We start from the raw sequence: 57671 nt of genomic DNA on the forward strand, positions 1-57671 counted from the left end.
ACGGTAACCACGGGCACGATTCTCGTCCGTCAGCACGGCACTCACATCCACCCGGGTGAGAACGTTGGCCGTGGCAAGGACGACACGCTGTTCGCGCTGGTCGACGGTACCGTTGAGTTCCACAAGGGTATCAAGCACAGGGTCAGCGTACGCCCGCTCGCGAACGCGTAATTCACCCTTCATAGAGCACATATGTGGGAGGCACTTGAGTTTTAGGATTCAAGGGTCTCCCTCTTTTTTGTAGGAGGCGATTCTGTTGTCACAGTTCACCGATATCAGCCGCATTAACGTGTGCGGCGGCGACGGCGGAGCCGGATGCATGTCGTTTAGGCGTGAGGCATTTGTCCCCAAGGGCGGCCCCGATGGCGGCGACGGCGGTCGTGGCGGCAATGTCGTCATCCAGGCCGATGCTCAGCTGTCTTCGCTGATCGATTACCGCTTTAAGCATCACTTTCGTGCTGAGCGCGGAACGCATGGCCAGGGTGCTCGCCGCAATGGTAAGAGCGGCGAGGACCTGATTCTCAATGTCCCCATGGGCACCGTAGTTCGCGAGCTCGATCCCGAGACGCAGACCCCGATGTTCGAGATTGCCGACCTGGTACACGACGGCGAGCGCGTCGTCGTGGCGCCCGGTGGTGCCGGCGGCCTGGGCAACACTCACTTTGTGACGTCGGTGCGTCGCGCGCCCGCGTTTGCCCAGCTAGGCGAGCCCGCCGAGGAACACTGGATCGAGCTCGAGATGAAGCTTATGGCCGATGCTGCGCTCGTGGGCTTTCCCTCGGTTGGCAAGTCCTCTCTCATCGCGCGTATGAGTGCCGCCCGCCCCAAGATTGCCGACTACCCGTTTACCACGCTCGTGCCCAATCTGGGCATGGTGCGTGCCGGCGAATATTCTTACGTCGTTGCCGACGTCCCCGGTCTTATCGAAGGCGCGAGCGAGGGCAAGGGCCTGGGTCACCAGTTCCTGCGCCACATTGAGCGCACGGCCCTGATCATGCATGTCGTCGACATGACGGGCGGTTTTGAGGATCGCGATCCGGTCGAGGACTATCGCATCATCAACCGCGAGCTCGAGCAGTATGGCGCCGAGCTCTCGGAGCGCCCGCAGATCGTCGTCGCCAACAAGTGCGATGCGCCGGGCACGGCTGACAAGATTGCCGACCTCAAACGCGCTGCGCTCGACGATGGACATATGTTCTTTGCCGTGTCTGCTGTAACGGGCGCCGGCCTCAACACGCTGATGCTTGCCGTGGGCGAGCAGGTGGCTAAGCTGCGCACCGAGTTGGCTGTCTCCGATGAGCCGGTCGATCTGCGTGACGATGAGTGGGAGCGCCGTCGCCTGCAGCGTGAGAAGCGTTTCCGTATTGTTCAGGAAGAGCCCCACGCCTTCCGCGTGGTCGGTCGCGCCATCGAGCGCATGGTCATCCAGACCGATTGGGAAAACGAGGAGGCCGTCATCTACCTGCAGCATAAGTTTGCGCGCATGGGTGTCGACGATGCGCTCGAGAAGGCCGGCTGCCGTGCGGGCGACGAGGTTCGCATTTGCCAGCGCGCCTTTGACTTTGAGGGCGCTGAGGACTTCTCGGAGTACGAGGAGCTCGAGGACGCTGGCGAGGACGTTGCCGTTGAGGCCCTTGGCGTGACCGATGCCCCGGATGAGGGCGTCGAGGTTGTCGATGCGGCGGATGCCGCGGACGATGCCGAGACCTCGGAGGGCGAGTAAGCCATGTCGCTGCGCGGTGGAATCGGTCTGCCCGAGCTTCCCATAGAGGGCGGCCAGGAGTTTAGGCTCGGCATTATGGGTGGCACCTTTGACCCCATCCATTACGGGCATCTGGTGACCGCCGAGCAGGCGCGTGAGTCCCTCGATTTGGACGCCGTGCTCTTTATGCCGGCCGGCTCGCCTGCCTTTAAACTCGACAAACCGGTGACGCCTGCCGAGGACCGTTATGCCATGACGGTCCTCGCCACCGCTGCGAATCCGGCTTTTTTGGCGAGCCGATTCGAGATCGACCGTCCGGGCGTGACCTATACGGCCGATACGCTTCATGCCCTTCGCGACTTTTACCCGCCTCAGGTAAAGCTCTACTTTATTACGGGCGCTGACGCGATTATAGATATTGTGACCTGGCATGATGCTGACCGAATCGCCGAGCTTGCCACGTTTATTGCGGCGACGCGACCGGGCTTTGATATCGATACGGCGCGTGCCCGAATTAAAGAGTCGGGCCTGCCGTTTGACGTGCGTTATATCCAGATTCCGGCGCTGGCGATCAGCTCGACGAACATTCGCAAGCGAGTTGCCCGTGGCATGAGCGTGCGCTATCTTACGAGCGAGTCCGTGCTCGGCTATATTCGTAAACGCGGGCTGTATACCGATCTGGGTCAAGAAGATTTTGAGTGATGGGGGAGAACGTTGTCGGTAGAAGACCAGTTTGAGGGCGACGAGCGCGCGCTATTGACGCGTATCCACGAGTTGCTCGATGTGCGCATGAAGGATAAACGTAAACGCTACGTTCATTCGCTCGGGGTTGCCGAGACTGCGCTGCACCTAGCCGAGGTATACGGTGTCGACCGCTTTGATGCCGCTGCCGCCGGCCTGATCCATGACTGGGACAAAGTGCTCTCCGACGACGAGCTGGTCACGCGCGCCCTGCATTACGGCATTAAGATTGCCGGCTCTCCGTCTGCCGCGACGCCGCTTTTGCATGGCCCTGTTGCCGCCTATGAGCTTCCGCAGCTATTTCCCGAGCTATCGCCGGCCGTTTTCCAAGCTGTCGACCGTCACACCGTGGGCGCCTGCGACATGACGCCGCTCGATATGGTGGTCTTTGTGGCCGATGCCATCGAGCCCAACCGCCATGGTGATTATGCCCACGCGCTGCGCAAGATGATGGGGGAGTCGACGCTTGACGAGTTGTTCTTCTCCTGTTTTGCGCAGGGTTTGGTCTATGTGATCCAGTCCGGGCGCTATCTTTATCCCACGGCTATTTCGATTTACAACCATTACGCCCAGCTACGCTAGCTCGGGCTGTCTAGAAAGAGGTATTCCATGGCCGACGAGACCATGACCGACGAGCAGATTCTTGAAGGTGTGGAGCACAAGAGCTTCGTTGCCACGTCCGACCGCACCGCTGCCTCGCTGTCCACGAGCGGTGTCGCCGCCGAGGATGTCGCCCGCGCCGCCGCGCAGGCCGCCTACGACAAGAAAGGCGAGGACGTGCAGGTGCTCGATCTGACCGAGCTCTCCGACGTGTGCGATTACTTTGTGCTCGCCACCGGTACCAATAACCGTCAGGTCGATTCGATCGTCGACGAGATCGAGGAGAAGGTCGCCGAGGCTTGCGGCGAGCATCCGTTCTCCATCGAGGGCCGTGAGCAGAAGACCTGGATGCTCATGGACTACGGTTCGGTTGTCGTCCACGTCTTCACTCCCGAAGCCCGCGACTTCTACCGCCTCGAGAAACTCTGGGGAGACGCTCCCCAGCTCCCCCTCAATCTCCTCTAGTAGCTCATTTGAGACGGGGGTTTTAGCTACCCTCACGCATATCGCCGGGCAGTTGCGGTTTTCCGCACCTGCCCGGCTTTCTTTTTGCCCAAAGGCGGTTAATCGTTGAAGCGGGATTGGCGGCCGAAGGATAGGGCGGTGTCGCCGAACTTGTCGCGGACGGCGTCAATTGCGACGGAGAGGTCGCGTCGGTCGCTGGATTGGGCCCCGCGGTCATCGACTTCGCAGAACAGGTCGGTTTGGATACCGCCTTGGTGGTTGAAGTCGCTCATGCCGATACCTGCCAGACGCACGTGCATGCCTTCTTGCCAGATATTGTCGAGCAGCTCGAGCGCCACGGCAACAAAGATATTCTCGTCGTCGGTGGGGTGGGGAAGCCGCCGCTGCGCCGTTCGCCCGCTTCCATACGAATACTTGAGCTTGAGCGTCACCGTGGCGCCCGTTAGTCCCTGACGGCGCAGGCGGCGTCCCACTGACTCTCCCAACAACGCAATCGCCGCTTCGATGTCCCCACGCTCAGTCAAATCTTTCGCAAAGGTGCGCTCATTGCTCACCGATTTAACCTCGCGTTCCTCGTCCAGACTCGTGACTTCGGAAACCTCGAGTCCCAGCGCACGCTGGCGCATGCGTTCGCCGTTGACACCAAAAATAGAGGCCAAGGTGGATTCCGGTGCACGTGACAGCTCGCCGAGCGTGTAGATGCGCATGCGGCGCAGTCGCTCCTCGGCCGAGCGCCCGATGCCGCTCATGGCAGATACCGGCAGCGCGGCCAAAAAGCGCTGCTCGGTTCCGGGGCGCACGATGGTCAGCCCAAACGGCTTATCCCGCTCGCTTGCGATCTTTGCGACCGTCTTGTTGCAGCCCACGCCAATGGAGCAGGTCACTCCCAGCGCTGCCACGCGGTCGCTTATGCGCCGCGCAACCAGCAGCGGGTCTTCGGGCGCAAAGCGGCCCGGTGTGATATCGATAAAGGCTTCGTCGATGGATACGCGCTCCACGCGCGGCGTCTCCTCGGCGAGAATCGCCATGACCTGCGCGCTGACCTCACGATAGCGATCAAAATGCCCATGCGTCCAAATGGCTTGCGGACAGAGGCGCCGCGCCTCGGCCGAGGGCATAGCGGAGTGCACGCCAAAGCGACGTGCCTCATACGAACACGTGGACACGACGCCACGCGAATCGGCATCGCCACCCACGATGAGTGGCTTTCCGCGCCATTCGGGATGATCGAGCATTTCCACGCTCGCAAAAAACGCATCGAGGTCCATCAGGCCCACCGCCGGACCCGTCCAGGGAGGCGGCGTGACGCCCATGGCATCCTCATAACCGTATGTATGTTCGCGTCTTTCCATGTCATGAGTATACCGCGCAGCTCATGTGGGGTGCGTGTATGTGCTTGCAAATCCCGAATTCTTGTCTAAGATATGGATTTGCCCTCGACTACACCGAAGAAGTTGGTCTCACGGACTTCACCTGCCCGCGTCGATGGCGTATTATGTTCAACTGTTTGTTTGTAGTTGCAGCCTAAAGCTGCTTGGTTGGAGGAGTTTCCTTTGGCAGTCAAGATTCGCCTTGCTCGTCACGGCGCTAAGAAGCGTCCGTACTACCGTGTCGTCGTCGCCGATTCCCGCGCCCCGCGTGACGGTCGTATCATCGAGGAGGTTGGCCGCTACAACCCGATGACCGCCCCCAAGACCATCAACCTCGACCTCGAGAAGATCGCCGACTGGCAGTCCAAGGGCGCTCAGCTCACCGACGCCGTCGCCGCTCTGGTCAAGGCCGCCAACGAGGGCGAGAAGACCGAGACCGTCGTCAAGAAGTCCAAGAAGCAGCTCGCCAAAGAGGCCGAGGCCGCTAAGGCTGCCGCTGAGGCCGCTGAGGGCGCCGAGGAGTAAATCGTGCCTGAGGTTGACGCTGCACAGCTCGAGGGTGAGGCAATGCTCTCAGATCGCATCGCCGATCTCGTCGAATATCTCGTTGTTCAGATCGTCGACGACCCGGATTCCGTGAGCCTTGAGGTCATCGATGGTGACGACGCCTCTACGATTGAGGTTTCGGTCGCCGAGGATGACGTCGCCAAGGTCATCGGCCGTCGTGGCCGTACCATCAAGGCCATTCGCACGCTCGCCCGTGCGCTGGCCGCTCGCCTCGACACTGCTGTCGAGGTCGAGGTTCTGGGCTAGGACCTTGAGGTCCCAGTACAAAAACATCGCCCGTGTGGTCAAGCCGCACGGAAGGAAGGGGGAGGTCCTCGCGCAGCCGCTGCGGGGGCTTCCTTCTGTATTAGAGCCGGGTATGCGCGTCGCCCTGACGCCGCCGGCGCTCAAGCGCGACCGCTTTTGCACGGTCGTGTCCGTCACCGATGCGGGCGATGGCGATCTGGTCTCGTTTGAGGGCATTGACGATTTGACGGCCGCCGAGGGCATCACGGGATGCTACGTGCTGGCAAGTCGTGACGATTTTGAGCTCGATTCGCTCGACGCTGCCTATACCGACCTGATGGGTCGCGAGGTGGTCGACGAGCGCTTCGGTTCGCTCGGCACGATCGTCGAGATCATGTCGACGCCCGCTAACGATGTTTGGGTTGTCGAGGGCGATCGGTACGGCGAGGTACTGATTCCCGTGATCGAGCAGGTTGTGCTCGATCTTCCCGACACAGGAACAATTTCCGTCCACGTTATGGATGGTCTGATCGATATGGACAAGTAGGGAGGACAACATGCTGATCGAGACCCTTTCGGTCTTTCCCGAGATGTTTGAGCCCGTCATGTCCACATCGATCCTGGGCCGCGCCCGCAAGGCCGGCCTTTTTGATTTTAAGGCGTATAACCTGCGCGACTGGACGCACGACCGCCATCGTACCGTCGATGACGAGCCGTACGGCGGCGGGCAGGGCATGCTCATGAAGGTCGAGCCTATCGCAGAGGCCATCGAGGCCATTAGTGCGGAGGGTCCCAAGCCGACGGTGGTGTTCTTCACCCCGTGCGGCGAGCCCTTTACGCAGCATGTGGCCGAGCGCCTGCTCAAAAGCGAGCGCCTGCTGTTTGTGTGCAGCCGTTACGAGGGCGTCGACGAGCGCGCGTATGCGTATGCCGACGAGCGCCTGTCGATCGGCGATTACGTGCTCACGGGCGGCGAGCTGCCCGCTATGGTCGTTGCCGACGCTGTCGTGCGCCTGATTCCCGGCGCCCTTGGTGACGAGATGAGCAACGTCGACGAGTCGTTCTCAACCGCCGAGGACGGAGGCCTGCTCGAGTACGCGCAGTACACCCGTCCTGCCGAGTTCAACGGCGAGGGCGTGCCGCCGGTGCTCGTGAGCGGCGATCACGCCAAGGTCGATGCCTGGCGTCGCAAGAACGCCATCGAGCGCACCTGCCGCTGGCGTCCCGACCTGATCGAGACTGCGCGGCTCACGCCCGAGGAGCGCGCTTACGCGCAGGAGATCCTTGACGCTTCGTATTCGCAGAGCGAGGAGTGAGTATGGTTCCTACGCAACATTCCGCGTTGAGGGGCGCTTTTGAGTGGATCGCGGTCATCGCGATCGCGCTTGTGGCCACCTTTCTGATCCGCACCTTTGTGGTCGAGCCCTTTGTGGTGCCCACCGGCTCTATGGAGGACACAATCGAGATTGGCGACCAGATCCTGGCGCAAAAGGTGAGCCTCGAGCTCGGTCAGCCCGTCAAGCAGGGCGATATCGTGGTGTTTCACAACCCCGATGGCACCTCTGAGCATGATGTTCTTGTCAAACGCGTTATTGCCACGGCCGGCCAGACGGTCGAACTGCAGGACGGCAAGGTGGTCGTTGACGGCCAAGCGCTCGACGAGGACTATACGGCGGGCATGAGCTGGCCGCTTTCGGTCCAAGCGCCCGGCGCCCAAGTGAGCTATCCCTACACCGTCCCCGACGGGTGTGTGTGGGTGATGGGCGACAACCGAGAGAACTCAGCCGACTCCCGCTATTTTGGGCCGGTCGACCGCTCCGATTTAATGGCCGTGGCACTCGTTCGCTACTGGCCGCTCAACCGCATCGGCGCTATCGACTAAAAACCGCTATAGTACAGTACCTAACCGTGTAATCGTTTCGACGAGGGGATATTAGAGGCATGAACGCTTCATCGCTTTCCTTCCAAGACATCATCCTGCGCCTCCAGCAGTACTGGGGCGAGCAGGGCTGCGTCATTATGCAGCCCTATGACTCCGAGGTCGGTGCCGGTACCTTCCATACCGCGACCACGCTGCGCTCGCTCGGTCCCGCCGAGTGGCGCACCTGCTATGCTCAACCTTGCCGCCGTCCCGCCGACGGCCGCTACGGCGAGAACCCTAACCGCATGCAGCACTACTATCAGTTCCAGGTGCTCATCAAGCCGTCGCCGGTCAACGCCCAGGAGCTCTACCTGGGTTCGCTGGCCGCCATTGGCCTGGACCCCAACGACCATGACGTCCGCTTTGTCGAGGACGACTGGGAGAGCCCGACCCTGGGCGCCTGGGGCCTTGGCTGGGAGGTCTGGCTCAACGGCATGGAGGTCACGCAGTTTACGTACTTCCAGCAGGTGGGCGGTATCGAGGTCGACCCCGTGCCCGTCGAGATTACCTATGGCCTGGAGCGTATCGCCATGTACGCCCAGGGCGTCAACTCGGTCTACGATCTGGTGTGGAGCTACCTGCCCGACGGCACGCCCATGACCTACGGCGACGTGTTCCTCGAGAACGAGCGCGAGTTCAGTGCCTATAACTTTGAGGTTGCCAACGTCGAGATGATGCGTCAGAAGTTTGACGACTACGAGGCCGAGTGCCATTCCTGCCTGGAGCGCAAGCTGCCGCTGCCCGCATACGACTGCGTCATGAAGTGCAGTCACGCCTTTAACCTGCTCGATGCCCGCGGCGCCCTGTCCGCGGTCGAGCGTGCCAACTACATCCTGCGCGTCCGCGCCGTCGCCAAGGCGTGCTGCGAGGCCTACATGGCCGAGGTCGCCGGAGTGAACGAGAATGCCGACCAGGAAGGCGAGGTGGCGTAAGCCATGGCAGACGCTAAGGATTTCCTGTTTGAGATCGGTACGGAGGAAATGCCCTCCGCGCCGCTGAACAATGCCGTCAAGCAGCTTGGCACCATGATCGCCAAGGGTTTAGACGATGCAGGCCTGGCCCACGGCGAGGTCCGCGTGATCTCGAGCCCGCGTCGCCTGGCTGCGCTCGTTGCCGACGTCGCCACCGCGACCGATGAGGTTCACGAGGTCAAGCGCGGTCCCGCGGCCAACATCGCCTTCGACGCCGATGGCAACGCCACCAAGGCCGCCCAGGGCTTTGCCCGCAAGTGTGGTGTGGCTGCCGAGGATCTGGTCTGTCGCGAGGACACCGACGGCCGCGAGTACGTCTTTGCCGAGAAGAATATTCCTTCCGCACCGGCTACGCCGATTCTGACCGCTCTGTGCGAGAAGACCATCGCCGGCCTGCAGTGGCCCAACTACCGCTCTCAGCGCTGGGGTCACGAGCACGCCACCTTCGTGCGCCCGGTCCGTTGGATCTGCTGCCTTCTGGGCGAGGACGTTGTGCCCGTGTCGTTTGCCGACGTGACGAGCGGCAATACCACGCGCGGCCATCGCGTGCTTGGCCCCGGTGACCACGTTGTCGCTAGCCCCGCCGCCTACGAGCAGGTGCTCGAGGACGCCGGCGTGCTCTCTGCCGAGCGCCGTCGCGAGGCGATTCTCGCCGGTATCGCCGAGGTCGAGGCTGCCCGTCCCGGCTGCCATGTCGATACGCCCAAGAAGGTCTTCGAGGAGGTTATCAACCTCTGCGAGTGGCCGACGGTGCTCGTCGGTACCTTCGATGAGGAGTTCCTCAAGGTCCCGCACGAGATCATCTGCGAGTCCATGCTCACCAACCAGCGCTACTTCCCGATCTATGACGGCGAGGGCAAGCTGACGCGTGAGTTCGTGGTCGTCTCCAACAGCAAGCCCGAGAATGCCGAGCGCGTGATCGACGGCAACGAGCGCGTCGTGCGCGCCCGTCTGGACGACGCCAAGTTCTTCTACGAGGAGGACCTGAAGATCTCCCTCGACGAGTTCCGTGAGCGTCTGGCCAAGGTTGCCTTCCAGGAGAAGCTCGGTAGCGTGCTCGCCAAGTCCGAGCGCATCGAGCAGCTCGCGCTCGCTATCGCCCGCGAGGCTCACCTGGGCGCCCATCTTGCCGCCGACGCTGCTCGCGCCGCACACCTGTGCAAGGCAGACCTGGTGTCCAACGCCGTCGTCGAGTTCACGAGCCAGCAGGGCGTGATGGGCGGTTATTACGCGACCGCGATGGGGGAGAACGACGAGGTCGCCCATGCTATTCGCGATCACTATCGTCCCCGTTTTGCCGGTGACGAGCTGCCCGAGGGCACCGCTGGCTGCATCGTGGCCTGCGCCGACAAGCTCGATACCATCTCCGGTATCTTTGCCATCGGCGAGCCCCCGACCGGCTCCTCCGACCCCTACGCGCTGCGTCGTGCCGCTATCGGCATTATCAACATCCTGCGCGACCGTCTGCCGATCGACCCCACGTCGCTCATCGACTTTGCCCTCGAACTCTACAGTGAGCAGGGCATTGAGTTCGACGCCGCCGAGGTCGCCCAGCAGGTTCGTGACTTCTTCCATGGCCGCCTGGTGAGCATGGCCCGCGACGAAAAGATTCCGGCCGATACCGTCGCCGCCGTTTCCGCGGTGCACATCATCGCCCCGTCCGTCTTCTTCGCCCGCTGCGCCGCCCTCGACGAGGCCCGCAAGAACGACGCTGAGACGTTCGACAACCTGGCGACCGCCTATGCCCGCGCCGCGCATATCTCCAAGCCCGAGCTGGGTGCGGAGTATGACCGCAGCCTGATGGGCGAGGTCGAGCTTGCGCTCGCCGACGCCTCCGAGGCTGCTCAGACCGCCGTCGATGCCGCCCTTGCTGCCGAGGACTACCCGGCCGCATTTGCCGCCCTCGCCGCCCTGCGCGCGCCCATCGACCGTTTCTTCGATGAGGTCATGGTCATGGACAAGGACGAGCAGCTTCGCGATAATCGCCTTAAGCTGCTCAACCGCTTCGAGGCCGTTTTCTCCGGCATCGCCAACATCGGTGAGCTTGCCCGCAAAAAGTAAGCTAGCCTGCGCATAAGCGCAAAAGGAGCCCCGCATGGATTGCCCGGTCACCGCTCGTCCCACCGTTATCGTTATCTCCGACTCGCTCGGTGATACCGCTTGTGAGGTGGTGCTTGCGGCGTCCGGGCAATTTGATGAAGGGGCTTTTCACGTTTTGCGCCTGCCAAAGGTGGCCTCCGTGGAGCAGGTCAAGTCATTTGTGGGGCCGCGCGTCGATGCCGACCATCGCGATATCGCCGTGTTCCATACCATCGTCGACCCGGCCCTTCGTGCTCGCGTGCTCGACTACTTGGGCATGCTGCACATTCGCTCGGTCGACCTGATCGGTCCGACGCTCGCCGTGCTGTCTTCGCTCGTCGGCGTGCCGCCCAAGGGTGTGGCGGGCGTGATTCACAAGACCGACGATCGGTATTTCCATCGTATCGAGGCCATGGAGTATTTCGTTGAGCACGATGACGGTCGTGGTTGCGACGATCTGTCGGGTGCCGATATCGTGCTGCTGGGTGTGTCGCGTACATCCAAGACGCCGCTGTCGATGTATTTAGCCTATCAGGGCTACAAGGTCGCCAATGTTCCGTTGGCCCATGGCATGGAGCCGCCCAAGTCGATTTACGAGGTTGACCCGATGCACCTGTTCGGCCTGATTTCGACCGTCGACGTTATTTCTGAGATTCGCGATAGCCGCTTGGGCGATGACTACGCCCGTGCCGTTGCCGGCTCCTATGCCGAGCCCGAGAGCGTGCGCAGCGAGCTTGAGGAAGCCCGTGCACTCATGAAGCGCTTAGGCTGCTTTGTTGTGCGTACCGACGGTAAGGCGATCGAGGAGAGCGCCTCCGAGATCATTAGTCACTTGGAGGAAATCCAAGAAGCCCGTGCCCGCCGCGCCGCCCGCCGAGCCCAGCAAAGCTAGCTTATTGGGGTAGCTAAAAATGCCCGTCTCTAAAAGACTACCTAAAAATAATGCACGATATTGGTAAAGCGATTTAGCAATAAACTAGCATTTGACCTGCAAGCATCTTGCATTGGTATCTTCATAAGGTAACCACCTTTACCTACCGTTTACCGCCATATTTATCACGTTTACCAACCCCCGCGCCCTCTGCGCAAGCCCGCTCAATGCCCGCCGTATAGTACCCTCACGGCCCGCATCCGGCGGGTCGATTCGTTACCACGGTCGTGCGCGTAAGCGCATGGAAGGGGAAGTATCGTGAGCGATTGCAAGAGGGTTTACCGTTTTGGAACCGACGCCCAGGGCACCTGTGTCACTGAGGGCGACAAATCCATGAACTTCGTGCTTGGCGGCAAAGGCGCAAACCTTGCCGAGATGAGCCGCATCGGTCTGCCGGTTCCCGGTGGCTTTACCATTACCTGCCAGACCTGTGTCGAGTACTCCGGTGCCGGCAACGTCTGGCCCGAAGGCGCACTCGATGAGATCGTTGCCGCCGAGGCGGACCTCGAGGCCCGTTGCGGCAAGAAACTCGGCGATGCCTCCGATCCGCTGCTCGTGTCGGTTCGCTCGGGCGCTCCGTTCTCCATGCCCGGCATGATGGACACGGTCCTCAACCTGGGCCTCAACGACGATTCCGTCCAGGGCCTTATCGCCCAGACGCAGAACCCGCGCTTTGCCTGGGACAGCTACCGTCGCTTTATCCAGATGTTCTCCAACGTCGTCATGGGCGTCGACGCCGACCTATTCGAGAACGCCCTGACCCAGGCCCGCCTGGTCGCCGGCGTTCGTGTCGATTCCGAGCTTTCGGCCGAGGACCTGCAGGAGCTCGTCGAGACCTTTAAGGGCATCTTCTCCGAGAACGTCGAGGCGACCCTGTATCCCGAGCTCGAGGTCGCTGACGGTAAGCCCGTTTTTCCGCACGATCCGGAGCTCCAGCTGCGCCTTGCCATCCAGGCCGTCTTTGGCAGCTGGATGAACGAGCGCGCCTGCATCTACCGCAAGCAGCACGGCATTTCCGACGAGCTCGGCACCGCCGTCAACGTCCAGGCCATGGCCTTTGGCAACAAGGGCGAGACCTCTGCGACCGGCGTCGCCTTTACGCGCAACCCGGCCGACGGCACCAAGGAGTTCTATGGCGACTTTTTGGTGAATGCCCAGGGCGAGGACGTCGTCGCCGGCATCCGAAACACCGAGCCCATCGCCGACCTCAAGACCACCTCGGGCCTCGAGTCCGCAGGCGAGGAGCTCGAGCGCGTGTTCCTGACGCTCGAGGATCATTACCGCGATATGTGCGATATCGAGTTCACCATCGAGCAGGGTAAGCTCTGGATGCTCCAGACCCGCGTGGGCAAGCGCACCGCCACCGCCGCCCTGCGCATCGCCATCGAGATGGTCGAGGAGGGCCTCATCACCCGCGAGGAGGCCGTGAGCCGCATCGACCCCGCACAGCTCGACCAGCTCCTGCACCCGCAGTTCGACGCCTCCAAGAAGTACGAGGCCCTGGCCAGCGGCCTTAACGCCAGCCCTGGTGCCGCCGTGGGCGAGGTCGTGTTCTCGAGTGATGACGCCGTCGCGCGTTCCGCCGAGGGCCACAAGGTCATTCTGGTCCGCTGGGAGACCAACCCCGACGACCTGAAGGGCATGGTCGCCGCCGAGGGCATCCTGACCAGCCATGGCGGCAAGACGAGCCATGCCGCCGTTATCGCCCGCGGCATGGGTACGCCCTGCGTCTGCGGTGTCGAGCGCTTCCATATCGACGCCGCCGAGAAGGTCGTGCACATCGAGGGCAGCGACCGCGTGCTGTGCGAGGGTGATGTCATCTCCATCGACGGTACCCTGGGCGTCGTCGTCGACGGCGCCGTCGACCTGGTTTCGGCCGAGCTCACCGGCGACCTGGACACCATCCTGTCCTGGGCCGACGAGATTCGCTTGGACGAGACCTGCGGCCACGCCAACCACGTGCGCGTCAACGCCGACAACCCCGAGGATGCTGCACTCGCGCTCGAGTTTGGCGCCGAGGCCATCGGCCTGTGCCGCACCGAGCATATGTTCCTGGGCGACCGCAAGAACATCATCCAGAGCTTTATCCTGTCCGATGACGAGGCCGTAAAGCAGCAGGCCCTGGCCGACCTGCTCAAGGTTCAGACCGAGGACTTCCTGGCGATGTTCAAGACCATGTCCGGTCGCGATGTGGTCGTCCGCCTGCTCGATCCGCCGCTTCATGAGTTCTTGGATAATCCTCGAGAGCTCGAGGTCGCCATCACCAAGAAGGAAGCCGCTGGCGCCAGCGAGGAAGAGCTTGCCGTCCTACGCGCCCGCCTGCGTCGCATTGACGGCATGGTCGAGTCCAACCCCATGCTGGGCTTGCGCGGCGTGCGCCTGTCCGTCGTCTTTGGCGATCTGCCGCTCATGCAGGTCCGCGCTGTGGCCACGGCTGCTGCCCGCCTTATCAAGGATGGTGTCGACCCGCGCCCCGAGATCATGGTTCCGCTCGTTTCCATCACGGCTGAGCATCTCCAGACCCGCGAGGTCATCGAGCGCGTGATCGCAGAGGTTTCCGCTGAGGAGGGCGTCGAGCTCAACATTCCCGTGGGCACGATGCTCGAGCTGCCGCGCGCCTGTATGGTCGCCGACGAGATCGCCCGTCATGCCGACTTCTTCTGCTTTGGCACCAACGACCTCACGCAGACGACCTTCGGCTTCTCTCGTGACGATGCCGAGGCCAAGTTCATCCCGCTGTACATGCACAAGAAGATCCTGAAGGACAATCCCTTCGAGACTATCGACACGGCGGTGCTGGAGCTCGTGCGCTTGGCCGTCGAGAAGGGCCGCGCCACCAATCCCGACATGCACTTTGGCGTGTGCGGCGAGCACGGCGGCGACCCCAAGTCCATCAAGGGCCTGTTTAACGTGGCCGACGTGGACTACGTGTCCTGCTCGCCCTATCGCGTGCCCCTCGCGCGCCTGGCTGCCGCTCAGGCCAAGCTCGAGGCCAAGCGCAGCGCCTAGCCCCCTGCGCATCGACGCCTAGCGTAGCGCCCCTTCATACCGCCCGTCGCATTCGTGAGGCGGGCGGTTATCATGTGCGGGTTTTGTCTTTTTGTCTGCGTAAAAAATTGTTCTTGCAGCAGAAACCCGCGCGTGTATACTCGAATACGTTTGTTCAACTACGTGCCGGCCAGGGTGGTACGGCACCTCTAGAAGAGTAAGGAATTGCACATGGATTACATCCGCGCAATCGAGCGTCAGCAGATCCGCGAGGACATTCCTCAGGTTCGCGTCGCCGACAACGTCAAGGTTCACTACCGCATTAAGGAAGGCGACCGCGAGCGCATCCAGGTCTTCCAGGGCGACGTCATCCGCATGGCCGGCGCCGGTGCCCGCGAGACCTTCACCGTCCGCAAGATGTCCTTCGGTGTCGGTGTTGAGCGTACCTTCCCGCTTCACAGCCCCAAGATCGCCAAGCTCGAGGTCGTCCGTCATGGTCGCGTCCGTCGCGCCAAGCTGTACTACCTCCGCGACAAGGTGGGCAAGGCTGCTCGCATCCCCGAGAAGCGCTAAGAAGATCGCAGCGTCTGTCCACTCGTTTGGACACAAGGGTCACCTTCGGGTGGCCCTTCTTTTTATCTGATTTGTATGCAAGGAGGGCCTGGTATGGCCAACATGACGAGCTCGGTTTCGGCATCGCAGGTTGCCGGTGAGTTGGCGAGCGCTACGTTTGAGGAGATTCCCGCCCTCGTGGAGCATTATCGCGAGGACCCGCGCCAGCAGGTGATCAAGGCTTGTGAACGCGCCCTCAAACGCCATGACAAAGAGCTTGCCGAGCGCGAGCGCGTCAATGACATGTACGAGCTTATGCATGAGCTTGGCGGCGATGGGGTGGTCGTTGGTGTCGACGAGGTAGGTCGCGGATCGGTGGCCGGCCCTTTGACGGTATGCGCCGTCTGTCTTCCTATGGAGCCGCGCGTCTGGGGTATCAACGATTCCAAAAAGCTCACGCCCGCGCGCCGCGAGTTGCTCTCGGTGAAGATTGCCGAGGTGGCGACGGCAATCGGTTTTTGCCATATCGCGCCGAAGGATATCGATGAAATGGGCATGGCCCGCGCCATTCGAGCCGCTGTCGCGGGCGCCGTGGCCGATACGGGGCTCGAGCCCGACTGCGTCCTCATGGATGGCAACCCCTTGGGCGCCGTTCCCAACGAGCGCGATGTGGTGAAGGGCGATGCCAAAATCGCCTGCATCGCCGCAGCGTCCATCATGGCCAAGGTCACGCGTGACGAGATGATGGTCGAGTACGACGCCGAGTATCCCGAGTACCATCTGGCCGAGTCGAAGGGCTATGCAAGCCCCGAGCATATCGAGGCCATTCGCAAACATGGACTTTGTCCACTGCACCGCGTGAGCTTTTGCGGAAACTTTCTGCAGACTGAGCGCCTTTTCTAGGTCAATTGTGGAGACAGGGACCTCAGGGGTTTTATAAACCTGCTGGTAGCGGGCCGTATGCAACACCATTGCTGCGTACGGCCCGTTTTTTGACGGCATTTGGTCAGCTTTTGGTTTGCTTCCGGTACTTACCCGCATGAAAGGTGCCCTCATCATCGGGGCAATACAGCGTGCGGGAAAGGAGACCCCATGAGTGCCGCAAGCAAAAAGAGCAAGACGCAGCAGCTCAAGGAGCGTTGGGAAAACGGCGAGCTCGACTGCGGGGTGATGACGCCCGAGTTTATCAAGGGACTCAGTCCCCGCGAGCTGGGCATGCTGGGCGAGCTGATCACCATCGACTACTTTAACGAGCGCGGCTACACCTTGCTGGAGCAGGGTTATCGTTGCACCGAGGGCGAGGCCGATCTGGTGCTGCTCGATGAGCTCGACGATGTCGTGGTGATGGCCGAGGTCAAGACCAGACGCGTTGCACTGGATTGCAGCACGCGGGTCTTTCCCGAGGAGGCAGTGGACGCCCAAAAGCAACGCCGCTACCGCCGCATCGCAAGTTGCTATCTCATGGAGCATTATCCGCTCAAGGCGATTCGCTTCGATGCCGTGGGTGTCACCATTCGTGGCGGGCATATCGCTGAGATCGAGCATCAGTACAACGCGTTCGATTGGCAGGTGTCGTGATGGCGTTCGAGACGTTTGCCGTTCACGCGGCTTGCATCCGTGGCGTCGAGGCGATTCACGTCACGGTCGAGGTCTCGCTTGCCGGTGGTGTTCCGGGCATCCAAATGCTCGGCATTCCGAGTATGGAGGTGATGGAGTCACGCGGTCGTATTCGCTGCGCGATGCGCTCCGCCGGGTTCGAGATCCCACGCTCGGGCATTACGGTCAATCTGGCGCCCGGCGATATTCGCAAGACCGGTAGCGGCTTTGATCTGCCCATCGCCATCGCGGTTCTGGCGGCCGATGGGCAGATTCCCCGTGACAACCTCGATCGCTGCCTTATCGCCGGCGAGCTCGGCTTGGACGGTACGGTGCTTCCCGTCAAGGGCGAGGTGGCGTTTCAGCTGCTGGCTCGCGACATGGGGCTGTCTTTTATCGCCGGCAGGTCAGACCAGCATGTGCCACTCGCGGGCGTTGATTGCGGCTTTATCGATCATCTGTCTCAGCTTGCTCGCGGCATGGGCGATGCCGTGCGTCATTATCTGGATTCCGAGGGTGTTGAGGCGACCTTTGAGCCCGAGCTCGACTATGCCGATGTGCTGGGGCAGGAAGTCGCCAAGCGCGGCATGGCGCTTGCGGCCGCCGGCGAGCTCGGTTTGCTTATGATCGGGTCCCCGGGATCGGGCAAGACGATGCTCGCCCGTCGTATGACCGGCATCCTGCCCGAGCTTTCCGTTGAGGACCAGCAGGAGGCGCTGTGCATCCATTCGGTCTTGGGTGAGAACATCGATGGCTTGTTGGCGGGGCACCGGCCCTTCCGCAGTCCCCACCACAGTATTTCGACCGCAGGCCTTATCGGCGGCGGGCGCCCGGTGCACCCGGGTGAGATCAGCCTTGCTCATGGCGGCGTGCTCTTTTTGGACGAGCTTGCCGAGTTTCCCACGGGTGTGTTGCAGACGCTGCGTCAGCCCATCGAGCGCGGCTATGTGAGGATCGTGCGCGTCGACGGGGCCTTTACCTTCCCGTCGCGCTTTCAGCTGCTGGCTGCGAGTAATCCCTGCCCCTGCGGCTTTTTGGGCGACCGTGAGGTGCCATGCCGCTGTTCGGCATCGATGGTCGAGCGCTATCGGTCTAAACTGCGCGGTCCTTTGGCCGACCGTATCGACATGATGATCGATGTGACCCGTCCCGACCCTCAGGTGATTATCGAGGGCGCGGAGGGTATGTCGTCAGCTGAGTTACGTGACTACGTTGTGCGCGGTCGCGCTTTTCGCGCTTGGCGCGAATCCCGTATGGACGATGCGGATGCCGAGGCCGAGGATGACGAGACACGGTCCATTGACGGCGTCGTTTCGACCTTTGAGCTCGATGATGCGGCGGAGAAGTGTGTGCTCGGCCTGTCGAAGCGCACGCATCTCACGGGCCGCGGCATCGTGCGCCTGGTTCGCATTGCGCGCACGATCGCAGATGTCGCCGAGAGCGAGCAAGTGACGCAGGACCACGTGCTCGAGGCGGCGATGTACCAGGGAAGGAGGGACCAATGATGGCCGAGGGGACCTTCGAGCTGCATCCAGGTGACACGTTGTATCCCGAGACCGTTTTGGAGCTTTCTGATGTGCCCCAGACACTCTATGTGCGCGGCAACCCCGAGGTGCTTTCGACGCCCGCGCTCTCCATCATCGGCGCGCGTAAGGCCTCGCCGTATGGTCTTGCCGTGGCAGAGCTTGCGGCAAAGGTGGCGGTCGAGGCGGGAGTGACGGTAGTTTCGGGTGGCGCGGTCGGTTGTGACCAGGCCTCGGGTTGGGCTGCGGTCAACGCCGGCGGCAAACACGTCGTGGTGCTGGGGACGGGCGCCGACGTGGTCTACCCGCGTTCGAGCGCGGGGCTTATTATGCGCACGCTCGATACGGGTGGCGCGGTCGTGTCGATCTCTCCGTGGGGCATGGGTCCGCGCAAGTTTGCCTTTCCGCGCCGCAATCGCGTGATCGCGGCCCTGTCGCAAGCCCTCTTTGTATCCGAGGCGGGTATGCCTTCCGGGACGTTTTCTACAGCCGAGGCTGCTATGGATTTGGGGCGAGAACTTCTTGCCGTGCCGGGGTCGATCCTATCGCCCGAGTCGCGTGGCACGAATTACCTCATTGTGAACGGTGCCTGCTGCATCATCGACGAGGAATCTATCGAGATAGCTATCTCACGCATCTACGGCACCCTGCGCTACTCGCGCCCCGATGCTCCCGGCATTGCCGACCTGGATCCAACGCAGCAGACCGTGATGCATGCGCTCATCGCCTCTCCGCTCAAAGTCGACGACATCGCGGCGCTCGTCTCGCTCGATGCCGTCGGCGTACTTAAACTCCTGGGTTCGCTTGAGCTCGAGGGCCTTATCGAGCGCATGATGGATGGAAGGTATGCGCCCTCCAAGTTTGCTCTTCACGCCCAGACACCCTTCGGTCACAATGGAAAACATGTCAATTAGAAAGGTGTTTGCAGATGCTGTTTGATCAGGTGACGGTTATCGGTGGCGGTCTGGCGGGTTCGGAGTGCGCGATTCAGCTGGCAGACCGTGGTTTTGCCGTAAAGCTGTGCGAGATGCGCCCCCAGGTGAGCTCCCCGGCTCACCATACCGATCACTTGGCAGAGCTCGTCTGCTCCAATTCGTTTAAGTCGACCCGTCCGGATTCCGCGGCTGGTTTGCTGAAGGCCGAGCTTGAGCGCATGGGTTCAGTCCTGCTCGATTGCGCCCATCGCGCGGCTGTTCCCGCCGGCGGTGCCCTGGCGGTCGACCGCGTCAAGTTTTCCGAGCTTGTCGAGGCCGAGGTTGCCGCCCGTCCCAATATCGAGGTCGTGCACGGCGAGGTCACGCAGATTCCCGAGGGCCACGTGGTCATTGCCGCGGGCCCGCTGTGTTCACCGGCGCTGAGCGAAGAGGTCATGAAGCTCGTCGGTGGCGACGCCCTTGCGTTCTTCGATGCCGCGGCGCCGATCGTCGATGCCTCCACGCTCGATATGGACGTGCTGTTTTCGCAGTCGCGCTACGAGGAGCAGGGGAGCGGCGACTATCTCAACGCTCCGCTCAACAAGGAGGAGTACGAGGCCTTTATCGAGGCGCTTACCACGGCCGACCGCGTGGTGCTCAAAGACTTTGAGGGCGGCGATCTGTTTCAGGCCTGCCAGCCTGCCGAGGAAGTTGCGCGCACCGGCAAGGACGCCATTCGCTTTGGCGCCATGAAGCCCGTCGGCCTCACCGACCCGCGTACCGGACGTCGCCCTTGGGCGGCGATTCAGCTGCGTGCCGAGAACAAGGAGAAGACCGCCTATAACCTGGTGGGCTTCCAGACCAACCTGACCTTTGGCGAGCAGAAGCGCGTCTTCCATATGGTGCCGGGCCTGGAGAACGCTGAGTTCTTCCGCTACGGTGTCATGCACCGCAATACCTTTGTCGACGCCCCGCACGTGCTCGATGGCACCTTTGCCGTGCCTGGTACCGGCGTGCGCCTGGCCGGTCAGATCACCGGCACCGAGGGGTACATGGAAGCCGTGGCGACCGGTCTGCTCGCGGCGCTCAACACCTATGCCGAGGCTATCGGCGCCGCGGGCGTCGAGTTGCCCCGCGTGGGCGCCCTGGGCGCGCTCGTGGGCTATGCGACCGATCCTGCCACCGTGGGCTACCAGCCCATGCATGTCAACTTTGGCCTGGTGCCGCCACTCGAGGATGGTAAGCGCCACAGCAAGCGCGACCGCTACCAGGCCTATGCGGACCGTGCGCTCGAGGCCCTTGATGCCTATCTGGCTACTCGCCCCGATCTGTTTGGAGGCGACCGGTCATAGCCTTTGACCTGTACGACACCGTCGACTCGTTTATCGCCTATATCGCACGTGTCGAGGGGCTTTCTCCCAATACGGTGACGGCCTATGGCTCGAGGCTGGAGCGCTTTGCTGCCTGGTGCGAGCGCGAGGATATCGATGCTTTCGCTGCCGACGTGCGCACCATTCGTCGCTATCTTGCCGAGCTTTCGCGTGAGCAGGTGGCTCCCCGAACGCTTGCGGCGCATCTGTCGGCTATCCGATCGCTCTATCGATGGATGGCTGCCGAGGGGGTCGTGGAGGGCGATGTGGTCTCGGCAATTTCCTCGCCCAAGCTCCCGCGCGATCTACCCGGTGTGCTGACGACCCAACAGGTGGAGGCGCTGCTCAAGACGCCTGATACCTCAACACCCGCGGGACTGCGCGATGCGGCGATGCTCGAGCTGCTCTATGCCTCGGGCGCCCGTATCTCTGAGCTCGCAGCACTCAATGTGGAGTCCATTGCGTGGTCCGAACGCACGCTGCGCCTGTGGGGCAAGGGGAGCAAAGAACGTATCGTCCCTCTGTATCGTCGCGCGCTCGAGGCGACGCGTCTCTATATTGAGGAGGGAAGGCCGGAGTTGCTCGCTCAGGCAAAGCGTCGTGACCCCGCTACCGGGCCGCATCCGCTGCTTATATCGGCGCGCGGTAATTGCATGAGTGCCGCCATGCTCAGGCGGCGGTTCCATACGCTGGCGACGCTCGCCGGCATTCCGGCCGACATCGCCCCGCATGCGATGCGCCATACCTTTGCGACCGACTTGCTCGAGGGCGGCGCGGACCTGCGCTCGGTTCAAGAGCTGCTAGGTCATGCGAGCCTGTCCACGACGCAGATCTACACGCATCTCACACCCGATCGGCTTAAGCGGGCTGTGGCTCAAGCCCATCCCCGCGGCGAATAGTGGCTGGGACGTCCCGCGCCGCACTCAGGTGTGTGGTTTTGATTGCGGGTTGGCAGGAAGAAGCATTCCTGCTATCATTCATCGGGTTGCTTCACGGCAACAGGTTTTTATCACGCACGCGCGGCTACTTCATACCGTGGTGCCCGGGCTTTGGTAGCACATGTCCGGGTTGGTTTTGGAGGATGACCCCGCGCGGAGGCAAACCACAGGAGGTTTAACATGGCTACCAAGATTAATATCCGCACCCTGCTCGAGGCCGGCTGCCACTTCGGTCACCAGACCCGTCGCTGGAACCCCAAGATGAAGCCGTTCATCTTCGGTGAGCGCAACGGCATCTACATCCTCGACCTCAAGCAGACCATCCTCGACGCCGATCAGGCCTACACCTTCGTCAAGAACGTCGCCAAGGGTGGCAACGTGCTGTTCGTCGGCACCAAGAAGCAGGCTCAGGAGGCCGTCAAGAACGCTGCTGAGCGCGCCAACATGCCTTACATCAACCAGCGTTGGCTCGGCGGTATGCTGACCAACTTCGTCACCATCCGCTCCCGCATCAACCGCATGGAGGAGCTCGAGGCCATGGTCGAGGACGGCCGCATGGCAGTGCTCCCCAAGAAGGAGCAGGCTGTGCTCGGCAAGGAGCTCACCAAGCTCCAGACCAACCTCGGTGGCGCCCGCGACATGAAGGGTCTGCCCCAGGCTCTCTTCGTCATCGACACTAAGCGCGAGGAGAACGCCATCAAGGAGGCTCAGCGCCTGAACATCCCCGTCGTCGCTCTGATCGACACCAACTCCGATCCCGACGAGGTCGAGTACGGCATCCCCTGCAACGATGACGCTATCTCCGCTGTCACCCTTATGTGCGAGCTCATGGCTGACGCCTGCCTCGCTGGCTCCGGTAAGGAGCAGGTCTCCGAGGCCGAGATGGCCGCTGAGCCCAAGGCCGAGTAAATCAGTCTTAGTTAATTCTTTTTCATCTCTTTGAAAGGAACCACAATGGCCCAGATTACCGCCGCTATGGTCAAGCAGCTCCGCGAGATGACCGACTCCCCGATGATGGAGTGCAAGAAGGCTCTCGTCGAGGCTGACGGCGACATGGACGCCGCTGTCGACGTTCTGCGTAAGAACGGCCTCGCCAAGGCTGCCAAGAAGGCTGGCCGCGAGACCAACGAGGGCGCTGTAGCCGCGTTCGTCTCCGAGGATGGCAAGACCGGCGCTCTGCTCGAGCTCTCCTGCGAGACCGACTTCGTTGGCTCCAACGCCAAGTTCACCGGCTTTGCTTCCAAGGTCGCCGAGGTTGTCGCCACCACCGAGCCGGCCGATGTCGATGCTCTGCTCGAGAAGCCGATGGGCGAGGAGACCGTTTCCTCCGAGCTCACCGAGATGATTCACATCATGGGCGAGAACATGAAGATCTCCCGCTTCGCTGCCCGCAAGGCCGAAAGCGGCGCGCTCGCTTCTTACATCCACATGGGTGGTAAGATCGGCGTCCTCGTCGAGTTCGCCTTCGAGAAGGCCGAGACCGCTCAGGCTGAGTCCTTCAAGACCTTCGCTCACGACGTTGCCCTTCAGGTTGCCGCCGTCGCACCGATCTGCGCCACCCGCGATCAGGTTCCGGCCGAGACCGTCGAGCACGAGAAGCAGATCTACATGGCCCAGGCTGCCGAGTCCGGCAAGCCCGAGGCTATCCAGGAGAAGATGGCTGTTGGTCGTCTGGAGAAGTTCTACAAGCAGTCCGTGCTCACCGAGCAGGAGTTCATCAAGGACAGCTCCCTCACCATCAAGAAGTACGCTGAGCAGGTCTCCAAGGAGCTCGGCGACACCATTACCGTCGTTGCCTTTGACCGTCTGGTCCGTGGCGAGTAAATAAGCTCTTGTAGCTGGTAATGAGCAGGCTGTGGGTTTTACTCACAGCCTGCTTTTTCATGGCTCTTATCAGAGCCTTTGATATCATATTGAGAGTCTAATTAAAGGAGGATCGCTTTGTCCGACATCCGATATAAACGCGTGCTTCTTAAGCTTTCCGGCGAAGCACTGATGGGCGACGGCCAATATGGCATTGACCCCAAGGTTACCGACCATCTTGCTAAGCAGGTCAAGGAGCTGCTCGCCGTTGGCCATGAGGTCGGCGTCGTTGTCGGCGGCGGCAATATTTTCCGCGGCATGGCAGGCGCTGCCGGTGGCATGGAGCGTGCTCAGGCCGACTACATGGGCATGCTGGCAACCGTTATGAACGCGCTCGCCCTGCAGGATGCCTTCGAGCATAACGATGTTCCCTGCCGCGTGATGAGCGCTATCCAGATGAACGAGATCTGCGAGCCCTATATTCGCCGTCGCGCTATCAACCACCTTTCCAAGGGCAACGTTGTTATTTTTGCCGCCGGTTCGGGTAATCCGTACTTTACGACCGACACCGCCGCGGCTCTTCGTGCGTGCGAGATCGGCGCCGAGATTCTGATTAAAGCCACCAAGGTTGACGGCATCTACGACAAGGATCCCGTCAAGTGCGCCGATGCCGTCCGTTTTGACAAGATTACTTATCACGAGGTTCTCGTTCGCGGCCTGCAGGTTATGGATTCCACAGCTACGGCCCTGTGCCAGGATAACCGTATGCCTATTTTGGTCCTCAACATCGATGGCGAGGACACCGTCAAACGCGCGCTCGCGGGTGAACCCGTCGGCACGCTCGTCTATCAGGAGGATTAAGCATGGCAGAGAACATCACCGCCCATATGGACAAGTCGCTCGAGTCCCTCAAGCATAACTTCTCCAAGGTCCGTACCGGTCGCGCCAACGCCAACATTCTGTCCGACATCACCGTCGATTATTACGGTGTCCCCACGCCGGTCACGCAGGTTGCCGCCGTTAAGACCCCCGAGGCTCACATGCTGCTCATCGAGCCGTGGGACAAGGCCCTCATCAACGCTATCGTCAAGGCCATCGGCGCTTCCGATCTGGGCATTACCCCCAACTCCGATGGCACCGTCGTTCGTCTTCCGTTCCCGGCTCCCACTGAGGAGCGCCGTCGCGAGCTCGTCAAGGAGTGCCGCGAGTACGCCGAGCAGGCCAAGGTGTCTATCCGTAACATCCGTCGCGACTTCAACAACAAGCTCGAGCGCGATGAGGAGCTCACCGAGGACGATGTCCGTCGCGAGCAGGCCAAGGTCCAGAAGCATACCGATGAGTATGTCGCCAAGGTCGAGGAGCTTCTGAAGGAAAAAGAAGCCGAGGTCATGGAGATCTAAGGTGCAATACGACGAGCATAAACTGGTCGAGTACTTTGCCGACGCCCCTGCGGGCGTCGGTTTTTCCGACCTTGACCTCAATAACATTCCGCACCATATCTCGTGCATCATGGACGGCAACGGTCGTTGGGCCACGTCGCGCGGTCTTGCACGCACCGAGGGTCATAAGGCAGGTATCGTCTCGCTGCGCGAGATCATTACCGCCTGCGTGCGTCTGGGCGTCGACGTGCTTTCTGCCTATGCGTTTTCTACCGAAAACTGGAACCGTCCGCAGCATGAGGTCAACGTCTTGATGCACCTGTTTGCCAAGACGTTCATCGACGAGCTGCCGCTTCTGAAGCGCGAAAACGTGCGTGTTGTCTTTTTGGGTGATATTTCAGCGCTGCCCAAGAAGACTCGCGACGTTTTTGAACGCGGTCTAGCCGAGTGCGCCGATCACACCGGTATGACGCTGGCGCTTGCCGTCAACTACGGCGCGCGTGCCGAGATCACTCGTGCTGTCCGTCAGATCGCAGTCGACGCTGCCGCCGGTAAGATCGATCCTGCCGCAATTGATGACGACATGGTGGCATCCCACCTCTATACCGCCGGTCTTCCCGATCCTGAGCTTGTGATTCGCACCTCTGGTGAGCTGCGCCTTTCGAACTATCTGCTGTGGCAGGTGGCTTATTCCGAGTTCTACGTCACCGATACCTATTGGCCCGACTTTGATCGCTGGGGCCTTGTCGACGCCATTTTGGCCTATCAGGGCCGTGACCGTAGGTTTGGTGGACTGAGCAAGACCGAGGAGGCTTAATCGTGTCCGATCGTCCCAAGGCATCTGCTCCCAAGACGCCAGTTTCCGCGGCGCCTGCGCGCAAAGCTGCCGCTGCGGGAGCGCCTGCAGCAAAGAACGGCACCGGTTCGTGGCTGGCTGGCTTTATCACCCGCGCCGCCGCCGGTATCGTCTACGCCGTTGTCTTTATCCTGTGCCTGGTTTTGGGTATCGTCCCCACGGCCATCTTTGTTTCTGTCATGAGCGGTCTGTGCTGCTATGAGTTTTTCCGTATGACGAGGCTCGATGGCAAGATGGCTAACGAGCGCATGGGTATCGCTGCCGCCGTACTCTTTCCGCTTTCGGCGTTGGGCGATTCGATGTTGCTGAATGCCCTGCTTTTTGCCCTGATGCTCGCTGTGGGCATTTGGTATGTCTGGTCGCCGCGTACCCGTATCTCTGATGTGGCCGTGACGCTCATGGGTCCCATCTACACTGGCTTTATGCTGTCGGCTATCGTGTTGCTGCGCGATGCCGTGCCCGGTTTTGCCGGCGCCCTGCTTTCGGTGGGCGTTTGCGCGTCCCTTTGGGTCTCCGATTCGTTTGCCTACATCGTGGGCAGTCGTATCGGCAAGCACAAGATGGTTCCCAAGATCTCACCCAAAAAGAGCTGGGAGGGGTTTGTCGGCGGCATCCTTGGCTCGGTTTTGATTTGGCTCATCCTGTGGGCGACGCACTTCTACAAGCTCAGCCTGCCCTATGCGCTGCTGTGCGGCGTGGTCGTGTCCATTTTGGGCGTTATCGGCGACCTTATCGAGTCGCGCATCAAGCGCGGTGTGGGCGTTAAGGATTCCGGTAACCTTATCCCGGGCCACGGCGGCATGCTCGATCGTAGCGATTCGCTTATCTTCGGCTGCATTACCGCGCAGCTGCTTTTTATGATCGGAGGCGTGCTGTAATGTCATTCCAGACGACGTATGGCCCCGATGGACGCCTCCGTGTTGCCATCCTGGGTTGTACGGGCTCTATCGGCACCCAGGCACTCGATGTGTGCCGTCAGCATGCCGATCGACTACAGGTGACGGCGCTGTCCGTTAATTCCAGCACCTCGGATCTCGTTGCCGCTGCCCGCGAGTTCTCGGTTCCGGCGGTTGCCGTGGCCGATGTCGCTCATGGCGATGACGCCGTGCTGCAGGAGTTGCCCGAGGGAACGAAGCTCGGCGTTGGCGCGCAGGCGGTTTGCGAGCTCGCGCGTCGCGACGATGTCGACTGCGTGCTCGTCGCTATTGTGGGCGCCGCCGGTCTCGAGGCGAGCCATGCGGCCTTGACCTCGAATAAGCGTCTTGCCCTTGCCAACAAGGAGTCCCTCGTCGTCGGTGGCGACTTGCTTATGCCGTTGGCGCAACCGGGCCAGCTTATTCCGGTCGACTCTGAGCACTCCGCCATCTACCAGTGCTATCTGGGGGAGAACCCACGCGAGGCTCATTGTATTTGGCTCACCTGCTCGGGCGGTCCGTTCTTTGGCCGCACGCGCGACGAGCTCGATCGCGTGACGCGTGTCGACGCCCTCGCACATCCCACGTGGGCCATGGGTGCCAAGATCACCATCGACTCCGCCACCCTTATGAACAAGGGCCTGGAGCGCATCGAGGCCATGCACCTGTTTAACTGCGATCTCGATTTCATCAACGTGGTCGTGCAGCGTCAGTCCAAGATTCACTCTATGGTCGAGTTCGCCGACGGCTCCGTGATGGCGCATCTCGGTGCTTCCGACATGCGTATTCCCATTCAGTTCGCGTTCTCGTATCCCGAGCGTTGGGATACCCCGGCGCCTCGTATCGATTTTCGCGAGTTGGGGCAGCTCACGTTTGATGCTGCCGACATGGATACCTTCCGCTGTCTGGCACTGGCCGAGCGTGCCGGCAAGACGGGTGGCACCATGCCGTGCGTGCTCAATGCCGCCAACGAGGTCGCCGTCGATGCCTTCCTGCACGATGGCTGCAGCTTTACCGATATCGATTGCATTGTGGAATCCTGCATGGACGCCCACGATATGCAGGTGGTCGATTCGTTTGAGCAGCTTCGCGACATCGATGCGTGGGCGCGTGAAAAGGCTGCGCAGGTGCTCGCCGCAACCCGTTCCTAACCCATAAGGATTGCTTTTTCGTTTTATGGATACTGTTCTGAGCGTTCTCTCATCGGTCTTTTGGGGCCTGCTGATGCTTTCCGTCCTCGTGTTTTTGCACGAGGGTGGCCACTTTTTGGCGGCGCGTGCCTGCGGCGTCCGTGTGACCGAGTTCTTTTTGGGTCTGCCGTGCCGCTTTGACATCCATTACACGTCGCGTCGCATTGGAACCAAGTTTGGCGTGACCCCGCTGCTGCTGGGTGGCTACGCTGCCATCTGCGGTATGGATCCGACCGATGTTTCGTGCGCCGACCGCGTGCTCGCGGCTATCTATCGTCATGGTCGCGTGACCGTGGCCGACCTTGCTGTCGAGCTCGAGCTTTCCGAGGAGGATGTGCTCGAGGCATGCGCCCTTTTGCTGGGCTGGGGCTCCATCGCGCCCTGGTATGAGGAAGGGGAGAAGCCCTCGCCGAGCTACTATCCCACCAAATATCAGACGTTGCCGCGAGACAAGGCAGGCTATACCACCTTTGATGGTCGCCGTTTCGATCGCGAACATGCGACTGCCGAGGGCGATGTGTGGGAGCTGCCGTGCGGCGAGGCCGAGTTCCTTGCGCAAGAGCGCTCGCACACCTATCTTGGCCAAGGCTTTCTCAAGCGCGCCTTTATGCTGCTCGCGGGCATTATCGTCAATATCTTGACGGGTTTTTTGCTCCTTATGAGCATCTATTCCATTGCGGGTGTCACCGTGCCGATGGATACCAACGTGATCGGTCAGGTTGACGAGGGGTCTATTGCCGCCAAGGCGGGTATCGAGGGCGGTGACGCGATCCTTTCGGTTGACGGTGCCTCATGTTCCACTTGGATGGATGTCTACGATGCCATCGGCAAGGCTGCCGGTAAGGACGATATCGCCATCGAGTACGAGCGTGACGGCAAGCAGCATTCGACCACGGTTGCGCTCAAAGAGGACGAGCGCCTGGGTGTGTATGCCTCTACGCAGGTGGTCCGTTTAGACCCCATCACGTCGGCTCGCCTGTCGTTCTCCTATGTCGTGCAGACAGCGGATGGCGTGCTGCGCCTGCTCCAGCCGCAGCATACGATGGAGATTCTCGATCAGTCTTCTTCGATCGTGGGTATTAGCGTTATGTCCTCACAGGCCGCTGCTGCCGGCCCTGCCACGTTCCTTTCCTTTGCCGCCCTCATTTCGTTCTCGCTTGGCTTTATGAACCTGCTGCCCATCCCACCACTCGATGGGGGCAAGCTGCTTATTGAGATCATTCAAAAGATTGCGGGCCGCGAGCTGCCGCTCAAAGTGCAGACAATCGTCAGCTATGTCGGCATCGCGCTCTTTGCACTGCTGTTTGTCTATATGCTTCGTTCCGACATCCTTCGTTTTATTCTGTAGGGGAGTGTTTGGATTGTCTTTATCCCATCCTTTGCCTCGCGAGTTGACGCGCCCCGTGCATGTGGGCGGCGTGCAGATCGGTGGTGGCGCTCCGGTCGTGGTTCAGTCTATGACCTGCACCGATACTGCTGATGCCCAGGCAACGCTTGCGCAAGTGTGCGCGTTGGCGCAGGCTGGCTGCGATATCGTGCGCGTGAGCGTGCCTACCGAGGCTGCGCTCGAGGGCTTTCGCACGATTTGTGCCGAGTCTCCGGTGCCAATCGTCGCCGATATCCATTTTAACCATAAGCTTGCCATTGGCGCTGTCGAGGCTGGTGCCTCTAAGCTGCGCATCAACCCCGGCAATATCGGCGATTGGGCCAAGGTTGACGCTGTCATCGATGCCGCGGGTGCCGCGGGCTGCGCGATTCGCATTGGCGTGAACGCGGGCTCGCTTGAGCAAGATATTGCCGAGCGCGACGACCTCACGCAGCCCGAAAAGCTCGTGATGTCGAGCGAACGCTTTGTGCGGCACTTTGAGGACCGTGGGTTTACCAACATCGTGCTATCCGCCAAGGCCCATAGCGTACAGACGACGCTTGATACCTATCGCGCCCTGTCGCGCGAGATACCGCATGTTCCGCTCCACCTGGGCGTGACGGAGGCGGGGACCAAGCTTCAGGGCACCATCAAGAGCTCTGTAGGCTTGGGTATCTTGCTTTCCGAAGGCATCGGCGACACCATGCGTGTGTCGCTCACGGCCGATCCGGTTGAGGAGCCGCCGGTCGCCTGGGGAATTCTACAGTCGCTGGGCCTGCGTCGCCGTGGTCCCGAGATTGTCTCGTGCCCCACGTGCGCCCGCTGCCAGGTTAACCTTATTCCCATCGCCGAGGAGGTCACCGAGCGGCTTAAGAACTATTCCGCGCCGCTTTCGATCGCCGTGATGGGATGTGCGGTCAACGGCCCCGGAGAGGCATCTGACGCCGACCTGGGTGTTGCCTGCGGACGTGGTCAGGGCCTGCTCTTTTCGCATGGCCAGATCATTGGTAAAGTAGCTGAGGATCAAATTGTCGACGCGCTGATGGCCGAGGTCGACAAGCTTATTGAGGAGAAATAAATGACCCGAGCAATGTATATGTCTAAGCTCTATGCGCCGACGCTTAAAGAGGATCCGGCGGACGCCGAGCTCGCCAGTCACCGCCTGCTGCTCCGTGCCGGCATGATCCGCAAGGAGGCCGCCGGCCTGTATTCCTACCTGCCGCTTGCTTGGCGCTCGATTCGCAAGATCGAGAACATCGTGCGCGACGAGATGGACGCTGCGGGCGCTCAGGAGCTCATGATGCCCATTATGGTCGACGCCGAGCTGTGGCGTGAGTCCGGCCGTATCGATGCCTATGGCAAGGAGCTTGTGCGCTTTGACGACCGTCATGGTCGCGAGTTCGTGCTGGGCCCCACCCACGAGGAGACCGTCACGGCCCTGGTGCGCAATGAGCTGCGTTCCTACAAGCAGCTGCCTGTCAATCTGTACCACATTCAGGACAAGTTCCGCGATGAGTTCCGTCCCCGCTTTGGCCTGATGCGCGGCCGCGAGTTCATCATGAAGGACGCCTACAGCTTCTCTGCCACGCAGGAGAGCCTGCAGGAGGAGTATGACAAGATGAAGCAGGCCTACGCCAACATCTGCGAGCGCTGCTACATCAAGGCTCTGCCCGTTGTCGCCGACTCCGGCGAGATCGGCGGCGACACCTCCGTCGAGTACATGGCTCTGGCTGACGCCGGCGAGGCCTCGCTCGTCTACTGCGACGATTGCGGCTTTGCTGCCGATGACGAGGCGGCAAGCACCAAGGTCGTTGTGACCGAGGGCCCCGGCGACGGCACGCTCACCAAGGTCGAGACTCCGGGTATGGGTACCATTGAGGCCGTCGCCAAGTTCTTTGGCTTCCCCGAGAACGGTACGCGCAAGTCTCTGGCACTCATCGACGCCGAGGGCAAGCCCGTCGTGGCCATTGTCCCGGGTGACCACGAGCTCAACGATTGCAAGGCCGAGCATGTCTTTGGCAAGGGCTATCGCATGATGACTGATGAGGAGCTTCAGACCTACGGTCTGCACAAGGGCTTTATCGGACCGGTTTACTTGCCCGACGGCATCCGTCTGGTGTGCGACGAGAGCCTGCGCGAGTCCAAGCAGTGGGCCTGCGGTGCCAACGAGGTCGACTATCACTTTACCGGTGCCTGTCCCGAGCGCGACTTTACCGTCGATGAGTGGGCAGATCTGGTCACCGTCGTTGCCGGCGATCCCTGCCCGCACTGCGGCAAGCCGCTCTCTGCTGCCCGCGGCATCGAGGTCTCTCAGGTGTTCCAGCTGGGCACCAAGTACTCCGAGGCCATGGGTGCCACCTTTATGGACGAGGACGGCAAGGAGAAGCCGCTCATCATGGGTTGCTACGGCGTTGGTGTGTCCCGCTCGCTTGCTGCCGTCGTGGAGCAGCACAACGACGAACACGGCATCGTCTGGCCGGTCTCCGTTGCCCCGTACGAGGTCGCGGTGATTCCGCTTGATCCCAAGAAGGAGGAGTGCGCTACCGTCTGCGATCAGATTGTTGACGGTCTGTGCGCCGAGGGTATCGAGGTCATCGTCGACGATCGCGACGAGCGTCCCGGCTTTAAGTTTGCCGATAACGACCTCATGGGCTTCCCGTATCAGGTCGTTCTGGGTAAGCGCGGCCTTAAGAATGGCACTGTGGAGCTCAAGGACCGTGCTACGGGCGAGCGTGAGGACGTGGCGATCGACGAGGTCGTCGCCAAGGTTGCCGAGCTTGTTAAGGCGGCCCGCCGTTAATCGACGATTTCGCTTGTAGTTCGATATACGGGACGGCCCCGCATTTCTCCAGATCGGGGAGATGTGGGGCCGTCCTTTTATCTTGTGGCATCCTCGATATCTAAAAGGAAAACCCCACAGCCCATTCGAGCTGTGGGGTTTCCCTTTGTGCCTCCGATGCGAAATAAATCGCTCAGATATTACTGATAATCGACGACGTCGATCCAGTTCTTCAGGAACTCATCGTTCACGTTGCGCTTACGAGCGAGCTCGGAAGCGGCGACGATGCTCGTCCACTGACGCACGACCTGCATGGGCATGTCGGCGCGGTCGCAGTAGAGCTCCAGGTAGGCCTCAGCCTGATCCTTGCTGTTGAGGGCGAAGAGCAGGTAGGTGGTGGCAACGTCGGCAGCAGGGGAGCCCTGGGTGGCGTGTGCCCAGTCGCACACATAGAGCTGGCCGTCGTCGCCGACGATGACGTTGGAGGGGTTGAAGTCGCCGTGGCAGACCTTGAACTCCTTGGTCATTCCGTCCAGACGCTCCTGAAGGTTGTAGCGCGTGGTGGCATTGAGCTGATCAAGGCTGTCGATCATGCGGGCGAACTTGTCGCGCTGACGGTTGAGCAGCGGGGAGGTGTAGCCGTGGATCTCGATCTGGAGGTCGACGAACATCTCGAGATACTCACCAAAGCGCTGGGGCTCGGCAGTCATCTTCTCGGCAAGGGTGGTGCCCGGAACCTTCTCGGTCACGAGCGCCCAGCCGTTGGCGTTCTCGAGCTGGGAAACCTCGAGAGCCTTGGGGCTGCGGATGCCGCACTCATTGATGCGGGCAAGATTCAAAGCCTCGTTGAACACGTCGGAGACAGGCTTGGTCTCGTTAAAGACCTTGACGATCTTGTCGCCCAGGTCGTAAACGACCTTGTTGCCACGGCGGACGAGCTCGGTCTTGGAATCGGGTAGCAGCATGGTTGCATCCTTTCAACGATGCGATAGAAGCGACGGCGGGGGTGTGTGAAACACCCGTGCACCCCCGCCGTTAAAAACCGTGCTAAAACTAGCAGACGGCGTAGTCCTGAGGCTCGCGGCCGTAGTAGGCGTCCAGGTAGAGCTCCTTGATCTCGCTCATGAGCGGGTAGCGCGGGTTTGCGCCGGTGCACTGGTCGTTGAATGCCTGCTCGGTCATCTCGTCGAGGGTGTCGAGGAAGTACTGCTCGTCAACACCGTAGTCGGCGATGGTCTTCTTGACACCGATGAAGTCCTTGAGTTCCTCGAGCTTCGTGATGAAGTTCTCGAAGACCTCCTTGTCGTCCTTGCCCTCGATGCCGCAGTACTTGGCCATCTCGGCGTAGTTGTGCAGCGCGTTGGGGTAAGGATACTGGGAGAAGGTACCCATCTTGACGGGAGCCTCGGCGGCGTTGTAGCGCATAACGCGGGTCAGGATGACGGCGTTGGCGAGGCCGTGGGGCAGGTGATGGAAGGCGCCGAGCTTGTGAGCCATGGAGTGGTTGAGGCCCAGGAAGGCGTTGGCGAAGGCCATACCGGCCATGCAAGAGGCGTTGTGCATCTCCTCGCGGGCATGCGGGTCCTTGGCGCCGTTCGTGAAGCTGGAGGGCAGGTTCTCGAAGACGAGCTTAGCAGCGCGCTCGGAGAGGCCCTTGGTGTAGTCGGAAGCCATGATGGAGACGTAGGACTCGATGGCGTGGGTCATGACGTCGATGCCGGAGGCAGCGGTCAGGCCGCGCGGGGCGGTCATGCAGTTGTCGGCGTCGACGATAGCCATGTTGGGGAGCAGCGCGTAGTCGGCGAGCGGCCACTTGATGCCGGTCTCCTTGTCGGTGATGATGGCGAACGGCGTGCACTCGGAGCCGGTACCCGAAGAGGTCGGGACGGCGACGAAGTAGGCCTTCTTGCCCATCTCGGGGAAAGTGAAGATACGCTTGCGGATGTCCATGAAGTCCATGGCCATGTCCTCAAACTTGCACTCGGGGTGCTCGTACATCATCCACATGATCTTGCCGGCGTCCATAGCGGAGCCACCGCCGACGGCGATGATGACGTCCGGCTCAAAGAGAGCCATCTGCTTGGCGCCGCGACGTGCGCACTGCAGCGACGGATCGGGCTCGACGTCGTAGAAGCAGTCGTGGGCGATGCCCATCTCGTCGAGCTTGGCCTCGATGGCGCGGGTGTTACCATTCTTGAAGAGGAACTGGTCGGTGACGATGAAGGCGCGCTTCTTGCCCATGACGGTACCGAGCTCGTCGAGGGCGACGGGCGTGGAACCCTTCTTGAAGTAGACCTTCTCGGGAGCGCGGAACCACAGCATGTTCTCACGGCGCTCGGCCACAGTCTTAACGTTGATCAAGTGCTTCACCCCAACGTTCTCGGAGACGGAGTTGCCGCCCCAGGAGCCGCAGCCCAGGGTCAGAGACGGCTTCATGCCAAAGTTGTACAGGTCACCGATGCCGCCGTGCGAGGACGGGGTGTTGATGACGATACGGCAGGCCTTCATGACGTGCTCGAACAGACTGATCTTCTCGGCCTGGGCGGGGTGCACGTACAGAGAGGCGGTGTGGCCCGGGCCACCGGCGAGCACCAGGTGCTCGGCCTTGTCGACGGCCTCCTGGAAGTCCTTGGCGTGATACATGGCCAGGACCGGGGAGAGCTTCTCGTGGGAGAACTCTTCCTTGGCGGGGTCGGTGGAGGTGACCTCGGCGATCAGGATCTTGGTCTTGGCGGGAACCTCGATGCCGGCGAGCTCGGCGATCTTGGCGGCAGCCATGCCGGGAATGCGGTGATCGAGGGCGCCGTTCTTGAACATGGCGGCACGCAGGGCCTCCATCTCGGCACCCTGCTTGACGAAGTAGCAGCCGCGCTTCTGGAACTCGGCCTTAACCTGGTCATAGATGGTGTCGATGACGGTCACGGACTGCTCGGAAGCGCAGATCATGCCGTTGTCGAAGGTCTTGGAGTGGATGATGGAGTTGACGGCGAGCAGCACGTCGGCGGTGTCGTCGATGACGACCGGGGTGTTACCGGCGCCAACGCCCAAGGCGGGCTTGCCCGAGGAGTAGGCGGCCTTGACCATGCCCGGGCCACCGGTGGCGAGGATGATGTCGACGTCGCGCATGACCATGTTGGTCAGCTCGATGGAGGGGACATCGACCCAGCCGATGATGCCCTCGGGGGCACCGGCCTTGACGGCGGCGTCAAGCACGAGCTTAGCGGCGGCGATGGTGCACTTGGCGGCAGCCGGGTGCGGGGAGATGATGATGGCGTTGCGGGTCTTCAGGCTGATCAGCGTCTTGAAGATCGCAGTGGAGGTGGGGTTGGTCGTCGGGATGACGGCGCCCACGATGCCGATGGGCTCGGCGATCTTGGTGATGCCGTAGGCCTCGTCGCGCTCCAGGACACCACAGGTCTTGGTGTTCTTGTAAGCGTTGTAGATGTACTCTGCGGCGTAGTGGTTCTTGATGACCTTGTCCTCAAGAACGCCGCGGCCGGTCTCCTCGATGGCCATCTTCGCCAACGGGATACGAGCCTTGTTGGCGGCCATGGCGGCCTCATAGAAGATCTTGTCGACCTGCTCCTGCGTGTACGTAGCAAAAAGCGCCTGGGCCTCTCGCATCTGAGCGAGCTTAGCCTCAAGCGCCTCTACGTTGTCCACAATTGCGGGAGTAGTGTTTTCCGGTGACTTTTTCACCATTTGTGTCTCCTTGCGATCGGAGATTTACCCTACGTCTTGCATGATAGCAATAAATAATTCGGTGAGTGGTAAGATTCCTGTAAAAGGCACACTAAAACGCTTCAATAAACAGAAGCGTTTTAACTATTTAACTAAAAGCCGAACGTCTTCTCCGGGCGAATTCCTAGTTTCCCCATGGCTATGGTGTGGAGTTTGTTCATTGTTTGTTCATTAGGTCTTAGGAAATTAATGCACATCGATCAATTCTGGCTGGTCGTGACACTAATTTTTGGTCGTTTCTATTTCATGGCAATAAACGCGTTCTCTTGTCAGACAAAACACTGGTATTAAACTAAAACCAATGTGCCAGACAGTACATTCAGTAAGAGTGAAATATATGCCTTTGCCTCTGGGTATTTTGTCGCCCTTTACCGGTTCATGTCAGTTGAGTAGAAAGGGCGGTTTGTGAGATTGCCACGCTGCAGGCGAGCTCTCGTTTGGCTCGTCTCTTTTTTGTTCGTGTTTAATACGATTCCTACGAGCGTATTTGCTGACGTAATAGTGAATAATGACCCTCAGCAAAACACGACTTCGGAGAATCTGTCTAATGAATCTGCTGATAGTGATTCTGGGTCAAGGGGGGGGCGGTCGAGGCTTCGTCTAACGACAATACGGTTTCAAGTGATGATCAAAAACCTGAATCTGATGTCTCGGATAAGCAGTCAAACGATGTGAATGTGAATGAAACATCTGATGAATCGAATTCTGATGCAGCAGAATCTGGTGTTTATCAAGTTAATGATCAATCAACATTTGAGGATGCGCTGAATAAAATCGCCTCCGATAATTTATCGGAGATCAGACTTGTCCTAAAAGGCGGCTCGTCTTTTGTGGTGCCGACCCAAGATTACGTTTCGACTTTCGGCGTTGCTAACAAGAAGATTACCGTGACGAGTGACGGTGATAATCGCGCAACCTTGCACTTCTCCAACCGTGCCATGCTTTCCGGATCTTGTACTTTTGACAACGTCGAAGTGGTTGGTTCAGGAAAATTCTATTGCAATGGTTTCGATACCGTTTTCACTCGTAACTGCGAGCTCAACCTCTCTGAAACACTTTATGGCGGTGGCTATAGGTCGACTGTCGATCACACACATGTGGTGATAGCCGCGTCTGGATATATCAATCCTGGTAGTGGCGCTGGCCTTCATGACGTCATCGGTGGTTCATATCAAGGGTCCGTCGAGCATGACACCTATCTTGAGATCAGCGGTAACCTTCGCATGGCTAGCGGTAATCACGTTAATCCCGGTTGCATGCGCGGCGATGGGTCGAGCGGCGATGGAAACGGCTTTCCTGCTGTTTATGTAGGTGGTAACGCCACGCTTGTTTACGACAATGCCAACTCCGAAGTTTCTCCTGCTATCGAAGGCACTTACGGTTGCGAGATGCGCGGCAACGTGACGCTTGATGTTCGCTCGGGTCGGGTAAATGAAATTTGCGGTCATTTTGGTGACCCTGCGCCTATTAAAGGCAACATTCATATTATTGCGGGCAGCAGTACTTATGAAAACACCGACAAAATGCTTCGTCTTAATAGCAATTGGCCAATAATTGGCGCAGGACAAATGCTCCCAGATGGAGTTTATGAGGTCGATGGCGATGTCGTTATCGATGCTTACGAGAATGTTTGGGGCTGGGATAAAGGTGGATCGATACCCAATGATGTCCCTTTTATTGAAGGTTCGAAGAAAGCGAACGTTGGCGGATCTATTACCGTTAATGTCCACGGCTCCCATGTTGGCTCTATTTATGGAGCAGAGTGGAGTGCTGTAAACGGTGATATCGCCGTGAACGCTTCTGGTGTTGAGCTGAGGGATGAAGCGGGCGATTCTCATGGGTATGTTTTCTGCGAGAACGACCTGACCAATTCGTCGGATGAGGGATCGAGCGTAAAGGCTAGAGGAAAGCTATCTATCAGTCTGAATAGCGGCAGTGTTGGCTACGTTTCGTTGACTTCGAACAAGAATGTATCGATTTCTGACGGTTCCTTCATTAATATTGCTGGACGACCGGAAATAGCTACGGGCGTTACGGGTGTGTACTATGGGCTTCCCAAGGGGTCTTCCTCTCCCACAATCAATATTGCAGGGACTGTGGCTGAGATTCCTTATATTAAGTACGCATCTGCATTGAATGTTACTGATAACTCCGAAATTACGGCCGGTACGATTTCTTCTGTAAATAAGATCGCTATTACTGGTCAATCGAATACAAATGTAACGACCAAATTTGGTTGCAACAATGCTTCTAGCTATGAATTAATTGAAGACAATGGCCTTCGGGTAGATGAGGGCAGCGTTTTGACGACAGCTGGCTCTCAAGCCTACGTATATGGTTATGTCGATATCAATGGTACTTGGGAGCAACAATACAATACTGCGAAAAACTATAACGATATTTTCGTTAAGGGAACCACCTCTATTGGCAGTAAGGGCATTCTCATCGATCACTGTTCAAGTAATTTGAAAGGTGCCGTTATTAATAAGGGCACACTTGCCTTAATGGCACCCGCATTATTCCAAGGAAATTACCGTGGCGATGACGCTGAAATTAGACTGCCAGCTGTCACTAATAACTATGATGGCACGGATGATGGCGGCGACATTCCCCTTATTGTAAAAGGGGAATCGTCAGGGAAGACTACTGTTAATACGGTGGATCCGAACAATTGGCAGAATTTGAAACTGCCGTCACTCGGAGATAACTACGTACTCTCCAAAGCTAGTGGTGATGCACCTAAGCAAAGCACTTTTATTCTTGGCAACGAGGATGCGGTTGGTGAGGGCTATTACCTTAAGCGCTTCAGGGATGCCGACGGTACTGATGATTTTCACATGTGGCAGGTCGCAGCAAAGTTATCGCTGACTTTTGATGATAATGGCGCATACGATCCTGCTTATCCTCAAAAGTTTTTGCAAGATAAGACTGCAGATAAGGACAGTTACACCTTCGCGCTGCCCAAGACCGCCCCGACCCGCAAGGGCTGGGCGTTCGACGGCTGGAACACCGAGAGGGACGGCTCGGGCGATCAGTTCACCGACAAGACCGAGGTCTCCAGGTCCACGACCGTCTACGCCCAGTGGAAGTGGGTGCCCCGCGACGTCACCGTGACCTTCGACGAGAACGGCGGCGAGACCAAGGCCGACCCCGCCTCCCAGACCAAGACCACCGAGCCGGGTGCCCTGGCTTCGACAGGGGAGAGACTGCTGCCGGTTCTTCCGCTGGCAGTTGCCGGATCTGCTTTGACTTCTTTAGGTTTGCTGCTCGAATACAACCGCAAGAAGAGGCGGAACGATAAATAAGTAATGGCCTGCCATGGCTTTGAATGAACTGCCTCCCATTTCTTGGACATGAGAAATGGGAGGCTTTCTTTATGCGCGTTGATTTGAGAGTGAAGCATGATATCGAGGCCAGGAAGGCGGCCATAGGGCTCTTCGAGCTCGGGCACGGGTATAAATCTGCCGCGATCGCCCTTTCGCTTCCCGCGGAAGCCGTGAGAAGATGGCAGGAGATATACCGCGCATTCGGGAGCGAGGTGCTGCTGCGCATGGACGGAAAGCAGGGCAGGTACACATACGAGCAGAAGGCCGCCGGCGGTCGCCGAGATCTTCTCGCGCACTGCCAACGGCTGCGGGCACCGGCAGATAGCGATGTGCCTCAGGGCGGAAGAGGGGGCCGTGATAGCCGACAAGACCGTGCTCGAGATGATGCGCGAGATGTGGATTCGCTGCGGTATCAGACGCGAGACGGCCTACCACAGGTACAACTCGTACAGGGGCGTCGTCGGCAGGACGTTCGAGAACGTGATCGCGAGGGATTTCGACGCCGGGGCCCCGTGGCGGAAGCTGGGAACGGACGTCACCGAGTTCAAGGTGGCGGGCGGCAAGGCCTACTGGGCCCCGACGCTGGACTTCTGCACCAAGGAGATTGTGGCGAGCGACATATCGACCACGCCCGACATGGCCCAGCAGGTCAGGATGCTCGACGAGCTGCTGTCCAAGATCCCCGAGGGCGCCGCCCCGACCATGCACTCGGACCGGGGCTGGCAGTACCAGCACGCCTCGTACACATCCAGGCTCGAGGCCGCAGGCATCGTCCAGAGCATGTCCAGGAAGGCGAACTGCATCGACAACGCCGCCACCGAGCAGCTCTTCGGCCACGTCAAGGACGAGTTCTACCGGGGCCGCGAGTGGGAGACGTTCGAGGATTTCAAACGCGACCTGGAGGAATACATAGTCCACTGGAACACGAGCCGGAGGCAGGTAAGATTGAAGGGCCTGACCCCGGAGGAGTTCCGGAATCAGGCCCTCGCGGCCTAGTCGCTATTTAGGGCGTCCAAGATTTGGGACGCATTTCATTTTTCGCTCTGGTTTTGCATTCCTGGATAGATAGAAAAAGAAACCGCCTCCTCAAAAGAAAGCGGTTTCTTATAGTTCTATGTGAACGCGAGGTCTTTGACCCGGAGAGTCCGAGGTACTTGTTGGTAAGACCTTATTTAGGAGCGCGCAACCTTGCCGGACTTGAGGCAGGTGGAGCAAACGTTCATCTTGCGACGGTGACCATCGACGACGACGTAGACGCGCTGGATGTTGGGGCGGAACTTACGGTTGGTGACGCGGTGAGAGTGGCTGATGGAGCGACCGGCAACGGGGTGCTTACCGCAAACTTCGCAAACTTTGGACATAACTGACCCTCCTTGGGCGACAAACGAACATGTCGCGTTAACAAACAAGCCTGAACTATAGCACAGAAGTCGCTCCCTGTGCGCAATCTACACAGAGATATTCCTCTTTTGGCGATAGTGCTCACGCTACGGCCCTGGACGTAGATCCGATTTGCGTGCAGCAGAGGGGATTATGCCAGCTCGTGCGTGCGTTTTCAAGCTCGTCCCACAAATATATATAGGTTTATGGAGCGCCTGCGCCCGTTTACGGATTGCTCTGTATTTATGCTCGCAATTAAGCTCGAGGTTGGCTACACTATCCCTTGACCATTAAAGGGGTACGAGATACCCACATGGAATTACATTGCTGCCAAAGAGCAGCCCTTCCTGTGGGTGTCTGGTCCGCTTTGAGCGGTCGGGCATCTATTTTTTTGACTGTGTCAGCAGTCAAGACATGTGAGGAAGGAGATCGATGGGCACGACTTCCCCCAAGGCGGTCATCATGGACGAGACCGCCGTCAACCGAGCGATGACCCGCATCGCGCACGAGATCCTCGAGCGCAACGAGGGCTGTGAAGACCTCGCTCTGGTCGGTATCGTCACGCGCGGCGACCTTCTGGCAAAGAAGCTCGCCGAGGAGATCAAGGAGATCGAGGGCGTCGACGTTCCGCTCGGCAGCCTCGACATCAGCTTCTACCGCGATGACTATGCGACCAATTTCGCTCCCGCGATCCACGCTACCAACATTCCCTTCAGCGTCGACGGCAAGCGCGTCGTGCTGGTGGACGACATCCTGTACACGGGTCGCACCATCCGCGCCGCTCTGGACGCCGTTATGGACCTGGGCCGTCCGAGCCGAGTCGAGCTGGCAGTTCTCGTTGACCGCGGTCACCGCGAGCTCCCTATCTCGCCGGACTTTGTCGGCAAGAACGTTCCCTCGTCGCACGAGGAGAACGTGCACCTATATATGAAGGAAGTCGACGGCCGTACCGCTGTCGAGATCAACGACGTCGCGCCGGGTTCCCACGTGGGCTCCGCGCCGCTGGGAGGTGAGTAGTACCGTGGCGTTCAATCATAAGCACCTGATCGACATTACCGAGTACTCCGAAGAGGACATCAAGCTCATCCTCGAGACCGCCAAGGCGTTCTCCGAGGTCAACGAGCGTGCCATCAAGAAGGTCCCCACGCTCAAGGGTAAGACCATCGTCAACATGTTCAACGAGCCCTCGACGCGTACCCGCAGCTCCTTCGAGCTCGCCGAGAAGCGTCTTTCGGCCGACAGCCTCAACTTCGGCGGCTCCTCGACCTCCACGGTCAAGGGCGAGAGCCTCGTCGATACCGTCGAGACCCTCAACGCCTATAAGATCGACTGCATTGTCGTGCGCGATAAGCACGCCGGCGCTCCCTACATCGTCACGCAGAACTCGCCCGCGAGCGTCATCTGCGCCGGTGACGGTAAGCATAACCACCCCACGCAGGCCCTGCTCGACCTGTACACCATCTGGGAGCACAAGGGTGACTTCCACGGTCTGAAGGTCGCCGTCGTCGGCGATATCGCGCACTCCCGCGTCTGCGGCTCGCTGATCCCCGCTCTTAAGATCATGGGCTGCGAGACCTACGCTGTCGCCCCCGGCACGCTGCTGCCGCCGGCGCCCGAGGTCTTGGGCTGCGACCACGTGACGAGCGACCTCGATTCCGTCCTGCCCGAGCTGGACGTCGTCTACATGCTTCGCGTGCAGCAGGAGCGCCTCGAGGGTGCACCGTTCCCGACCATTCGCGAGTACCACAAGCTCTTCGGTCTGACCAAGGACCGCGAGAAGCTCATGAAGCCCGATGCGATCATCTGTCACCCGGGCCCCATCAACCGCGGCGTCGAGTTCGACTCCTATATGGCCGACCACCCGCAACGCTCCGTCATCCTGGAGCAGGTCTACGCCGGTATCTGCGTGCGTATGGCTATCCTGTATCTGCTGCTTGGAGGTGCCGATAATGGCCTTGCTTCTTAAGAATGCCCACGTCGTCGACCCGTCCGTCGAGCTTGACGGTGTCGTTGACGTCCTGATTGACGGCGACAAGATCGCCGAGGTCGGCGAGAATCTCGCCGTCGAGGGAGCCGAGGTCCGCGACCTTTCCGGCAAGTACCTCGTCCCCGGCCTGGTTGATATGCACGTTCACCTTCGCGAGCCCGGCTACGAGGTCAAAGAGGACATCGAGAGCGGCACCCGCGCAGCTGCCAAGGGCGGCTTTACCGGCGTGTGCTCCATGCCCAACACCGATCCCGTCACCGATAACGGCACCGTCGTGGAGTTCGTCAAGTCCCGTGCTGCCGAGGTCGGTCACTGCCGCGTCTATCCGTCGGGCGCCATGACCCGCGGTCTTAAGGGCGAGGCTATGTCCGAGATGGGCGATATGGTCGCCCACGGCGCCGTCGCCTTCACCGACGACGGTCGCGGCGTGCAGGGCGCGGGCATGCTCCGTCGCTGCATGGACTACGGCAAGATATTCGGCAAGGTCTTCATGAGCCATTGCCAGGACGAGGACCTGGTCGGTCACGGCCAGATCAACGAGGGCAGGGTCTCGACCCGTCTGGCCCTCGAGGGTTGGCCGGCTGCCGGCGAGGAGCTTCAGATCGCCCGCGACATCGAGATCGCCAAGCTGACCGGCGCCAAACTACACATCCAGCATATCTCCACCGCCCATGGCCTGGAGCTCGTGCGTGCCGGCAAGGCCGCTGGCGTTCAGGTTACCTGCGAGGCCACGCCGCATCACATGTTCCTGACCGAGAACGACCTGGACGAGACCTACAACACCTCGCTCAAGGTCAACCCGCCGCTGCGTACCGAGGCGGACGCCGAGGCCATTCGCCAGGGCGTCATCGACGGTACCGTCGACGCTATCGTCACCGATCACGCTCCCCACACCCCGTGGGAGAAGGCCCGCGAGTTCGAGCTTGCGCCCTTCGGCATGATCGGCCTCGAGACTTCGCTGTCGCTCGTGCTCACCGAGCTGGTCAACACGGGCAAGATGAGCATGGGTCGCATGGTCGAGCTCATGGCCATCAAGCCTCGTGAGATCCTGGGCCTCGACCAGGTTCAGGTCAAGGCGGGCTCCGTTGCCGACCTGACCGTGTTCGATCCCGCTGCTACCTGGACGGTCGGCGAGGACGGTTACGAGTCGCGTGCCGAGAACTCCGGTTTTGCCGGCCGCACGCTCACCGGTCGTGCCACCGATGTGTTTGTCGGCGGCAAGCAGACGCTCGCCGACGGCTGCATCTGCTAGCATAGCCTTATCGCTTTTGTGCGCGGTGCCCTTGCGGTGCCGCGCTTTCTGTTCGCCTGAACCATGCAACCGCATGGGGGATTGGAGCGTCTATGCCCACACCTTCCACTGCACGCATGCACGACTTCGAGGTCGTCTCGAACCAGGAGATCGCCGACGGTATCTTCTCGCTCGTTATCTCGGCCCCCAAGCTTGCAAGTGCGCTCAAGCCCGGCCAGTTTGTGAACATTGCCGTGCCCGGCGATGCGTCCTCGCTGCTTCGCGTGCCCCTGAGCTTCTATCGCGCCGACGCCCAGACCGGCACCGTCGAGCTGTGGTACGCCGTCGTGGGCGATGACACCCGTCGTCTGTCGCAGATGGCCCCCGGTTCCACCTCTAATCTGCTGGGCCCTGGCGGCCGCGGCTGGCTTGTGCCCGAGGGCACCAGGAAGGCGCTGCTCGTTGCGGGCGGCATCGGTGTTCCGCCCGTGCTGTGCCTTGCCGGCATGCTCGTCGAGCAGGGTGTGGCCGTCGACGTGTGCCTGGGTTTTGGCACCGCGTCCAAGGCCGTGGGAGTCGATGAGTTCCGCGCGCTGTGCGATACGGTCAACGTGTGCACCGACGACGGCTCGCTCGGCACGCACGGTTTTTGCACCGATCCTGCCGCTGAGCTGCTTGGCGAGGGCGGCTACGACTACGTCGCCAGCTGCGGCCCCGCTGTCATGATGAAGAAAGTCGCCGCCGCTGCCGCCGAGGCCGGTGCGTACTGCGAGGTGTCCCTCGAGCGCATGATGAGCTGTGGCTTTGGCGCCTGCAACACCTGCAATGTCGAGACGGTCGACGGTATGAAGGGTGCTTGCATGTGCGGCCCCGTGTTCGATGCTTCCAAGGTGGTGGTCTTCTAGTGGGTACCGTTAACATGGCCGTCGATTTCGGCGGCGTCAAGATGCAGAACCCCATCAACACCGCAGCCGGTACCTTTGGCTACGGTTGGCAGTTCCAGAACTTCTTTGATGTTTCCCAGCTGGGCGCCATCACCACCAAGGGTTGCGCTGCCGAGCCCTGGCCCGGCAACCCCGCGCCCCGCATGGCCGAAATTCCCGGCGGTATGATCAACTCCGTGGGCCTTCAGAACCCCGGCGTGGCCGCCTTTGCCCGCGAGTCCGGTCCGTGGCTCGAACAGCTGTCCAAGGACGGCTGCCAGGTCATCTGTCAGGTTGCCGGCCACTCCGTTGACGAGTTTGTCCGCGCGCTCGAGATGTATGTCGAGCTGTGCCCCTGGGCTGCCGGCTACGAGATCAACGTGAGCTGCCCTAATATCGCCGCCGGCGGTGCCGCCATGGGCTCCACGCCCGAGGGCGCCTCTTCCGTTATGGCTGCCTGCCGCAAGGTGACCGATAAGCCGCTGTTCGTAAAGATGGCTCCGGTTAATGTCGCCGAGATTGCCAAGGCTCTCGAGGCTGCCGGCGCCGACGGCCTTTCGGTCATCAATTCCATCCAGGGCATGGCCATTGACGTGCACACCCGCAAGTCCCGTGTTGCCAAGCCCAAGGGCGGCCTTTCGGGCCCGCTGTGCCACCACATCGCCGTTCGCATGGTCTGGGAGGTCGCTCAGGCCGTCGATATCCCCATCAACGGCGTCGGCGGTGTCATGACCGGCGAGGATGCTGCCGAGTTTATCCTGGCCGGCGCCACCTGCGTGTCGGTCGGTATGGCCAACTTTGTCGATCCGTGCGCTTCGATTAAGATCGCGCGCGAGCTCGAGGCTTGGGCAGAGTCCCAGGGCGTGAAGGATATCAACGAGCTGGTAGGTGCTTTCGAATGCTAGAGAATGATGCCCGCGACCGTGTTATCGTCGCCCTCGACTGCGATCGTGAGCGTGCGCTCGAGCTCGCCCATGAGCTTTCGGGCCACGCCGTCTGGCTCAAGGTGGGCATGACGCTCTATTACGCCGAGGGTCCCGAGATCGTCAAGACGTTCAAGGACTTGGGCTTCAAGGTCTTCCTCGACCTTAAGTTCCATGACATTCCGCATCAGGTGCGCGGTGCCGCCCGTTCGGCCTCGCTTGCCGGTGCCGACCTGCTCTCGGTCCACGGCTTGGGTTCGGGCGCTATGCTCGCCGCGTGCCGTGAGGGTGCCGAGGAGGCGCGCGAGGACCGCGCCAAGCTCGTCGCCATTACCGTGCTCACGAGTATGAATCAGGATGCCTTGAGCGAGATCGGCGTCGAGTCTCCCGTGGCCGAGGAAGCCGCCCGTCTGGCAAAGCTTGCCCAGACCAACGGCATCGACGGCATCGTGTGCTCGCCGATGGAGGCTCACGACATGCGTGAGCTGCTGGGTCCTGATGCCCTGATCGTGACTCCGGGTGTGCGTCCGGTGGGTGCCGCCCTTGGTGACCAGTCCCGCGTGGCGACGCCTTCCCAGGCTATCGAGCGTGGCGCAAGCCACATTGTGGTGGGCCGTCCCATCACCGGTGCCGACGATCCGGTTGCCGCCTTTGACGCCATCGTCGCCGAGCTGGTCGAAAACGTCGCGTAAAAGATTCCCCTAAGTCACCACTTTTGGGTCTCATTAGCACAAAATAGCCCCTGTGCCTGCGTAAACTTTCCCATCCTTTGTGTGGAATCGCAGGTCAGGGGCTTAACTTTGGGCGCAGTATATTGCACTTTTTGCGGGTATCGTCTAACCTATGGAGCCGCGATTAGGCATTTTGTACGTTCTACGTGCTAAAATGCCAATTATTGAATCAGATATAACCCAACTATTTGGAGGTACGAATGGCACTCCCTCAGCTTACCGACGAGCAGCGCAAGCAGGCTCTTGAGAAGGCTGCCGCCGCACGTCACGCCCGCGCTGAGCTTCGCGAGCAGATCAAGAAGGGCGAGAAGTCCCTCGAGTCCGTGCTCAACTCCGATGACCCCATCGCTTCCCGCATGAAGGTTTCCACCCTCATCGAGTCTCTCCCTGGTTATGGCAAGGCCAAGGCCGCCAAGATCATGGAGGAGCTCGGTATCTCCGCTACTCGTCGCGTCCAGGGCCTCGGCGTCCGTCAGCGCGAGCAGCTCCTCGAGCAGCTGACCAAATAAGTGAGCGCTCAGGATTCCAAGCTCTTTGTGATTTCTGGACCGTCAGGCGCAGGCAAGGGTACGCTCGTCGCTCGTGTGCGCGAGCGCCGCTCGAACCTGGGTTTGACGGTTTCGGCTACCACGCGAGCACCACGCAAAGGTGAGGTCGACGGCGTCAACTACTTTTTTCTGACGCGCGAGGAGTTCGACCGCCGCGTGGCAAACGGTGAGTTTGTTGAGTGGGCCGAGGTCCACGGTAACTGCTACGGCACGTTGGTGAGCGAGGTCACATCCAAGCTCGCCTCGGGCTCGTCTCTGATTTTGGAGATCGATGTCCAGGGCGCCCTGCAGGTGAAGGAGCGTTTCCCCGAGGCCGTGCTGATCTTTATCAAGCCGCCTTCGCTTGAGGTGCTCCGCGAGCGTCTAGTCGGTCGCGGTACCGAGACGCCCGAGACGATTGAGCTGCGTATGGCAAACGCCGCCGATGAGCTTGCCCTTGCCGACCGCTACGACGACGTCGTGGTGAATGACGATCTCGACCGCGCGACCGATGAACTCGTTCGCGTTCTCGATATGCATGAAAGGATCTGAGGTCCGTGTCCGTTGTAAAGCCTTGCATTGACGATCTTCTGGAGAAGACCGATCACAACCGCTTCCTGCTCGCTTCGCTTGCCTCCAAGCGCGCCTGCGACATCAATAGCATGCTGCGTGGCCAGCACAACCGCGTGCTTGCCGTCCAGGATGTCGATGACATCACCATCGGGCTTTCCGGTGCCGATACCATCTCGATGGCTATGGACGAGATTGTCGACGGTGACATCTCTTACGACGAGGCTCGTTACGAGAAGGCGCTCGGCCACAAGGTTGCTGAAGCCTAAATGGCGGCTCGCGTCTGCCTGGTCCACTATCACGAGGTTGGACTGAAGGGCAAGAACCGCGCACATTTTGAGCATATCCTCATGGATAACATCAAGGCGGCCTTGGCCGCCTTTTCCGTGAATGCCGTGTCTCGAATTTCCGGTTATATCCTCGTGACCTTTAATGAGCATCAGGCCGACGAGGCGGCGCGCGTCATTCGCACCGTACCCGGCGTTGCCCGCGTGTCCCTGGCATATCACACGAACCGCGACCCGCAGGAGTACTGCGCCGCCGCCGTGAAGGCGCTGCGCGAGTTTGGTCCCTTTGAGTCGTTTAAGGTGCATGCCAAGCGCTCTAACACCGACTACGAGCTCACCTCGATTGATATCAATCGACAGGTGGGCGAGGTACTGTGTGAGGCCTTCCCCGATAAAAAGGTTCAAATGCACGACCCCGACGCGATGGTGCACGTACTGGTGGTCCAGGGTAGCGTTTACGTGTACGCACGCTCCGAGCGCGGCGTGGGCGGTCTGCCGGTGGGTTCTGCCGGCAAGGTCGTGACGCTGCTGTCGTCGGGTATTGATTCTCCGGTGGCGACCTGGATGCTCGCGCGTCGTGGCGCGGTGTGCGTGCCGGTGCATTTCTCAGGTCGTCCGCAGACGCCCGACACGAGCGAGTATTTGGTGCAGGACATCATCCGTGCGCTTGAGCCGGGTGTCCAGATCGGCCGCCTGTACGTGGTGCCGTTTGGCGACTGCCAGCGTGAGATTTCGGTCACCTGTCCCAGCAACCTGCGCGTGATCATGTATCGCCGCATTATGTATTCGGTTGCCGAGCGCATTGCACACATCGAGGGCGCCAAGGCCATCGTGACGGGCGAATCGCTTGGACAGGTTGCCTCCCAAACGCTTGAGAATATCATGGCCGTTAACGAGGCCGTGAAGATCCCCGTGTTCCGTCCGCTCATCGGTTCGGACAAGCAGGAGATTATCGCGCGCGCCGAGGAGATTGGTACGTTCGATATCTCGACTGAGGCCGCTCCCGACTGCTGCACGCTGTTTATGCCGCGTCGTCCCGAGACGCACGCTAAACTCGATGCCGTGCATGAGGCCTGGGAGTTGTTCGATCACGAGGAGATGATCGAGCGCCTACTCAAGCAGACCGAGTACATCGACTTCGAAAGCAACACGTATAAGGCCCCTAAGACCTTAAAATGCAAACATTCGGAGCTTGCTCCGCGTGAGATTTACCAAGATCACGAGTAAATTTGTGCATAGACCGACGATGCTCTTGCATCGTCGGTCTTTTGCTATCTGGGCATTTTGCGGCTAAGTGTTCATTTGCTGACGTGTGCCTGAATAAATGGACAGATTTGTGCAAGGTTTTGGTCGGCTTTTGGTTTGACCGCGAAAACCGGTTTTGAAGCATGGCCGTTGCAGGGCTCTTTTCCTGACACGATGTTGTTGGGAGGTTTTGTTATGGCGCAGCGCGAACAACACGAACGGGTCAAAAAGATGGACCGCTGGGCAGGCAAGCTGCTCGGTCATAAGGCTGTGGTGGTGGCGATGCTGGGCGTCATTGCGATGGCGAGCGGCTTGGCGATGGCGAACCTTGGCGGCGGTGCCGGCGCCGTGTCGTTTGAGCGCACTGACGGTTCGGGCTCGTTGGTGGAGCCGGGATCCGGTGATGCCTCGAGCGGAAAGACATCCGAAGGTTCTTCGACTAAGGCTTCTGCCGCGGCAGAGGTCTATGTCGATGTCGATGGCGCCGTTGTGTCGCCCGGTGTATATCGTTTCAAGGACGGCGCGCGGGTGGCTCAGGCGATTGATGCCGCCGGCGGGCTGGCGCCCGAGGCAGACGTTACGGGGCTCAATCGGGCATCTAAGGTCACTGATGGACAAAAAATCCACGTTCCAACGGTAGGGGAGCAGCAGGCGTCTATTGCGGAAGCCGGTGTTGATGGTGGGGCTTCCGCATCATCGGGCGTGAGCGGCGCAACAGGCCTGGTAAACATCAATACGGCAAGCGCGGCAGAGCTGCAGACGCTCTCGGGCATCGGTCCCTCCATGGCCCAGTCGATTATCGATGAGCGGACAAAGAACGGTGCTTTTGCCTCGGTTGACGACCTGATGCGTGTGTCGGGAATCGGCGAGAAGAAGCTTGCCAAAATCAAAGATTGCATCTGCGTATGAGTGCGACCGAGCGCGAGCGTGTTATGCCTCCGCGGCCCCTGCTTCCGTGGACGATGACCCTGTGTGCCGGCATGTGCATGAGCTGCGTCTTGGTGCTCAACATGGCCGCTGATGCGCTGTTGAGGGAGCGGGCGCCAGCGGTCGGGCCGCTATGGACCATTCCCGTTGCGGCGGCGGTATTTGTTATGCTGGCTCAATCATGTGCGCGGCTTGCCCCTTTGAAGCGGTGGCTGTATGCCGCGTCCGTCGGTCTCGTGGCGGGAGCGGTCGTCTCGGCCTGGTGGGCTGTGGGTGCGCTAAGCGCCTCGAAGGCGCTCGACGGTCGAGCGGCAAGCAGCCTCGAGTTTGTCGTGCAGGGCGATCCATCCATAAACGACGACGTGTATTCCTATACCTGCGAGGCACGCGCGGACGGTAAGAACTTGGCAACGGTTCGCCTATCGTGCGACCGCGAGCTCAAGGTCGGGGCGCACGTGCGTGTTATCGGTCGCGTTTCGCGTTTTGAGAACGATGCGTATGGACGATCGCGCGTGCTCCGAGGCGAGGTATGCAAGGTAAAAGCCGTTCGGATTGTGTCGGTCGATGAGGGCTCTCCGGGGCCGCTGCTTCGGCTACGAAATGGGCTGCTTGCGTCCATCGCGCCTGCGACCGACCCGGCGCGTGCACTCATAGCCGGTGTCGTCTGCGGTCGTTCGGCCGAGCTGCGCGCCCAGTCGGCGGGCGACTGGTTTTCGGTGACGGGTACGGCGCATCTTATCGCCGTCTCCGGCAGCCATTTGTCTATCGTGGGGTTTGTAATTGAGGGCGTATTGCAAAAGACTCGGTGTTCACGTGGTCTTCGGCGGGTGATATTGGCGATAACGCTTGTGGGCTACGCTGCCTTTACGGGCGCGTCTCCCTCGGCCGTGCGCGCGTGCTGCATGGTGTTCGCGACGCTTGTCGTAAACGGCGCAGGGCGTCGCCGGCACGGCGCATCGGCGCTCTTCGTAACCATGTCCATCTTTGTGCTACTGCGGCCGACGGTGCTGTTCGAGATGGGCTTTCAGCTTTCATGTGCCAGCGTCTTAGCCATTCTGTGCTTTTGCCCCTATGCGACCTACGCTTTGGGTGAGTTGGGTGTGTCGTCGGGCGTTGCCAGCATGCTTTCCGTCACGCTGTGCTCGCAGTTGGCGACGCTCCCCATTACCATTCCTGCCTTCGGTACGTTCTCGCTCATTGCTCCGCTGGCAAATGCGGTCATCGGTCCGGTGGTGAGCGTACTGCTCGCTGTGTCGATCGTACTGGTTCCCTATTCGCTCGTGGCACCATTGCGGATTTGGGCGCTCATTGTGCCCATGGTTGCCGCCCGTTGCGCGTTGTTCTTCGAGCAGCTGTTTGCCGCCGTGCCGGGTGCATCCGTGAGTGTGCCGCCCGATAGCATGTGGATTTACCTAGTGCCGTGTTTGCTGGCGGTTCTGCTGGTCTGGTGGCCGCGTCCCCGTGCACGTCCTATGGCGGTGGGGCTTACGTGCCTGGTGTTCTTGGCTGCGATTCCGTACGCCTACTGGGATCGGTTCGCTCCGCCTTCGGTGACGGTGCTCGATGTGGGCCAGGCCGATGCGATTCTTATCCGCCAGGGCGGCACAGTAGCGCTCGTCGACTGCGGGCTCGACGAGCGCGTGGTGGCGGCGTTGGTTCGCAATAACGTGCACCATATCGATGCCGTCTTTGTGACGCATTGGGATGAGGATCACTGGGGTGGTCTGCCTGCCGTGCTCGAACAGTTTTCGGTCGGAACGATTGCCGTGGCGGCAGATGCGCTGGAGGATGCTCCTGCCGAGGTATTGAACCGACCTGGCGTGGAGTATCGGCAGGTGCGCCATGGGGATACGGTCGACATCGGCTCATTTTGCGCCCGCGTGATGTGGCCATTCGAGTCCGTGGATGGCGAGGGCAATGAGGACTCGCTTGTCCTGCAGCTCTCTTATGTTCAGGAAGACAAGGGCCTGCGCATGCTCCTCACCGGTGATGCCGAGCTCGACCAGGAACGGGAATTCGTGCAGGAGGTGGGGGATATCGATGTCCTTAAACTCGGGCATCACGGCTCCAAGGTTTCGGTCGATGCCGCGCTGCTGGAGATTCTGAGACCCGAGCTTTCCCTCGCGAGCGCGGGCGAGGGGAATCGATACGGTCATCCGTCCGATGCCTGCATCGATGCCGTGAAGGAAGCGGGTGGCATGTTCGCGTGCACCATCGAACACGGCGACATTACCGTCACGCCGACTGAGAATGGCTTTGCGATGCGATGCCAGCGACCGTGACGACGTCGTTGGCGTGTGGTGGGCCCCTGGGCTAGAATGGCACGGAACGAATACGAAGGCCTGCGGGAGGGGAGCGCAATGTCCGAAACCGGTCTGCTGCCGGCATATCTGATCGTCGGTACCGACGGAGTCAAGCGCGATCACGCCGTCTCGCGTATGAAAGCGCGTCTGGAAAAGTCGGGTATGGTCGAGTTTAACCTCGACGAGCGCGACATGACTAAGGACCCCGATATCGAGTCCATTATCGGATCGCTTAACACCTTTCCGATGGGCAGCGAGTTTCGCCTGGTAATCCTTGATGGCTGCTCAAAGCTCGCTAAGGCTGTCTCGGAGCCGCTCGTCGAGTACCTCGCAAGTCCCAGCCCCACAACGGTCTGCCTCATCATCGCCGACTCGCTTGCCAAGAACACGCGCCTGTATAAGGCGATCGCCAAGATCGACAAGAAGGCCGTGATCGATTGCTCCGGCACCAAGCGCTGGGAGCTACCGCGCCGCGTTCAGCAGATGGCGACGCAGCATGGCAAGTCGATCTCGACGGCGGCCGCCGAGGAACTCGTCTCGCGTTCGGGTGAAAACACTCGCATGCTGGATAACGATTTGGCTAAGCTTGCCCAGATGGTCGAGGCGCCCCAGATTGAGCTTGCCGACGTTGAGCGCTGGATTGTACGTACGGCCGAGGTTCAGCCCTGGGACTTTCTCAATGCGGTCTCGGCCCGTGACATGCGCCGCTCGCTCGAGCTCTTCAATCTACTGCCCGCCAAGAGCTACGTGTGGACTTACACATTGCTGTGCGGCCGTATTCGCGAGCTTATCGTTGCCAAGGCGCTCGATGCGCGCGGACAGGGTCGTGAGCTGGCCGCAACGCTTAAGCTCCAGTCCTGGCAGGTCAAGAATCACCTGACCTGGGCTCGCCGCTTTTCGATGACAGAGCTCGTCGCAGCGCTCGAGGGAGCGGTCGATGTGGAGCTCGCGCTCAAGGGTTCGGCCGATTCTGAGACCGCGCTTTTGCTCTGGATTACGAACATCTTGAGAAAATCGTGATGATACCTGCCTATTTGGCAAATTCGTTCTATCCCTTTGAGGGGGAGCGTGCTATAGTAGGCGCTTGCATGACCTCACCGTGTCTCAGAGGTGTCATACATTTTTTGCAAGGAACTCGAAAGGAACTCCAGAAGTGGCAAACATCAAGTCTCAGAAGAAGCGTATCCGCACCAATGAGGCAGCTCGCATGCGTAACAAGGCTGTCAAGTCCGAGCTCAAGACGCTGACCAAGCACGTCCAGTCCGCCGTCGCCGAGGGCGACGCCGAGAAGGCCCAGGCCGCCCTCAAGACCGTCACCAAGCGTCTCGACATGGCTGCCGCCAAGCATGTTATCCACAAGAACCAGGCTTCCAACCGCAAGTCCGGTCTTGCCAAGCTCGTGAACAGCATCAACGCCTAAGTTGTAAATTTCACACCACACAGTTTACGCGCATAAATGGAGCCTGTTTTATGGAACAGGCTCCATTTTTTGTATCGCTCGGGTAAGATAGTCCGCATGAATACTTCAAATGACATTTCCCACATCCGCAACTTCTCGATTGTTGCGCACATCGACCATGGCAAGTCAACGATCAGTGACCGCATCCTCGAGCTCACCCATACCGTCGACGAGCGCGACATGGAGTCGCAGCTGCTCGACACCATGGATATCGAGCGCGAGCGCGGCATTACGATCAAGTCCAATGCCGTTCGCGTGTCCTATGACGCCGACGATGGCGAGACGTATCAGTTCAACCTGATCGATACGCCGGGCCACGTGGACTTTACCTATGAGGTCTCGCGCTCGCTGGCAGCCTGCGAGGGCGCGGTGCTCGTTGTCGACGCCACGCAGGGCGTCGAGGCGCAGACCGTCTCCAACGCGACGCTCGCCATGAACGCCAATCTGGACATTGTGCCGGCCATCAACAAGATCGACCTGCCCTCGGCACACCCCGACGAGGTTAAGACCGAGATCGAGGATGACCTGGCGATCCCTGCCGATGATGCCGTGTGTGTCTCGGGCAAGACCGGCGAGGGCATCCACGATCTGCTGGAGTCCATTGTCTTTTTGATCTCTCCGCCCAAGGGCGATGCGAACGCGCCGCTCAAGGCACTCATTCTGGATTCGTACTTCGACGAGTATCGTGGCGTCGTCGCCACGGTGCGCGTCTTTGACGGCTCCATCAAAAAAGGCGATACCTTGCGCATGATGCAGGCAAAGGGCGACTTTTTGGTCGATGGCGTGGGTGTCAAGCGTCCTGCCGAGACCCCGGTTGACGCGCTGACGGTTGGCGAGGTCGGCTACGTGGTCACGGGCCTGAAGGACCCCGAGGCCGTGCGCGTGGGCGATACCCTCACGTGGGCGTCGAATCCCTGCCCCGAGCCGCTTCCCGGCTACCGCGAGGCTAAACCCATGGTCTATACGGGTCTGTTCCCGATCGATAACAAGGACTACGAGAACCTGCGTGACGCGCTCGATAAGTTGCACGTCAACGACCCGTCGTTGGTGTGGGAGCCCGAGACCTCGGTGGCGCTCGGCTTTGGCTTCCGCGTGGGCTTCCTGGGCCTGCTGCACATGGAGGTCGTCAAGGAACGCCTGGAGCGCGAGTTCAACTTGGACCTCATTGCCACGAGCCCCTCGGTGGACTATCACGTCTACAAGACTGACGGCGAGATGATTGATGTCCGTAGCCCGCAGGATCTTCCCGAGGCCACGCGCATCGAGCGTATCGAGGAACCCTACCTCAAGGCTAAGATCATCTGCCCGCCCGAGTATACGGGTGCCGTCATGCAGCTCGCTATCGAGCACCGTGGCATTACAACCGACATGATCCATCTCACGAGCAAATCGGTCGAGATGCGCTTTGACATGCCGCTCGCCGAGCTCATCTTGGACTTCTTTGATCAGCTCAAGAGCCGTACCAAGGGCTACGCCTCCCTGGACTACGAGTTCAACGAGTACCGTCCCTCCGAGCTCGTTAAGCTCGATATTTTGCTTTCGGGCGACGAGGTGGACGCGCTGTCGTTTATCGTCCACAAGGACAAGGCCTACGGTCTTGCCCGCGGCCTATGCGACAAGCTCAAGGAGATTATTCCGCGTCAGCTGTTCGAGGTGCCCATCCAGGGTGCTATCGGCAACAAGATCATTGCCCGCTCCACCGTCAAGGCGCGCCGCAAGGACGTGCTTGCCAAGTGCTACGGCGGCGATATTTCTCGTAAGCGCAAACTGCTCGAGAAGCAGAAAGAGGGCAAGAAGCGCATGAAGGCCATCGGCTCGGTAGAGGTCCCGCAGGAGGCCTTTATGGCGATCCTCAAGGTGGACGAGTAGGTCTATGGCGCTTTCCGAATATAGTCTGCGGCTGCTGGGCGCCTATGCCGAGCAGCCGTTCCTTATGGCTCCCATGGCGGGCGTGACCGACCCTGCCTACCGCATCATGTGCCGCCGTCGCGGTGCCAACCTTGCCTACAGCGAGATGGTGAGCGTGGCGGGCCTTGCCTATGCCAGCAACAAGACCTGGCGCCTGGTGCTACCGGCCGACGAGGAGCAGCAGATTTGCGTGCAACTCTTTGGCTCCAAGCCCGATCAGTTTGCGAGCGCCGTCGCTGCCGTCGAGGAGCGCGTTGGCGATCGCCTGTCGCTCATCGATATCAATATGGCATGCCCCGCCCGCAAGGTCGTTACCAAGGGCGAGGGCTCGGCGCTCATGCGCACGCCCGACCTGGCGGAGAAGATCGTCGAGGCCACGGTGGGCGCGGCGCACGTGCCCGTGACCGTCAAGATTCGCAAAGGTTTTTATGCCGAGGACCGCAATGCCGCGACATTTGCCCAGATGCTTGAGGGCGCAGGGGCTGCCGCAGTCGCCGTGCATGGTCGTTGCGCCACGCAGCTCTATACGGGCCAGGCCGATTGGTCGGTCGTCGATGAGGTTGCCGACGCCGTTGAGATTCCCGTGATTGGTTCGGGCGATGTGTTCTCGGCCGAGGATGCCGCGGAGCATCTGCGCAACTCGGGTGCCAGCGCGGTGTTTATCGCGCGCGGTATCTACGGTAATCCCTGGGTCTTTGGTGATGCTCGCGCTCTTGCGCTCGATGGCATACCGGTGCCGCCGCGCAGCTCGGTCGAGCGCCTGGACGCCCTGCGTGAGCACCTAACGCTGACGCATGAGCTCCTGCCGCTCATGTCGCGTGCCCGCACGTATGCAAGCTGGTACTTAAAAGGCATGCCCCATGCCGCCGCTTGGCGTGCCCATGTGGTGCGCTGTTCCACTTACGAGGAGTTTATGGCACTGGTCGATGAGATCGAGCGCGATGTGGTGGCCTGCGAGGCCGCCCTTGCCGCCGGCGAATCGGTGCCCCCTCATCCTCTGGAGGCTTAAGGGTGGCCGTTACCGCACTGTACGTGCACGTGCCGTTTTGCGCCCAAAAGTGCCGGTACTGCGACTTTGACTCGCGCAGTTTTGCTCCGTGCGACCTGAGCGCTGCGCTCGATGCCTATTTTGAGCAGTTGTTCGCGCGTCTCGATGCTTTTGGCAAGGCTGATGCCCTTGACCAGATCCGCACCGTCTATGTTGGCGGCGGTACGCCGTCGCTGGCGGGGGAGCGCCTGGTGGAGCTGGCGCGGCGTATTCGTGCGTGGTGTGCCCCCGTTGAGTTTACCTGCGAGGCCAATCCCGAGTCGCTGACCGCCGAGCTTGCCACTGCACTTGTCAAGGTTGGTGTCACACGCGTCTCTCTGGGCGTGCAAACGCTCGATAACGCCGAACTTACTGCCATCGGCCGTATTCACGATGCCGATCGGGCGCTCGCCGCCATCGCGACGGTCAAGAACGCTGGGCTTGATGTGTCGTGCGACCTTATGTGCGGACTTCCCGGGCAGACCGCAGCGAGTTGGAAGCGCACGCTCGATGGCGTGCTGGTGGCGGCCCCGCATCATGTGTCGGTCTACCCGCTCACGCTTGAGGAGGGGACGCCCCTTTATCGCATGGCGCGCCGCGACGAGTCGCTCGAGCCCGACGAGGATTTTCAGGCTTCGTGCATGGACTTGGCACGCGAGCTCCTGGGTGCCGCCGGCTATCACCCGTATGAGGTGGCGAGCTACGCGCTCGACGGCCATGAGTGCGCCCATAACATTGCCTACTGGACCGGACGGGGCTATCTGGGCCTGGGTCGTTCTGCCGCGGGCATGCTCGACGCCGAGGATTTCGACCGTCTCGCAGGTTTGTTCCCCGGCGTGTCTTCTCGAGGCGATGCGTACCGCGTGCGTCTGGTGCAACGTGACGATGACGCGATGGCGTTCGAGACCGAATATCTGTCGCAGCGCGAGGCTGCGGCTGAAGACCTGATGCTCGCTTGTCGCATGACGCGCGGTGTCGCGTCCGACCTGTTGGTTCGTGCAGCTTTCGTCATCCCAACGGGCGAGTTGGCAGCTGCCTGCGATCACGCGCTCGAATTGGGACTTGCCACGTGGGTGCCCGAGGCGCTCGGGGCCCATGAGGGATCCTTCACTTCGGCAGATGTCGTCGCAGGCCGCGCCCGCGCCCGTTTAGCGCCGACACACCTAGGTTGGCTCGATGGAAATGTTCTGTTCGAGCTGTTTTGGGGTCTAGCATAGACCGCTCGGGTAGAATTACCGCAATATATACGCTGCTTTGAGCAGGAGGTTGCCGCGCATGGCGACGATGAACGAAAAAGATTACTACGAGATTCTGGGTGTCTCCAAGGACGCCACCTCGCGTGATATTCAAAAGGCCTTCCAGCAAAAGGCCCGCAAGCTCCATCCGGACGTCAACAAAGAGCCGGATGCCGAGGAAAAGTTTAAAGAGGTTTCCGA

55 protein-coding genes (2 of these 55 running past the window's edge) are annotated in these 57671 nt (G+C 60.4%); 51 read left to right on the forward strand and 4 right to left on the reverse strand.

What is annotated here, in order from left to right:
* The 5 genes from rpmA to rsfS form a co-directional block, all read left to right on the forward strand.
* Positions 1-171: the 3' portion of a 50S ribosomal protein L27 gene (gene rpmA, locus DXC99_RS02225; protein ID WP_006236075.1), read on the forward strand. Its footprint begins 87 nt before the window's first position; 171 of the gene's 258 nt are visible here — the last part of the coding sequence; its start codon lies beyond the left edge, outside the window; the stop codon is at positions 169-171.
* An 85-nt stretch (positions 172-256) separates the two neighbouring features.
* Complete coding sequence (gene obgE / locus DXC99_RS02230; RefSeq protein WP_199408844.1) at positions 257-1723, forward strand: GTPase ObgE; 1467 nt, start codon at positions 257-259, stop codon at positions 1721-1723.
* A 3-nt stretch (positions 1724-1726) separates the two neighbouring features.
* Complete coding sequence (gene nadD / locus DXC99_RS02235; protein WP_117629159.1) at positions 1727-2404, forward strand: nicotinate-nucleotide adenylyltransferase; 678 nt, start codon at positions 1727-1729, stop codon at positions 2402-2404.
* Between the two features lie 87 nt (positions 2405-2491).
* Complete coding sequence (yqeK, locus tag DXC99_RS02240) at positions 2492-3025, forward strand: bis(5'-nucleosyl)-tetraphosphatase (symmetrical) YqeK (protein ID WP_199408850.1); 534 nt, start codon at positions 2492-2494, stop codon at positions 3023-3025.
* 27 nt (positions 3026-3052) lie between these two features.
* On the forward strand, positions 3053-3508 hold the full coding sequence (gene rsfS / locus DXC99_RS02245; protein ID WP_117629161.1) for a ribosome silencing factor: 456 nt from the start codon (positions 3053-3055) through the stop codon (positions 3506-3508).
* Between the two features lie 98 nt (positions 3509-3606).
* On the opposite strand, the gene dinB is transcribed toward rsfS, so the two are convergent.
* Positions 3607-4860: a DNA polymerase IV gene (dinB, locus tag DXC99_RS02250; protein WP_199408845.1), complete on the reverse strand. Its 1254-nt coding sequence runs from the start codon at positions 4858-4860 to the stop codon at positions 3607-3609.
* A gap of 201 nt (positions 4861-5061) precedes the next feature.
* Between dinB and rpsP the strand changes: the two genes are divergently transcribed.
* The 26 genes from rpsP to DXC99_RS02380 all read left to right on the forward strand — a co-directional run bounded on the left by rpsP (position 5062) and on the right by DXC99_RS02380 (position 31761).
* Positions 5062-5403: a 30S ribosomal protein S16 gene (gene rpsP, locus DXC99_RS02255; protein WP_022094749.1), complete on the forward strand. Its 342-nt coding sequence runs from the start codon at positions 5062-5064 to the stop codon at positions 5401-5403.
* 42 nt (positions 5404-5445) lie between these two features.
* Entirely contained in the window at positions 5446-5691 is a 246-nt protein-coding gene (locus tag DXC99_RS02260; RefSeq protein ID WP_171021534.1) for a KH domain-containing protein, read from the forward strand.
* Between the two features lie 4 nt (positions 5692-5695).
* The gene (gene rimM / locus DXC99_RS02265; protein WP_117629163.1) at positions 5696-6217 is read left to right on the forward strand and encodes a ribosome maturation factor RimM; all 522 of its coding nucleotides are present in this window, start codon (positions 5696-5698) and stop codon (positions 6215-6217) included.
* 10 nt (positions 6218-6227) lie between these two features.
* Entirely contained in the window at positions 6228-6986 is a 759-nt protein-coding gene (gene trmD, locus DXC99_RS02270) for a tRNA (guanosine(37)-N1)-methyltransferase TrmD (protein ID WP_055285126.1), read from the forward strand.
* A gap of 2 nt (positions 6987-6988) precedes the next feature.
* Positions 6989-7552, forward strand: a complete 564-nt coding sequence (lepB, locus tag DXC99_RS02275) for a signal peptidase I (protein ID WP_117629164.1) — start codon at positions 6989-6991, stop codon at positions 7550-7552.
* A gap of 59 nt (positions 7553-7611) precedes the next feature.
* Positions 7612-8523: a glycine--tRNA ligase subunit alpha gene (locus tag DXC99_RS02280; RefSeq protein WP_006236091.1), complete on the forward strand. Its 912-nt coding sequence runs from the start codon at positions 7612-7614 to the stop codon at positions 8521-8523.
* Positions 8524-8526: 3 nt separating this feature from the next.
* Positions 8527-10623, forward strand: a complete 2097-nt coding sequence (gene glyS / locus DXC99_RS02285; RefSeq protein ID WP_117629165.1) for a glycine--tRNA ligase subunit beta — start codon at positions 8527-8529, stop codon at positions 10621-10623.
* A 34-nt stretch (positions 10624-10657) separates the two neighbouring features.
* A complete protein-coding gene (locus DXC99_RS02290; RefSeq protein WP_117629166.1) occupies positions 10658-11533 on the forward strand; it encodes a pyruvate, water dikinase regulatory protein in 876 nt (291 codons plus the stop codon).
* 297 nt (positions 11534-11830) lie between these two features.
* Positions 11831-14581: a pyruvate, phosphate dikinase gene (gene ppdK, locus DXC99_RS02295; RefSeq protein WP_117629167.1), complete on the forward strand. Its 2751-nt coding sequence runs from the start codon at positions 11831-11833 to the stop codon at positions 14579-14581.
* Between the two features lie 210 nt (positions 14582-14791).
* On the forward strand, positions 14792-15133 hold the full coding sequence (gene rplS, locus DXC99_RS02300; RefSeq protein ID WP_006236098.1) for a 50S ribosomal protein L19: 342 nt from the start codon (positions 14792-14794) through the stop codon (positions 15131-15133).
* Between the two features lie 93 nt (positions 15134-15226).
* The gene (locus tag DXC99_RS02305) at positions 15227-16015 is read left to right on the forward strand and encodes a ribonuclease HII (RefSeq protein ID WP_117629168.1); all 789 of its coding nucleotides are present in this window, start codon (positions 15227-15229) and stop codon (positions 16013-16015) included.
* Between the two features lie 189 nt (positions 16016-16204).
* Positions 16205-16690 carry a YraN family protein gene (locus DXC99_RS02310; protein WP_117629169.1) on the forward strand — a complete coding sequence of 162 codons (486 nt, stop codon included), beginning with the start codon at positions 16205-16207 and terminating at the stop codon, positions 16688-16690.
* Positions 16690-18213, forward strand: coding sequence for a YifB family Mg chelatase-like AAA ATPase (locus DXC99_RS02315; RefSeq protein WP_117629170.1), 1524 nt, complete (start codon positions 16690-16692; stop codon positions 18211-18213). Before DXC99_RS02310 ends, DXC99_RS02315 begins: the two co-directional genes overlap by 1 nt.
* Positions 18210-19145, forward strand: coding sequence for a DNA-processing protein DprA (locus DXC99_RS02320; protein WP_369831445.1), 936 nt, complete (start codon positions 18210-18212; stop codon positions 19143-19145). Before DXC99_RS02315 ends, DXC99_RS02320 begins: the two co-directional genes overlap by 4 nt.
* 14 nt (positions 19146-19159) lie before the next feature.
* A complete protein-coding gene (gene trmFO / locus DXC99_RS02325) occupies positions 19160-20497 on the forward strand; it encodes a methylenetetrahydrofolate--tRNA-(uracil(54)-C(5))-methyltransferase (FADH(2)-oxidizing) TrmFO (protein ID WP_117629171.1) in 1338 nt (445 codons plus the stop codon).
* 8 nt (positions 20498-20505) lie between these two features.
* Positions 20506-21414 carry a tyrosine recombinase gene (locus tag DXC99_RS02330; protein ID WP_369831446.1) on the forward strand — a complete coding sequence of 303 codons (909 nt, stop codon included), beginning with the start codon at positions 20506-20508 and terminating at the stop codon, positions 21412-21414.
* Between the two features lie 219 nt (positions 21415-21633).
* Entirely contained in the window at positions 21634-22362 is a 729-nt protein-coding gene (gene rpsB, locus DXC99_RS02335; RefSeq protein ID WP_006236109.1) for a 30S ribosomal protein S2, read from the forward strand.
* A 45-nt stretch (positions 22363-22407) separates the two neighbouring features.
* Entirely contained in the window at positions 22408-23277 is an 870-nt protein-coding gene (gene tsf / locus DXC99_RS02340; protein ID WP_117629173.1) for a translation elongation factor Ts, read from the forward strand.
* A 117-nt stretch (positions 23278-23394) separates the two neighbouring features.
* Positions 23395-24117 (forward strand): UMP kinase, encoded by a 723-nt coding sequence (pyrH, locus tag DXC99_RS02345; RefSeq protein ID WP_040359955.1) that lies wholly within the window; start codon positions 23395-23397, stop codon positions 24115-24117.
* A 2-nt stretch (positions 24118-24119) separates the two neighbouring features.
* Positions 24120-24656 carry a ribosome recycling factor gene (gene frr / locus DXC99_RS02350; RefSeq protein WP_006236112.1) on the forward strand — a complete coding sequence of 179 codons (537 nt, stop codon included), beginning with the start codon at positions 24120-24122 and terminating at the stop codon, positions 24654-24656.
* Between the two features lies 1 nt (position 24657).
* Positions 24658-25452 (forward strand): isoprenyl transferase, encoded by a 795-nt coding sequence (locus DXC99_RS02355; RefSeq protein WP_117629174.1) that lies wholly within the window; start codon positions 24658-24660, stop codon positions 25450-25452.
* Positions 25453-25454: 2 nt separating this feature from the next.
* Positions 25455-26369 (forward strand): phosphatidate cytidylyltransferase, encoded by a 915-nt coding sequence (locus DXC99_RS02360; RefSeq protein WP_233505650.1) that lies wholly within the window; start codon positions 25455-25457, stop codon positions 26367-26369.
* Positions 26369-27556 carry a 1-deoxy-D-xylulose-5-phosphate reductoisomerase gene (dxr, locus tag DXC99_RS02365; RefSeq protein ID WP_117629175.1) on the forward strand — a complete coding sequence of 396 codons (1188 nt, stop codon included), beginning with the start codon at positions 26369-26371 and terminating at the stop codon, positions 27554-27556. Before DXC99_RS02360 ends, dxr begins: the two co-directional genes overlap by 1 nt.
* A gap of 25 nt (positions 27557-27581) precedes the next feature.
* Positions 27582-28943 carry an RIP metalloprotease gene (locus tag DXC99_RS02370; RefSeq protein ID WP_117629176.1) on the forward strand — a complete coding sequence of 454 codons (1362 nt, stop codon included), beginning with the start codon at positions 27582-27584 and terminating at the stop codon, positions 28941-28943.
* Between the two features lie 13 nt (positions 28944-28956).
* Entirely contained in the window at positions 28957-30039 is a 1083-nt protein-coding gene (gene ispG / locus DXC99_RS02375; protein ID WP_117564267.1) for a flavodoxin-dependent (E)-4-hydroxy-3-methylbut-2-enyl-diphosphate synthase, read from the forward strand.
* Positions 30040-31761 (forward strand): proline--tRNA ligase, encoded by a 1722-nt coding sequence (locus DXC99_RS02380; RefSeq protein ID WP_233505651.1) that lies wholly within the window; start codon positions 30040-30042, stop codon positions 31759-31761.
* A gap of 179 nt (positions 31762-31940) precedes the next feature.
* On the opposite strand, the gene DXC99_RS02385 is transcribed toward DXC99_RS02380, so the two are convergent.
* A complete protein-coding gene (locus DXC99_RS02385) occupies positions 31941-32705 on the reverse strand; it encodes an aminoglycoside phosphotransferase family protein (protein WP_006236119.1) in 765 nt (254 codons plus the stop codon).
* A gap of 88 nt (positions 32706-32793) precedes the next feature.
* Positions 32794-35442, reverse strand: coding sequence for a bifunctional acetaldehyde-CoA/alcohol dehydrogenase (adhE, locus tag DXC99_RS02390; RefSeq protein WP_055250041.1), 2649 nt, complete (start codon positions 35440-35442; stop codon positions 32794-32796).
* A 710-nt stretch (positions 35443-36152) separates the two neighbouring features.
* Here adhE and DXC99_RS02395 point away from each other — a divergent pair.
* Together DXC99_RS02395 and DXC99_RS02400 are read left to right on the forward strand one after the other, a co-directional pair.
* Positions 36153-38786: an InlB B-repeat-containing protein gene (locus tag DXC99_RS02395; RefSeq protein WP_147329325.1), complete on the forward strand. Its 2634-nt coding sequence runs from the start codon at positions 36153-36155 to the stop codon at positions 38784-38786.
* A gap of 303 nt (positions 38787-39089) precedes the next feature.
* Positions 39090-39803, forward strand: a complete 714-nt coding sequence (locus DXC99_RS02400; protein ID WP_199408851.1) for an IS3 family transposase — start codon at positions 39090-39092, stop codon at positions 39801-39803.
* A 176-nt stretch (positions 39804-39979) separates the two neighbouring features.
* Here the strand turns inward: DXC99_RS02400 and rpmB are convergent, their stop codons facing one another.
* Positions 39980-40168: a 50S ribosomal protein L28 gene (rpmB, locus tag DXC99_RS02405; RefSeq protein WP_022094725.1), complete on the reverse strand. Its 189-nt coding sequence runs from the start codon at positions 40166-40168 to the stop codon at positions 39980-39982.
* Positions 40169-40619: 451 nt separating this feature from the next.
* Between rpmB and pyrR the strand changes: the two genes are divergently transcribed.
* The 18 genes from pyrR to DXC99_RS02495 form a co-directional block, all read left to right on the forward strand.
* On the forward strand, positions 40620-41204 hold the full coding sequence (gene pyrR / locus DXC99_RS02410) for a bifunctional pyr operon transcriptional regulator/uracil phosphoribosyltransferase PyrR (protein WP_117583216.1): 585 nt from the start codon (positions 40620-40622) through the stop codon (positions 41202-41204).
* Between the two features lie 4 nt (positions 41205-41208).
* Entirely contained in the window at positions 41209-42153 is a 945-nt protein-coding gene (locus DXC99_RS02415) for an aspartate carbamoyltransferase catalytic subunit (protein ID WP_035138537.1), read from the forward strand.
* A complete protein-coding gene (locus DXC99_RS02420) occupies positions 42137-43426 on the forward strand; it encodes a dihydroorotase (RefSeq protein WP_117583215.1) in 1290 nt (429 codons plus the stop codon). Before DXC99_RS02415 ends, DXC99_RS02420 begins: the two co-directional genes overlap by 17 nt.
* A gap of 116 nt (positions 43427-43542) precedes the next feature.
* Positions 43543-44310 (forward strand): dihydroorotate dehydrogenase electron transfer subunit, encoded by a 768-nt coding sequence (locus tag DXC99_RS02425; RefSeq protein WP_117583280.1) that lies wholly within the window; start codon positions 43543-43545, stop codon positions 44308-44310.
* 14 nt (positions 44311-44324) lie between these two features.
* Positions 44325-45233 (forward strand): dihydroorotate dehydrogenase, encoded by a 909-nt coding sequence (locus DXC99_RS02430; RefSeq protein ID WP_199408852.1) that lies wholly within the window; start codon positions 44325-44327, stop codon positions 45231-45233.
* A complete protein-coding gene (pyrF, locus tag DXC99_RS02435; RefSeq protein ID WP_117583213.1) occupies positions 45227-45943 on the forward strand; it encodes an orotidine-5'-phosphate decarboxylase in 717 nt (238 codons plus the stop codon). Before DXC99_RS02430 ends, pyrF begins: the two co-directional genes overlap by 7 nt.
* 239 nt (positions 45944-46182) lie before the next feature.
* Complete coding sequence (gene mihF, locus DXC99_RS02440) at positions 46183-46491, forward strand: integration host factor, actinobacterial type (RefSeq protein ID WP_006236130.1); 309 nt, start codon at positions 46183-46185, stop codon at positions 46489-46491.
* The gene (gene gmk, locus DXC99_RS02445) at positions 46492-47061 is read left to right on the forward strand and encodes a guanylate kinase (protein ID WP_117629178.1); all 570 of its coding nucleotides are present in this window, start codon (positions 46492-46494) and stop codon (positions 47059-47061) included.
* Between the two features lie 5 nt (positions 47062-47066).
* Positions 47067-47348, forward strand: a complete 282-nt coding sequence (locus DXC99_RS02450) for a DNA-directed RNA polymerase subunit omega (protein WP_035138532.1) — start codon at positions 47067-47069, stop codon at positions 47346-47348.
* On the forward strand, positions 47349-48593 hold the full coding sequence (thiI, locus tag DXC99_RS02455) for a tRNA uracil 4-sulfurtransferase ThiI (RefSeq protein ID WP_117583212.1): 1245 nt from the start codon (positions 47349-47351) through the stop codon (positions 48591-48593).
* A 213-nt stretch (positions 48594-48806) separates the two neighbouring features.
* Positions 48807-49520: a ComEA family DNA-binding protein gene (locus DXC99_RS02460; protein ID WP_117629179.1), complete on the forward strand. Its 714-nt coding sequence runs from the start codon at positions 48807-48809 to the stop codon at positions 49518-49520.
* On the forward strand, positions 49517-51820 hold the full coding sequence (locus DXC99_RS02465) for a DNA internalization-related competence protein ComEC/Rec2 (protein ID WP_117629180.1): 2304 nt from the start codon (positions 49517-49519) through the stop codon (positions 51818-51820). The genes DXC99_RS02460 and DXC99_RS02465 overlap by 4 nt, the downstream gene beginning before the upstream one ends.
* Positions 51821-51898: 78 nt before the next feature.
* Positions 51899-52861 carry a DNA polymerase III subunit delta gene (gene holA, locus DXC99_RS02470; protein ID WP_117583209.1) on the forward strand — a complete coding sequence of 321 codons (963 nt, stop codon included), beginning with the start codon at positions 51899-51901 and terminating at the stop codon, positions 52859-52861.
* 133 nt (positions 52862-52994) lie between these two features.
* Positions 52995-53261, forward strand: coding sequence for a 30S ribosomal protein S20 (rpsT, locus tag DXC99_RS02475; protein WP_022094714.1), 267 nt, complete (start codon positions 52995-52997; stop codon positions 53259-53261).
* Positions 53262-53357: 96 nt separating this feature from the next.
* Complete coding sequence (gene lepA, locus DXC99_RS02480; protein ID WP_117583208.1) at positions 53358-55169, forward strand: translation elongation factor 4; 1812 nt, start codon at positions 53358-53360, stop codon at positions 55167-55169.
* 4 nt (positions 55170-55173) lie between these two features.
* On the forward strand, positions 55174-56217 hold the full coding sequence (gene dusB, locus DXC99_RS02485; protein ID WP_117583207.1) for a tRNA dihydrouridine synthase DusB: 1044 nt from the start codon (positions 55174-55176) through the stop codon (positions 56215-56217).
* A 2-nt stretch (positions 56218-56219) separates the two neighbouring features.
* Entirely contained in the window at positions 56220-57452 is a 1233-nt protein-coding gene (gene hemW, locus DXC99_RS02490) for a radical SAM family heme chaperone HemW (protein WP_117583206.1), read from the forward strand.
* Between the two features lie 58 nt (positions 57453-57510).
* Positions 57511-57671: the start of a DnaJ domain-containing protein gene (locus DXC99_RS02495; RefSeq protein ID WP_195239268.1), read on the forward strand. It continues 943 nt past the right edge of the window; 161 of the gene's 1104 nt are visible here — the first part of the coding sequence; its start codon is at positions 57511-57513; its stop codon lies off the right edge, out of view.

The sequence above is a fragment of the Collinsella sp. TF10-11AT genome, assembly GCF_003437565.1.
Taxonomy (GTDB): domain Bacteria; phylum Actinomycetota; class Coriobacteriia; order Coriobacteriales; family Coriobacteriaceae; genus Collinsella.

What these genes read in the sequence shown, in the direction of transcription:
- trmD (WP_055285126.1), top strand. Translation starts at nt 6,228, where the DNA reads ATGCTGATCGAGACCCTTTCGGTCTTTCCCGAGATGTTTGAGCCCGTC.
- pyrF (WP_117583213.1), top strand. Translation starts at nt 45,227, where the DNA reads ATGCTAGAGAATGATGCCCGCGACCGTGTTATCGTCGCCCTCGACTGC.
- rpsB (WP_006236109.1), top strand. Translation starts at nt 21,634, where the DNA reads ATGGCTACCAAGATTAATATCCGCACCCTGCTCGAGGCCGGCTGCCAC.
- DXC99_RS02465 (WP_117629180.1), top strand. Translation starts at nt 49,517, where the DNA reads ATGAGTGCGACCGAGCGCGAGCGTGTTATGCCTCCGCGGCCCCTGCTT.
- glyS (WP_117629165.1), top strand. Translation starts at nt 8,527, where the DNA reads ATGGCAGACGCTAAGGATTTCCTGTTTGAGATCGGTACGGAGGAAATG.
- DXC99_RS02305 (WP_117629168.1), top strand. Translation starts at nt 15,227, where the DNA reads ATGGCCAACATGACGAGCTCGGTTTCGGCATCGCAGGTTGCCGGTGAG.
- adhE (WP_055250041.1), bottom strand. Translation starts at nt 35,442, where the DNA reads ATGGTGAAAAAGTCACCGGAAAACACTACTCCCGCAATTGTGGACAAC.
- tsf (WP_117629173.1), top strand. Translation starts at nt 22,408, where the DNA reads ATGGCCCAGATTACCGCCGCTATGGTCAAGCAGCTCCGCGAGATGACC.
- rplS (WP_006236098.1), top strand. Translation starts at nt 14,792, where the DNA reads ATGGATTACATCCGCGCAATCGAGCGTCAGCAGATCCGCGAGGACATT.
- DXC99_RS02385 (WP_006236119.1), bottom strand. Translation starts at nt 32,705, where the DNA reads ATGCTGCTACCCGATTCCAAGACCGAGCTCGTCCGCCGTGGCAACAAG.
- DXC99_RS02370 (WP_117629176.1), top strand. Translation starts at nt 27,582, where the DNA reads ATGGATACTGTTCTGAGCGTTCTCTCATCGGTCTTTTGGGGCCTGCTG.
- yqeK (WP_199408850.1), top strand. Translation starts at nt 2,492, where the DNA reads ATGAAGGATAAACGTAAACGCTACGTTCATTCGCTCGGGGTTGCCGAG.
- mihF (WP_006236130.1), top strand. Translation starts at nt 46,183, where the DNA reads ATGGCACTCCCTCAGCTTACCGACGAGCAGCGCAAGCAGGCTCTTGAG.
- DXC99_RS02380 (WP_233505651.1), top strand. Translation starts at nt 30,040, where the DNA reads ATGACCCGAGCAATGTATATGTCTAAGCTCTATGCGCCGACGCTTAAA.
- DXC99_RS02460 (WP_117629179.1), top strand. Translation starts at nt 48,807, where the DNA reads ATGGCGCAGCGCGAACAACACGAACGGGTCAAAAAGATGGACCGCTGG.
- rpmB (WP_022094725.1), bottom strand. Translation starts at nt 40,168, where the DNA reads ATGTCCAAAGTTTGCGAAGTTTGCGGTAAGCACCCCGTTGCCGGTCGC.
- DXC99_RS02320 (WP_369831445.1), top strand. Translation starts at nt 18,210, where the DNA reads ATGATGGCCGAGGGGACCTTCGAGCTGCATCCAGGTGACACGTTGTAT.
- DXC99_RS02420 (WP_117583215.1), top strand. Translation starts at nt 42,137, where the DNA reads ATGGCCTTGCTTCTTAAGAATGCCCACGTCGTCGACCCGTCCGTCGAG.
- DXC99_RS02310 (WP_117629169.1), top strand. Translation starts at nt 16,205, where the DNA reads ATGAGTGCCGCAAGCAAAAAGAGCAAGACGCAGCAGCTCAAGGAGCGT.
- DXC99_RS02425 (WP_117583280.1), top strand. Translation starts at nt 43,543, where the DNA reads ATGCACGACTTCGAGGTCGTCTCGAACCAGGAGATCGCCGACGGTATC.
- dusB (WP_117583207.1), top strand. Translation starts at nt 55,174, where the DNA reads ATGGCGCTTTCCGAATATAGTCTGCGGCTGCTGGGCGCCTATGCCGAG.
- trmFO (WP_117629171.1), top strand. Translation starts at nt 19,160, where the DNA reads ATGCTGTTTGATCAGGTGACGGTTATCGGTGGCGGTCTGGCGGGTTCG.
- rsfS (WP_117629161.1), top strand. Translation starts at nt 3,053, where the DNA reads ATGGCCGACGAGACCATGACCGACGAGCAGATTCTTGAAGGTGTGGAG.
- DXC99_RS02315 (WP_117629170.1), top strand. Translation starts at nt 16,690, where the DNA reads ATGGCGTTCGAGACGTTTGCCGTTCACGCGGCTTGCATCCGTGGCGTC.
- DXC99_RS02280 (WP_006236091.1), top strand. Translation starts at nt 7,612, where the DNA reads ATGAACGCTTCATCGCTTTCCTTCCAAGACATCATCCTGCGCCTCCAG.
- nadD (WP_117629159.1), top strand. Translation starts at nt 1,727, where the DNA reads ATGTCGCTGCGCGGTGGAATCGGTCTGCCCGAGCTTCCCATAGAGGGC.
- thiI (WP_117583212.1), top strand. Translation starts at nt 47,349, where the DNA reads ATGGCGGCTCGCGTCTGCCTGGTCCACTATCACGAGGTTGGACTGAAG.
- lepB (WP_117629164.1), top strand. Translation starts at nt 6,989, where the DNA reads ATGGTTCCTACGCAACATTCCGCGTTGAGGGGCGCTTTTGAGTGGATC.
- lepA (WP_117583208.1), top strand. Translation starts at nt 53,358, where the DNA reads ATGAATACTTCAAATGACATTTCCCACATCCGCAACTTCTCGATTGTT.
- DXC99_RS02260 (WP_171021534.1), top strand. Translation starts at nt 5,446, where the DNA reads ATGCTCTCAGATCGCATCGCCGATCTCGTCGAATATCTCGTTGTTCAG.
- dxr (WP_117629175.1), top strand. Translation starts at nt 26,369, where the DNA reads ATGTCATTCCAGACGACGTATGGCCCCGATGGACGCCTCCGTGTTGCC.
- pyrR (WP_117583216.1), top strand. Translation starts at nt 40,620, where the DNA reads ATGGGCACGACTTCCCCCAAGGCGGTCATCATGGACGAGACCGCCGTC.
- holA (WP_117583209.1), top strand. Translation starts at nt 51,899, where the DNA reads ATGTCCGAAACCGGTCTGCTGCCGGCATATCTGATCGTCGGTACCGAC.
- DXC99_RS02290 (WP_117629166.1), top strand. Translation starts at nt 10,658, where the DNA reads ATGGATTGCCCGGTCACCGCTCGTCCCACCGTTATCGTTATCTCCGAC.
- DXC99_RS02430 (WP_199408852.1), top strand. Translation starts at nt 44,325, where the DNA reads ATGGCCGTCGATTTCGGCGGCGTCAAGATGCAGAACCCCATCAACACC.
- frr (WP_006236112.1), top strand. Translation starts at nt 24,120, where the DNA reads ATGGCAGAGAACATCACCGCCCATATGGACAAGTCGCTCGAGTCCCTC.
- dinB (WP_199408845.1), bottom strand. Translation starts at nt 4,860, where the DNA reads ATGGAAAGACGCGAACATACATACGGTTATGAGGATGCCATGGGCGTC.